This is a genomic window from Pseudoalteromonas sp. SWXJZ10B, assembly GCF_015864475.1.
GTDB lineage: Bacteria > Pseudomonadota > Gammaproteobacteria > Enterobacterales > Alteromonadaceae > Pseudoalteromonas > Pseudoalteromonas arctica.
In genome coordinates, this window is record NZ_JADYXD010000015.1 from 1 (window position 1) to 57,671 (window position 57,671).

The window sequence follows — 57,671 nt, forward strand, 5'->3', positions numbered from 1 at the left end:
ATTCAAGGTTAAAAAGCAATCAATTAAAAATAGTAGAATACGTTCCTAAAAAGAGTAATTCTACAGCCTCAACGCCTTGCTAAGAGGCAAAAAATTGTTGGCTAAAATAGCGACGAAGGAGCAAAAGCCAACTGTTTTTTGTCCTTTTAAGCAACTTGTTATGAATTACCTACTCTAGGTAAAGGTTTTTTATCTATGATTTTAAAGGTACTTAAATTAACTATCATTGAAAAGACTTCGTTATTATTGATAAATACCACAAATAAATTACCTTCTAAATTTAGGTTGGACTCTACAATTTTGTTGTAACCTTCAATGATTTCTATGTAATTAGAACCATCTATCTTACTGAGTGCAAAAGTGCGCTTATCTAAACTATCAAACTTACCATCTTGATTAGTATCACTATTAATAATCTCATACGACAAAGCCAAAGCTTTTGAATTACGAGAATTCTCATAACTCGAGACAACCTTTATGTCAGTAATTAGTTGATTAACTGATTTAAAAAGCCACTTTGAATTATTAGTTTTACCGTTAAGGAAAAGAGCATTTTTAGACCGCGTTTTTGTGTAATAACCGCGACTTCCTCCAAATCCTTCAACAATAGTTCCCTTTGATTCAACATCTAACTTTTCAGATTCCAAAGGAATATAATAGAAATCACTTTCACCAATTTTATTTGGATGGCCAAGACTCCACTTTTCTTCACCTGCTTCGTCTTCTGCAAGGTTTAGAGTGAGAGGTTCAATATATTCTTCTTTAAAAAGGCTGGAGACTAATTCATAACTAATAAATATAGTTCCTATGGAAATAGCTATAAACGCCACCAACCCATTAAAATTCCATATCCATTTAAAAAAACGTTCAGACTTCATACGACTCCTTGTAATTCATAACAGCTTATTGAACACCACTTTGGGGGTTTATAACACCCCAAAACGGCGTATATTACATTGTTCAATAATTCCACTAAATAACTTTAATGTAAACAAGTATTTAGGCATGTTATAAAAAGCCCTTTGTTATTTTGCACCAAAACGGCGTTTAATAATGTTATTGGACAAAATTAAATTAGCTGTTTATATAAACAGTTACTTCTGTAAGTTAGCTTTATTTATGTAGCTACCTTTTACGACCATAATTAACAAACGTACGGATACTAAGCGCTACACAAGCTTATTGAGGCTTACTTATACTGGATTAGCATTTTTTTACGCTTTAATAGCTGGCGTTTAGCCTTATTCGGTAAAAAACGTTATTAAAAAATTAAGAGGAGTAATAGGAAAACTTTGGCTTTATGTATTAAGCACGTATGAGCTAAAGCATTGGTTAGATAAGCGAGCCTTAACATATTAACGATACAGGCTCGCTAGAGGTGTTTATGATAAAAACGAATGAGTGAGGTGCTTACTTTACATCAAAGTTCACGTGGTCAAAATATGGATTTTTCTCACGCGCTTTAAGTACGCTGATTGTAGTGAGCACGATGTGTTGCAGCTCGCTATTTACGTTAACAACTATGCATTCATCTCTATTTGCATTGCGTTTTGTGTCAGTTGCTACGCCACATACACCATCACCATTTTTTAATATAAGCTCAATACTTAAACGGTGCATACAGGCAATTTCGATATAGTCGTATTGGTTGCAACTGATCATAACGTCCTCTTTATTTAGTCGGTTTAAAAATCATTAAAAAAGCAATAACAACAAGGTTGGCTATATACCAAAGATCTTTAATTACAAACTGACCTAAACGCTCCAATAAAGTGGAAGAACTAAATGCACTGGTTGCAGTAATTAAGAATGTTTGAGTCATCATAAATACGCTTAAACACGCTAAGCCACTTACAATAATTAACTTTTTATTATTTAAAAATAGCCCTAAGCCCAATAACACAGCAAATAATACATCAAACCCGCCAATCACGTTAGATGCGCCTTGTACGCTAAATACCGTATATAACCACGACATAAATGGTGAGGTTTCTACTAAACTTACAATGCCTTTTGCTTCAAACTCATAAAACTTCATGCCGCCAATCCACAGTAAAACCATAGCAACCGGTATAAAGTTTAAAAGTACGTGTTGTTTGTCGGTAAGTTTGTCTTTATAAAATAAAAACAAATATAAAGGGATTACAGCAAAGTATTTAATTATGCCCTGTCCGCTACCAATGATTGGAAAACCGCCAAGTTGCGCCATCCAACGGTTGCTAGCAAATAATGTTAGTAACGGGACGATGCTAATTACAATAGCTAACACGAGTGCCGCTGTAGGCTTTATTAATTTAAAATGCGCAGCTAAGGTTGTTGCTACTAGTGCGAGCATAATTGAGCCCGCCAATAAACCTAATGTATTTACACCTATTAACGCATCAAGCTCATAAAAGCTAAATGTAGCCGTTAACGTATTAGGATTTGCACCTAACGCAAACGATAAGCCAAGCAGTAGAAAGCTCAATGAGAGTAAAAAAGAAAGTGCGTTGTTTGTGTGTTTTAAGTTCATTGTATTTCCAAGTATTCGTTAAGACTTACAAAGACCTTACAAGCCGATAAAACAATTCAAACTAACCCTTAAAAAATAATAGTTGATTAAGTACAATGTAAGCTCTCATTTGGTAATTTAATTATTCATCTTTAGTTTATGGTTTATTACCTCTTTATTAATAAAATTAAATAAGTCTAATATTCATATGATGTGCGTCACCTGTTTTATTATTAAATGAAGTAAAATAACGTTGCCTTTTCAATACACAGAATGCATGCATTTCTATAACTTAGGGACATTTTTTAATGAAGGGTACTGATATTCGGGTTACCTCTGGACTGATTTCTATAGCCATTGTTTTACTACTTTGGTTTGCTGTACCGCCTCCGCAAGGTGTTACCGAAAACGCATGGCATTTGCTCGCTTTATTTATTGGTACTGTTGTTGCCATTATTGGTAAAGCAATGCCTATCGGCGCCATTGCTATTTTAGCTATTACCTCTGTTGCGTTAACCGGCGTAACTAATGACAGCCCATCTGGCGCTATTAAAGATGCATTAAGTGGCTTTTCTAACTCATTAATTTGGTTGATTGGTATTGCTATTATTATATCTCGGGGGTTAGCTAAAACCGGTTTGGGAAATCGTATTGGCTATAATTTTATTTCTCTTTTTGGTAAAAAAACAATTGGTATTGGTTACGCACTCGCGCTGTCTGAACTTGTTATAGCGCCTGTAACGCCAAGTAATACCGCGCGAGGCGGCGCTATTATTCACCCAATAATGAAGTCGATAGCAACAAGCTTTGGCTCGTCCCCTGAGGAAGGCACATCTCGTAAAATTGGGCACTACCTTGCTTTAGTGAGCTACCATATAAACCCTATTACATCAGCTATGTTTATTACAGCGACTGCGCCAAACCCTCTAATTGTAAAGCTTATTGCTGATGCTACCGGTGCAAATATTAGTATTACTTGGGGTACATGGGCGCTGGCAGCGCTTGTTCCTGGTTTGCTATGTATTGCCCTTGTGCCTTTGGTTGTTTATGCCATTTACCCACCTGAAGTTAAAAGTACGCCCGACGCTAAAAACTATGCAGAATCTAAATTAACTGAAATGGGCCCAATGAGTTATGGCGAAAAAATAATGGTGGGAGTTTTTGCTATGCTGCTTGTTTTATGGGCCGGTGTACCCGCAATGATTTTAGGGGCTGACTACGCGGTTAACACAACCGCAGTGGCTTTTTTGGGTTTGTCGATTTTATTAGTGACTGGTGTATTAAGCTGGGACGATGTACTTAAAGAAAAGTCTGCGTGGGATACCGTTGTTTGGTTTTCAGCATTAGTAATGATGGCCACTTTTTTAAATAAACTAGGTTTGGTAACGTGGTTTTCAACACTTGTTGAGAGCAACATTGCGCAACTGGGTTTTGACTGGATTGTATCGGCCATTATATTGGTAGCTGTGTATTTTTATGCTCATTACTTTTTTGCCAGTACCACAGCACATATTACAGCTATGTTTGCCGCATTTTACGCCGCAGGTTTAGCGCTTGGCGCTCCGCCTTTATTTTTAGGTTTACTGTTAGCTGGCGCTTCATCACTCATGATGTCGTTAACGCATTACGCAACAGGCACATCTCCCATCGTGTTTGGCTCAGGCTATGTATCATTAAAAGATTGGTGGGTAATGGGCCTTATAATGAGCATTATTAATTTAAGTGTATGGGGAATTATTGGCGGGCTTTGGTGGAAAGCACTTGGGTATTGGTAGTATTGCCTTTATTAGTTTGGCTTGCACATTTAATACTGCGCACTTATTTTGGCTAGTTCTACAATTATAAATATTAAGGCTGTTGCAAGGGAGCACTATGGTTTTTAAATTTATAAAGGCAGCATATTCAGACCGAGACTACTTATTAAGCCTCAGAAAACTAACTATGATTGAACACTTGGAAAGGGCCAGGTTATTTTTAACTGAGCAACAGCATGTTTTAAGACTTGATGACCAATATGACTGCTCCCACCTTATAGTTATAAATGAGGTACCCATTGGTACTTTAAAGTACCAAACGCACGCTCAATACGTTGAAATAATGCAATTACAAATACATCCACTGCATCAAAATAAAGGGTATGGGAAAGCGGTTATTAAACAAGTTATTACAAGTGCGCAGTCAAAACCCATTAAACTCACAGTGCTTAAAAACAACCCAGCATTAGGACTTTATAAGCGGCTGGGTTTTACTATAACGGATGAGAATAATTACGAGTACCACATGCAAACGCGGGCTACTCGTAGCTAAAATTAGTCGCTTTGATCTCTGAAGTCTTTTTTTCTGAAAATAGTTAAATGCCAACCCCAATGCAAAGAGCCTAATCTTAAAAAGATAGTCGTGAAAAATGAGCCTAAAATACACCAAATGTAATCTACATTAAGGCTAAATAAAGCAGCATAAACTGCACCACCCGCTAAACATGCAGAGGCGTAAGGTTCGCTGCGCATAACAGTTGGTACCTCACGGCAAATTACGTCACGTATTAAACCACCAAATATACCTGTAGTGATACCCATGGTAATTGCGACCACCATGCCAGAGCCATTAATGAGTGCTTTTTCTATCCCCATAATATTAAATAACGCCATACCCACAGCGTCTACTAATAAGAAGTAGTAGTTATTAACGCGCGGTAAATATCGAATAAATGCAATTGTTGCTATAACGGCCCCATAGGTCGAATATAGATACTCCGGGGTAGCAATCCAAAATACCGGTTTGTTTAAAAGTATATCCCTGAGGGTACCGCCCCCTAGTGCTGTAACGGTTGCAACCACTACGACGCCAAAGCCACTAATGTTTTTTTCATACCCAAGCAATGCACCTGCAACAGCAAAAAATGCAACACCGAGTAACCCTAGTACCATAAAGTATTCAGCAGTCATGGTAATTCCTTTTTAAAGTTTATAAGGAGTTGTTTCAACTTACGTGCCAAAAAACATCCCTTAAAAGTTGAATTAACTTTAAAAAATACATTTAAAAACAACGCTGTAATTTACACTGAATGCAGTTTGAGGTTAGGTTTTATGAAAGGTAATATTTGAAAAGGTAATTATTTTAAAAGTAGGTATTTTTTACACGTTGTTTATAAGTAGCCCCTAAAATTAAATTAGCCCTATTTTTCCACTCAAAATAAGCGAGATAGCCTACAAAAATTGACTCAAAGATTAATAGGCTAATACCTATCCAACTTGTAGAATTACATAAAAAATAACGCTGACATCTACCCTAATTTTATTGTTGACGTAGGTCGGATAAATGACGAAGCCATGCTATCCGACAATTAATTTATAAACAAAAAGTAAGAGTTTATTGTGTTGGTAATTAGAGTGGATGACACCCTAATTTTCATTAACTTCCCTCAGAAAAACGCCCTGTATCGTCTGTCATTTTTACTGGTAAACCATTACCAACCATAAAGTGATAAAAACGTAAATCATCAATCAAGTCAGGGGCTGATATTTCTATGTCTCGGTAGGTCGCGTCTCTAAATTTAAACCTTAAGGTATGCTCAAACCGCTTCGTTTGACAATAAAGTACTTCTTCTAGCTCAGACACCTTTATATTTATACCAAGTAATTTAAATTCACCATTCGCAATATCAATAGCTTGTGATTGCTTATTATTTGTTGATAGCCATTCAATAACCACTCCTAAAGAAGATAATCCAAACAAATATAAAAACTGATGCAATAGAGGCTTTTCGTTAATTACTTCCATGTAAAATAGTAAAATGACAATAAATAATGCTGATAAAGCCAAACTGTAGATTATTTTAAATCCGGGTAATTTTTTTTGCCTAGGCAAAGCTGCCATAATTAATATCCTGATTAATCTACATAACTCACTTTTGTTCCCGCGAAATGATCATGTAAACATCGTTTATCTTTTCCAAATATAAATAATGGATTAACAAAACCAGCTATAAACTGACCTACCGAAGGGACAAGTGATAAGAGTTGCATAGAAAGCATGCGTTTAAAGTAAATTGTAGTAAAGCTAGCTTGTGTACCATCTAAATTTTCAATACGGATAGACATTAAAGATTTACCAATTGTTTGTCCGCGTTGGTACATAAGGTAACCATGAAGCACTAACGTGCTTAATATGCCATAACCTAGCAAACCTGCAGATAAAGTAAGTGTTGGTTGGCTTAAATTATCAAACCCTACGAGTATGAATAAAGGTATAAAACAAACAACACCTAAAACGCCATCAACAATAGCAGCCACTAGCCTATCTGAGCGCGTTGCTTTTTCTCCTGCTAGTTTTGATACAATATTTTCAGATGGGCTCTGTGCTTCTCGCGTTTTAATTAAGTCGTCTATTTCTTTTGCTCGATCTGGGTAGGCTTCGCGATCTATAACTCTCGCTGATGAGTAAAGCTCATCTAAAGTGTAGGTAGAAAAATCTATTTCAGAGTCCATAAAAGCTAAGTCCGTATCTTCTTTTTATCGTAATTTAACATAATTAGTTTAGGTTATTCAATTATTTATGTGTTTTTAATAACATACCATAACGTGTTGGCGTTTGTATAACTCGACCCGCAAGCGTACTGCTAAATAGCGCGTATCAGCAAGCTCTTTTATATTCATTATAAAAAACATGTCCCCTTGGTCAGGTTTAACCACAACATAAAGCATTTTCATTAATGTGTTTTTACTAGCCCTATTTTCCCCTTTAGATTTAAATAGTAAGAGCATTCACTTCACTGTGCTTTATTTTTTAAGGCTACGCCGTTATTACCTATGCCTCGATAATTTAGCCGCCCCAAACCATTAACTGACCAAGCGGTCAACAATGGCATAGTAACTGCAATAAACTTACTAATATTAAAAAGTATTTTTGTTACCCGTGCGCAAATAACAAGAAAAAACATACGCCAAGCCTTTATGTATCAGGGCTTTATAAAAATTAAGGGGGTCTGTGTGATTCAATTTTTATTAAATAACACGCCAATTGAAGTACAAGAATGTTCGCCAAGTCTCACCATTTTGGACTGGCTACGCACCAAAAAAGGGAAAGTGGGCACCAAAGAAGGGTGTGCAACTGGCGACTGTGGCGCGTGCACAATTTTAGTGGGTGAAGAGCGTATAAATGCAAACGGGCAAACTAGTTGGCAATACAAAACAATGAACAGCTGTTTATTGTTATTAGGTAATGCGCATGCAAAACATATAGTAACGGTAGAGGCTGTGACTACTGGCTTATACCCAAACTTAACCGATTTACACCCCGTACAACGTGCACTGGTGGAGTGTCATGGTTCGCAATGTGGTTTTTGTACGCCCGGTATAATAATGAGTTTGTTGGCTCTTTATATTAATGAGCCAACGTACCCTGGTAAAAAAGCGGTTATTCATGCACTTGGTGGTAACTTATGCCGTTGTACAGGTTATAGCCCAATATTACTTGCAGCCGATAAAGCCTATAGCTATGAGCGTAAAGCTGAACCGTACTCAGCAATGGCCGCCCAATTTAAAGCATCACTTAATACGCAATATGATGACGATATTCCATTTTTAAAAAATGGTCCTCGCAAATTTTACTTACCACAAACTGCCCAACAACTTGTTGAGCTAAAAGCGCTTTATCCTTATGCACATTTAGTTGCTGGTGGCACCGACTTTGCCATTGATCTTAGCCAAAACATGCTCTTACCAGATGTAATTATCTCCCTTAGCCAAGTAAAGGATCTTTGTACCTTGGCAGATAATAACGGTGAGCTACACATTGGTGCAGCACTACCTTATAGCCAATTTGTAGACGCTTTTTACAATTACTACCCAGAGTCAAAAGAGCTATTTGAACGCTTAGGATCTAATCAAGTACGTAACAGCGGCACACTAGGTGGCAGCATAGGAAATGCCTCTCCTATTGGCGATCCAGCTCCCCTTTTAATCGCGCTTAATGCATCAATGGATTTATTAAGCAGCACTGGTACGCGCACTATTAAAGTTGCCGACTACTTTATTGATTACAAAAAAACGGTTCTTAAAAGCGATGAAGTAATTAGTAAGTTCACCATCCCAAAGCGCCCAGAGTCACTAAAACTGGCGTGTCATAAAATATCAAAACGCTTTGAAGACGATATATCTACCGTGTGCTTGGTGCTTGCTATAGAGCATTCACAAAACATGATTACTCAAGCCCGCTGCGCTATGGGCGGTATGGCAGCTATTCCTAAGCGCGCGCAGCATATTGAGCAAAAGCTGATATCTCAATCATTACAAGTAAGTAGTTTTATAGACGCAGCAACGGCTATTAACGATGACTTTACGCCCATGAGCGATGTACGAAGCAGTGCGCATTACCGCACTACGGTAAGCAAAAATTTGCTACAGCGTATTGGTATTGAGTTTTGCGATGCACAGCCAACTAGCAGTAAAAATAACAACATTGCCATTACGAGGATTTCACATGCGTCACTTTGAAATGGATAAACTAAAAGCGCAAGGTGGTAGCGTTGGACAATCTAAATATCACGAAAGCGCTATTAAACAAGTTTGTGGCAGTGCAAATTTTGCCGACGATAATCCTGAGCCTTACGGCTGCCTACATGCCTACCCAGTGCTCGCCCCTGTTACAAGTGGCTTTATTAAATCAATAGATACAAGTCTCGCACTGGCAGTTGAAGGCGTTAAACGTATTTTATCGGCTGATGATGTACCCGGTAAGCTTGATATTGGCCCAGTATTTCCTGGTGATGTATTACTCACCAGCCATGAAATTCAATATCACGGACAACCTGTATTAATTGTCGTTGCCGACACCTATGAAATAGCGCGTCGCGCGGCACGTTTAGTGGTTATAGAGTGCGAGCAAACTACACCCATACTCGATATTAAAGAAGCCATTAGCAAAGAGCATTGGGTAAGGCCGCCCCATTCACTTAACCGTGGTAATAGCGAACACGCCATTAATAATGCAGCCCACCAGCTTAGAGGCGAAATAAACATAGGCGGCCAAGAACACTTTTACCTTGAGGGGCAAATAGCACTTGCGCAACCTGATAACGACGGGGGCATTCATGTTCAGTGCTCTACGCAACACCCTACTGAGGTGCAGCACTTAGTTGCTAAAATTTTAAAAAAGCCATTTAGCTTTGTAAACGTAGAAACCCGCCGTATGGGCGGTGCTTTTGGTGGCAAAGAAACCCAAGGCGCACCATGGGCTTGCCTCGCTGCCCTTGCGGTTTACTACCTTGGCTGCGCAGTAAAAATGCGCCTAGCCCGCAGCGACGATTTTAAATTAACCGGCAAACGCCACCCTTTTTATAATCAATACCATGTTGGTTTTGACGAAAATGGTTTAATAGAAGGTGCCGACATTACCGTAAACGGATTTTGTGGCTACTCGCCTGATTTATCGGATGCCATTGTAGACCGCGCCATGTTTCATGCCGACAACGCCTACTACTACCCAGCTGCCACAATTAAGGGTAATCGCTGTAAAGTAAATACCGTAAGCCATACCGCATTTAGAGGGTTTGGTGGCCCGCAAGGGATGATTATGGGCGAGCTAATAATGGACGATATAGCCGCCAAATTAGGTAAAGATCCGCTTGAGATCCGAAAACTTAATTTATACAAAAAAGGCCGCGATACCACGCCGTACCATCAAACCGTAGAGCAACATATTTTAATAGATATGATAAGCCAGCTTGAGAAATCGGGTGACTACTGGGAACGTAAAGCAGCTATTAAAGCCTTTAATGCCACATCGCCTATTATAAAAAAAGGCCTTGCGATGACGCCGGTTAAATACGGTATTTCGTTTACGGTACAACACTTAAACCAAGCCGGAGCATTAGTGCATGTATATAGCGATGGCTCGATACATTTAAATCATGGCGGCACCGAAATGGGCCAAGGGCTCAATACTAAAATTGCGCAAATTGTGGCCCATGGCTTTGGGGTCGATTTTAACGCGGTAAGTATTAGCGCTACGCGTACCGACAAAGTACCAAACACCTCACCAACAGCGGCCTCAAGCGGTACCGACTTAAACGGTATGGCGGCGCTAAACGCAGTAAACACAATAAAAGAGCGCTTAATTAATTTTATTACCGAGCACTTTGAAGTAGATAGCAACAGTATTGTATTTAAAGATAACCTCATTACCTTTAGTAAAGGCGAGATTAGCTTTAGCGAACTTGCAAACCTTGCTTACATGAACCGTATATCGCTTTCATCTACCGGATATTACGCCACACCTAAAATTTATTACGATAGAGCTAAAGGCGAAGGTCGGCCATTTTTTTACTACGCTCACGGCGTAGCACTGAGTGAAGTAGAAGTAGATACGCTTACGGGCGAAAACACCGTAACCCGTGTTGATATACTGCACGATGTAGGCAGTTCAATTAATCCAGCACTTGATATAGGGCAAATTGAAGGCGCCTTTGTGCAAGGTATGGGCTGGCTAACAACCGAAGACTTACAATGGAATAATAAAGGCCAGCTTGCAAGCTTTGGCCCAGCCAACTACAAAATACCAGCTATTGGCGATACCCCTGCCGAATTTAACGTCAATCTTTATAACTCAGCAAATCCAGAAACCACCGTGTTTAGATCAAAAGCCGTAGGCGAGCCGCCATTTATGCTGGCCTTTAGTGTATGGAGCGCCATTCGTAATGCAATAAGCAGTGTGGCTGATTACAAATACACCGCCCCACTGGATACACCCGCAACCCCAGAGCGAGTATTGAGTGCAATTGAGCAAACCGCTAGCTGGTTTAAGGAGAATCAACATGACTAATTTAAATGAGTCGTTTCAGGGTTTTCATACTCAAAACTGGGCGCAGGCTATAAACGAGCACGAAAAAAGCGGCACTAATTATGTTATTGCCACGGTGCTTGGCACAAATGGCTCAACCCCACGCGGCACAGGCTCAAAAATGGTAATAAGCGGCGAGCATATTTACGACACCCTTGGCGGTGGCCACCTTGAATACGTAGTAATAGAAAAAGCCCGCGAACTACTTGCCAAAGGCGAAGCCGCCCAAGTAATTGAGCAATTTAACCTAGGTGCAAATTTAGGCCAGTGCTGCGGCGGGGCTGCCACCGTTATGCTTGAGTGCATGCAATGCGAGCGCTTTACCCTCGACATTTATGGCGCAGGCCATGTAGCACAAGCGCTTATTGGTATATTGGCACAGCTGCCTATTCGCATACGATGGATAGATAGCCGCGCAGATGTATTCCCACAGGCTATTCCAAATAACGTAGTAAAAGTGGTTGATGAAGAGCCAACAGAACAAGTAAAACGTGCGCCTAAAGCTAACAATTACTTAATACTGACCCATAACCACCAGCTCGACTTTGCACTCACCCAAGCAATTATTAAACGCGCCGATGCCAATTGGCTGGGCGTTATTGGCTCTGACACTAAAGCAAAACGTTTTAAACAACGCCTAGCACATCGCGATTTTACAGCCGATCAAATACAACAAATGACCTGCCCTGTTGGGCTTAAAAATATTACGGGCAAATTACCAATGGAAGTGGCTATTTCGATTAGTGGACAGCTAATTGGCCTTTATCAGGCTATGCAAACCCAAGCGCCAAAACGCCAAGGCTTGCAATGGCGCACACTAAAAAATGCCTTAATTAGCACCACGCAGGAGGAAGTAGACGCATGAGTAGCTTACAAATAAATACGCTAAATGATGCACAAGCAAAACAAGCACTTGAGCATTGCTGCGCGGCCCCTAACTGGGTGGCGGGCATGGTAAAAGCAATGCCATTTAAAAGTGCTCAACAGCTGTTTGAATGCGCACAAAGCATATGGGATAGCCTTGGCGAAAGCGACTATTTAGCTGCCTTTGAAGGCCACCCGCAAATAGGTGATTTATCAACCCTTAGCAAAAAATACGCTGCTACCGCACAAAAAGCGGGGCATGAGCAATCAGGTATGAGCAAAGCAAACGAAGCCGTACTAACCAAAATGATTGCCCTTAATAAAGAGTACCTGAACAAGTTTGGCTTTATTTTTATTGTGTGCGCCAGCGGTAAAACGGCCGAACAAATGCTCGAACTCATAGAGCAGCGCATGCACAACACCCGCAGTACAGAGCTAAATATTGCCGCGGGCGAACAAGCCAAAATAACAAAAATAAGATTGGAGTCATTGCTATGAATAAAAGTATGAAAAAAAGCCCTATAACCACCCATATACTCGATACCAGCACAGGAAAACCAGCAGCAAACGTTGCTGTTAAGCTATTTAAACTTACAAATAACGAATGGGTGCAACTAACCCAAGGCACAACCGATAGCGATGGGCGTATTACCGACTGGCTAAATACAGAGATAGAATTTGCAACCTATAAGCTAGTATTTGATTTAGATAGTTATTATCAAAATCAACCTACCCCAGCGTTTTACCCAGAGGCGCAAATTACCTTTAGATTACAAGATAAAAAGCATCATCATATTCCGTTATTACTTAGCCCATTTGGCTACTCAACGTACAGAGGCAGCTAATAATGAGCACGCAAAACAATAATAACTTAACAGTAGTTTGTGCCAACATACTCGATTTTGTAGACGACCCTGCCATAGCAGGCGACAACGCCCATCGCTATTTTGAAAAAGGCGCGTTAGTTATTCAACAAGGCAAAGTAGTTAAGCTTGGTTACGAGCAAGACATACTGCCAAGCTTAGATAAATCAGCCACTATTATTCGCCACGATGGCAAATTGGTTATGCCCGGCATGATAGACACCCACATACACTTACCACAAACCGAAATGGTGGGGGCGTACGGCGAGCAACTGCTAAGTTGGTTAACCGAGTATGCGTTTCCGACAGAGAAAAAATTTACGTGTAAGCATTATTCAAAAGAGATCTCTAATCGCTTTTTAGACGAGCTACTGCGTAATGGCACAACCACTGCCCTTGTATTTGGCACTGTGCACCCGCAATCGGTTGATGCGTTTTTTAAAGAATCACAAAAACGCAATTTACGTATGATTGCCGGTAAAGTAATGATGGATCGTAACTGCCCTGACGACTTATCTGATTGCGCGCAAACAAGCTATGACGAATCCAAAGCCCTAATAAAAAAATGGCACAATGTTGACAGGCTAAGCTACGCAGTTACACCACGTTTTGCCCCCACATCAACCCCTGAGCAATTACAAAAATGCACTCAGTTACTTGAAGAATACCCAGACACCTACCTGCACACACACCTATCGGAAAACAAAGACGAGTGCGAATGGGTAAAAGGGCTATTTCCAGAAGCCGAAGATTACTTAGGCGTGTACGAGCAAGCAAAAATGGTACGTAAACGCTCAGTATTTGCCCATAGTATTCATTTATCTGAGCGCGAACTTTGCTGCCTTGCAGATAACAATGCGGCAATATCGCACTGCCCTACCTCAAACCTATTTTTAGGATCAGGACTTTTAAATTTAAAAGCCTGTGAAGAGCACGGCATAAACGTAGGCATGGGTACCGATGTAGGCGCAGGAACAAGCTTTTCTCTGCTACAAACAGGTAACGAAGCTTACAAAATCCAACAGTTACAAGGTCAAAAGTTTTCAGCATTTAAAGGGCTGTATTTAGCAACACTCGGCGGTGCTAGAGCGCTCGATTTAGAAGGGACAATTGGTAATTTTGAAGCCGGCTGTGAAGCCGATTTTATTGTAATGGATTGTTCGGCAACTTCGTTTTTAAAATTTAGAATACAACATGCCAAAACCCTACATGAAAAACTATTTGCAATGATGATGTTAGGCGACGACCGCTGCGTTGAGCAAACCTACATTATGGGTAAAAGTGTGTATAAGCGCGATGATAGCAATCAATTTTCAGACACCCGCTCACCGGTATTAGAAGAGGCTTAACTGTTATGGAAAACTATTTATTTGAGCTTGCTCATTTAGTACTGCGTTATTTTCATGTTATTGCTGGTATAGCCTGGATTGGCGCTTCATTTTATTTTGCATGGCTTGATAACAACCTACAAACACCACCGCAATGGAAAATAGATAAAGGCATAAAAGGCGATTTATGGGCCGTGCATGGCGGTGGCTTTTACGAAGTGGCTAAGTATCAAAATGGCCCTGAACAAATGCCTCATACCCTGCATTGGTTTAAGTGGGAAGCGTACACAACCTGGATCACCGGTATATTACTATTTAGCTTACTTTATTATGTTGGCGCCGATGTGTATTTAATTGATAACAGTAAAAGTGAGCTAAGTAAATTTGCAGCTATTGGCGCATCCCTTGGTTTTATTGGCTTAGGCTATGGTATTTATCGTTTATTGTGTAAAACCCCGCTGGTTGAAAACGGCAAAGTGTTTATTGCTGTAGTTATTGGTTTATTAGCTCTATGGACTTTTGGGGTTGATCAATTATTTAGCGACCGCGCTGTGTATATTCATGTAGGTGCGCTTATTGGCACGTGTATGGTGGGTAATGTGTATCACATTATTATGCCAGGGCAACGCTATATGGTAAGTGAAGTAGAAGCCGGCCGTATTCCCGAATCGCTCCCAGGACTAAAAGCCAAGCAATGCTCGATACATAATAACTACGCCACGTTACCTGTGGTATTTATTATGCTTAGCAATCACTTTCCTTACACGTATAGCCACAATTTTGGCTGGCTTATTTTAATTGCGCTGTTTGGTATTGGTATGTGGATACGCCATTACTTTAACTTAAAACATCAAGGCGTTAATAAACCTTCAGTACTTATAAGTGGTATTGCAGCATTTTTTGCCCTTATGCTAGCAATAGCACCTTGGCCCAGCAGTACAACAAATGCAGACGAAAACGCGCCTTTACAAGCAAGTATTACCGACGCACAAGCGTGGGATATAATCAGCAAACACTGTACGCAGTGCCACAGCGAAACACCTACCTCTGAGCTTTTTCAAACAGCGCCACTTGGCTTTAAACTCGACTCAATTGAACAGGTGAAAAAGTCGCAAGTACTTGTGCATACTCGCGCCGTAATAACTAAAGACATGCCACTGGCTAATATGACAAAAATGACAGACGCAGAGCGCGAAACGCTCGAGTTTTGGCTCACGGCACTTAAAAAGGAGCAATAAAATGAGCGAGCAATTTAAAAACTACCCACGAGACTTAATTGGTTATGGCCCACATGCGCCTCATGCAAATTGGCCCAATAAAGCACGTATTGCCGTGCAAGTGGTATTAAATTACGAAGAAGGCGGCGAAAACTGTGTATTACATGGTGATGCAGCCGCTGAAACGTTTTTATCAGAAATAGTCAGTGCTCCCCATGTAGAAGACCGCCATATCAGCATGGAGTCTATTTACGAATATGGCTCGCGCGCGGGAGTGTGGAGGTTACTGCGTTTATTTAAAAAATACGATATACCGGTCACCATTTTTGCAGTGGCGATGGCCCTTGAGCGCCACCCCGATGTAGCTAAAGCCTTTGTTGAAGCAGGCCACGAGATTGCAAGCCATGGCCTGCGCTGGATTAATTATCAAAATATAGATAAACAAACCGAGCGCGAACATATGCAACAAGCCATTTACGCCATTAAAAAGCTTACAGGTAAAAAGCCCAAAGGCTGGTATACCGGCCGAACTAGCCCAAATACCGCAGCCCTTGTAGTTGAGAATGGCACATTTTTATATGACGCCGACGATTACAGCGACGATTTGCCCTTTTACAGTATTAAGGAAGGTAAGCCACAACTCATTGTGCCCTACACGCTCGATGTAAACGACATGCGCTTTGCTGCCGTACAGGGTTTTAATGCAGGGGATCAGTTTTATAATTATTTAAAAGATGCCTTTGATACGCTTTATGAAGAAGGTGACCCAGAAGGTGAAAACACCCCAAAAATGATGTCGATAGGTTTGCATTGCCGCTTAATTGGCAGACCAGGAAGAATAAAAGCATTAGCACGGTTTTTAGAATATGCCCGCTCGCATGATCAGGTTTGGTTTGCCACGCGCGAACAAATAGCCGAGCACTGGCTTAAAACCCACCCGTATAAAAAAGCATAGTTTATATTTTTTAAAACATAAAAAAGCCCAGCAAAGCTGGGCTTAAATTACTTTAGGAGTAGTGAGATTTATTCAAAAGAAACGGTGATGATATTCGAACACACATTTTCTGTTACACATAATTGGTAATCGTACGATGGTAATGTAGCTCCACGCACGTAATCACGGTAGCGACCGTTATCTGCAGTAGTATCAACTAACTCACCATTACGGTAAACGCTTAATGACTCTGCACCCACTTCTTCCCAGCTAAGTTCTACACGCATCGTACCTAGGCGTGTTTTGTTAGCGCGTTTTAAGTTCAGTTCAAGGGTCACGTCACTTACAACAACGGTTTGGGTAAATGTATCTGTATTACCTTCACTGTCAGTAACAGTTAGTTCTACATCGTAACTACCCGATTGCGCATATGCATGCACAGGGCTTGAATCTGTTGATGTAGCGCCATCGCCAAAGCTCCAGCTCCATTGTGTAATGTCGTTATTGGCATCATTGCTTGTATCTACAAACGAGGCTGTTAAACCTTGCGTATCAACAGTAAAGCCTGCACGTGGCGGTTGTGCACTTACTTCGCCTATAGCGCTAAGCGTAAGTGACCAGCCATTAATTGTGCCTGTATCAGCGGCTGCAGTATCTTCTACATGAAGAGTCCAGTCACCATTTGCTACTTCGCCATTGAATACACTAGACGTGAAGCTCTTAATAATATCATCGTTACTACCACCAACATTGCTTTGCAATGTTACCTCTGTACCTTGTGCTGAAATTAGTTTTACAACTAAGTCACCAGAGTAAGTATGAGTAATATCAACATCGGCGGTTGTGCCAAATACGGTTAAATCATCAGAAACATTAATTACTGAGCTAATCCCCTGTGGAGAATTATCTGGAATTGCTACGCTACCAGTACTGCTGTAGGTAAAGTCATTTAACCCTAATGGTTGTATCATTAATTCAACCGATTGCTGTTTAACAATATCACCCGCAGTGGCAGTTACGGTAAACTCGTAATCTCCCCACTGAGTATCAGTATCGGTTTCAACATTTAGTATCACGTCATCACCAGGGCGCGCTGTAAGCGATGATAAATAAGCACCACCTAATGTTGTTGATAATTCAAGCGTTACTTCCTCATCCCACTCGGCAATTGAGCCAATTGTAAATGTATAGCTTGTAGCCTCTCCAGCTATAATTTGTTGGGTAAGCGGGCTAGCTGATATTTTAAAACCAGGAGTTGGATCCGCATCAATAAGTGCTTGGTTAACATTAAGTCGCGTACCGGCTACCGTTTTCCCCTGCAGTGCAGCATTAGCATCGCCCGAGCTCATTAATAAATCTTTAAGTTCTTGAGTAGATAACTCTGGATTAATAGATAAAACTAGCGCAGCTGCGCCAGCAACATGCGGCGTTGCCATTGACGTACCAGAATACGATGCATAACTTTCACCCGGTGTAGTAGATAAAATAGCTGTACCTGGTGCGCCCATATCAACACTGGTTAAGCCCCAATGAGAGAACCACGAAATATCATCAGTTTGGTTAGTACTTGCAACCGATAGAACACTCGCATTTTCGTAGTTTGATGGATAATGTGGGTTTACATCGTTATCAATAGTGTCGTTACCTGCTGCAGCTACAAACAGTAGCTCCGCAGCTTCACTTGATTCGATTGCATCAGCCAGCGCTTGGCTATAGCCACCGCCACCCCAACTATTATTTAATACGCGGATGTTAACACCAGAGTTTTTTAGGCCAACCATGTAATCAATACACTTGATTGCATCTGATGTTGATCCATTACCTGCTGCATCTAAAAACTTACAACCAACAAGTGATACTTCATGATTTACACCCACTACACCCACAGAGTTATTACCACTCGCACCTATAGTTCCAGACACATGCGTTCCGTGACCTTCATCATCCATAGGGTCGCCAGTATTGGTAATCGCATTGATACCATGAATATCATCGATAAAGCCATTACCGTCATTATCAATACCATCGCCTGCGATTTCAGAGGTATTTACCCACATATTGCTCGCTAAATCGCTATGGCTATAATCAATACCTGTATCGATTACACCAACAACTACATCACGACTACCAGTAGAAATAGTCCACGCTTCTACAGCATCAATATCAGCGTCTGCCGTACCACCGGTCTGACCTTCATTATTTAGGCCCCAAAGCTCATCAAAACGAGGGTCGTTAGGTGCGCTCGCAATACTTACTCGGTAATCTGGCTCAACATATTCAATAGCTTGATGAGACTTTAAACGCTCAATAGCTTCTTTAGTGCTCATGCCAGACACTTTAAATTTAGCAAGGCGACCTGAGAATAATGATGTGAAGTTATCATCAACTTCATCATTATTTAAATCTGTAATTTTTGCTTTAACCAAGCTTCGTGCTTGTTTACGCATTTGAGGTGTTGCATTTTTTTTATATTTAACAATAACAGAGTCACTGCTTGCAGCTGCTTGTGGAAGAGCTCCTGCATCAGGTAATTTAGCCGAAGCCAAACAAGGTAGTAAAGCAAGCGTAATAATAGATAATTTTGTTTTCATTGTTCTATCCATAGTTGGGTTAGCTTAGAAGTACTAAGCGGGTTTGTTCACTATTTCAAGTACAAGGGATCACGTGGCAAGTTATAAGCAAACTAGTAAATACGATATTTGACAAGTTAAAAAGTTAAAAAGAATTAAAAATCATAAATTTTGACCAGTTTGGCTATAAAAAAAACACTAAACACAGTCATTTTAATGAACTGCCCCATTACAACCTTACCCATTATAGGGTCAAACTTTTTTACTGCTTTTGCTTACTATTACATTAAAACCCACCAGTTACACACATAAACCAATGATAATAAAAGGTTAATTATTTGGTAAAAAATGATGATTTAAGAAAATGAAATAGGGGAATACAGTTAATGGGTGATTATGAATTTGAGCTTAAACTTTGTTAGTTCAATGTTTATGACAAATTAAAACTTAATTATTTATAGTCACATATTACGCTTCACCTACTTCTAAAGTTACGCAAGCGGATCACAAAAAATATATCGGCACGGCATGCTGAAACAACAAATACCTTATTAAAACCTATAACATTTAGGGTATTTGATTTTAATATTTCAAGGAGAAAATAATGAAGTTGAATAAATCACTTTTAAGTTGTGCTGTTGCAATAGCAATGGGTACCAGCTTTGCCTCATATGCAGATACCGACAACAAATCAGCATCAAACTCAGAACTTAGTACAAAAATATCTATACTTAGCACCGCTAATTCAATGACATTGGCGCAATCGCAAAATAATAACACCGCGATTTTAATGCAAAAGGGAGATAGTAATACTATTGAGGTTTCGACTACTGGAAACGAGAACACAACAGAAGTTACTCAATTACAATCAGGTAATTATGTTGGCGTAACAACAATTGGTAACAACAACGAGCAAGTATATGCCCAAGATGGCGTTGCCAACGGTGTAATTACCGAAGTTACTGGTAATAATAATTACCTAAATGTTTTGCAAAGTGGCCAAGGCTTTTTTGTAAACAACGAAGCTGTCAACATGATTGTTGGTGACGACAATATCGTTGATGTAGAGCAAGGCACTGGTGGTCATTGGTTTTACAACTTAGATATGAAAGGTAATGGCAACGAAATCAGTTCATTACAAACAGGTGAGTGGCATGAAGCTGAATTAACCTCTGTAATGGGCGATCAGAATAGCCTGAGTCTTGAGCAAAACGGTTACTGGAATACCTTCAAAGTGAGTTCTTTACAAGGCAACGATAACGAGCTTGATATTGAACAAGACGGCGATCGTAATACTGTTACCTTCACTGATATTTTAGGCGATGCAAATGAGCTTTCAATTGAACAAGAAGGCAATACTAACGCAGTAACATTTGTAGCTGTATTAGGCGATGAAAACGAAATTGATTTAGACCAAGAAGGTTCTTTAAATACTATCGAATCAAACTTATTCGAAGGTCAAAACAACGAAGTTACAGTAACTCAGGTTGATTTAAGCAACTCAACAACCGTTGATATTATTGGTGACGATAATGAATTAACGGCTACACAAGTTGGCTTATTAAATGATTCTTACATGGGCGTTTTAGGTACCGATAACGAATTTATGATTAACCAAGTAGGTGAATCAAATTCAGCACACGTTGTTAACTTTAATGGGTCTGAAAATGACGTTAACGTTATTCAGTCTGGCCAAGAAAACACTGCTGTTGTTGAGTCTTCATATCCTGATATATCTCTAACATCAAACGACAACGATATCGATATTATGCAAAATGGTTCTCAAAACGAAGCCATGGTTACACTTGCAGGTATTTTAGATAGCAACATGAACCAGATTGACCTAGCTCAAACAGGTGAAATGAACGTAGTTGATATGATGGTTGAAGGTAATGGCCACAGCATTGATATTTCACAAACTGGCGAAGGTAACTGGGTAGTTGGAATGGAGCAACCTGCATTTTTAGTAGGTGGCGAAAACGTTTCGTTTAGCGTAACTCAAATGGGTAACGATAACATTGTTGAAGGCGCCGTAATTGGTTTCAACAGCACTGTTTCAGTGACCCAAATTGGTGACGGTAACGTGACTTCTATTACTCAAATGTAATTATTGAGGTTGGGGAGAGCAACTCTCCCCATTTAGTTATGCATAATAATAAAAACCATTACCAAGTATTATTACTTACGCTTTCTCTGTTTTTAATGCCCGCATCTTATGCCGCTGAAGAGTTGGAGATTGACGGCCTACTACTTGATAGGAGTATTAGCCGCTTTGGTCATCAGTTCTATTTTGAGTTTTCTAATTACTGGCGAGATCTCCCTTCAACTGCAGGTTTTAACATTGAAATTAAAGAAACGGTCATTCCAAAAGCAGGCACAAAGCTGTCGTTAATAATGAATAACCAACTTGTTTACGCAACTTATTTAGGTAGACGACTAGAGCCTTTAAATGAGCGTGTGGAGCAGGCTGTTTATACAGTGATAGATGCAATGGCTCGCGAAAACATGGCAGTGTCAACACCCGATATGGCTAAAGATGGATGGTAAAATGAAAAATATAGCCCTTATAATAATAACAACATTAAGCTTTTCAGCAGCAGCAACTGAAATAATTTACACCCCAATTAACCCAAGCTTTGGTGGTAACCCACTCAATGCAAATATGCTGTTGAGTAAAGCCCAAGCTCAAAACAAGCATAAAGCACCGGTAGTAGAAAAAGGTTACGCTGAACAATTTCAAGAAACTCTAGAGCGCACCTATTTAAATCGTATGGTAAGAGAAATTACCGATATGGCATTTGGTGAGGACATAGAAGATAGCCTTTTCAATCAAGACTCCATATTTATGAGTGGCGATTATCAAATTGAAGTTATAACCAGCACAACCGATTCTATTACAGTAAGAATAACAAATATAATTGATGACACCGTGGTGATCATTGAAGTACCGAGGTTTGGATAATGTATAAACTACTAATAACAATAATATTAATAGGATTGAGCGGTTGTGCGAGCCTAGGGAACTTAATCCCACCATCGCAACAAAAAGCAGTTAGTTTAGAGCCAACCGAATTATTCGCAGATCTGAAAAACTTACCTAAACCGGTCGGGAGTATTCCTGTATCAGTGTACTCATTTAGAGATCAAACAGGTCAATATAAGCCACAAACTAACGTTAGCTCATTTTCGACTGCCGTTACTCAAGGTGCTAACTCAATACTCATACAAGCATTACATGAATCTGATTGGTTTACGCCGGTAGAGCGTGAAGGTTTACAAAACATTTTAACAGAGCGAAAAATTATTCGTGCAGGCCAAGCCGATAATCCTAACCAAGCTGATTTACCTCCGCTAACAACCGCAAAAATCATTTTAGAGGGCGGTATCATAAGCTACGACACTAATGTGAAAACAGGTGGTTTGGGTATGGAATACTTTGGTATTGGCGCATCAGAACTTTACCGTGAAGATGCTATTTCAATATACTTACGCGCTGTTGATGTTCGAACAGGCCAAGTATTATTGAGTGTAGCCACCAGCAAAAAAGTACTTAGCCAAGAAATGCGTGCAGGCTTTTTTAGATACGTAAGCTACAAACGACTGGCAGAAGCAGAAGCAGGCTTTAGCGACAATGAACCTATGAGTATTTGTGTTACCCAAGCAATAGAAAAAGCACTCACAGATCTCATAACAAAAGGTATTGATAAAGGCTTATGGGCTAAAAAATCGGCGTAAACTGATTTCCTGGATTAACTAAAGGCTACATATTGTAGCCTTTATAGGTTGTGTGATTAGTAAGTTGAAAGTACTTCGCTAACCCAACCCTTATAAAAAATCTAGAGGATAAAGTTTTTACTTTAATAACTTTAATAAAGTATTGGTGGCTTTACTCTTATTTAGCCATTGGCAGCAAAACCGATATATAGCGCTGCGCCCAATTAGCAAGCTCCACCCTGTTGCGTGAGTTAGTTTTTTTAAACGCACTGTATAAATGTGTTTTTACAGTGTGGTCGCTAATGTTAAGTTTATCAGCGATTGTATTGTTACTCGCCCCCTGTGCAATTAAATGAATAACAGACTTTTCTCGTTTTGTTAAATGATCGTAATCGTCCTGCTTTAATTCAATGTCGTCGTGTAAGCTATTAAACGACGATGCCACGGCTAAAATATCGTTAAAAGCTTTTGAAATCACTTTACGCGTAAACCAAAGCTCGCCAGTATTAACACGAAGTAACCCTTTAAAAATATCTTCTGGTGGATCAGATTTATAAAAAACACCATTAAAATGGTTAAGCAATAAGTTTTGCTCGCACACATCTTCTTTATCAACATTAAAAATGACAACGCTATAGTGTTTAGCTAAACAAATAAGGTCAGTCGGAATAAGGTCTTGCCATTTGCTTTTAGCACCATCTATTAAAAACAAATCATAATTTGTGCGCTGCTCAGCTTTAGGAATAACTTCGTCCATTTTAATATCACCAAACAAAGCTTGTAGTGTTCTTAAAATAGCGGTGTAGTTGTGTGAATGAAAAGATGATTGAAACGTTGTTTTTACAAATACCGAGTTTTTATGGGGCATAAATTTCGTCCTTGAAACATTTACACTACATTACCTAAATCAAATACAACTTACAATGGGATTTTGATATTAAAGTACTGTTATTCTTTCTCATCCTACAATAGATAAAAATCAATTAAATCAATGCAAAACCTTCATCAATTTTATTTTTAAAATTGCTTTTATAAGATAAATAACAGATCGGATTAGTGACTTAATAACTTATAAAGCCTTAAATATGCATTAGCCTAAACTAACTTTTAGGATCAATTATTCTATACTCGCTTTTAGTTTATTTAGCGCATCAACCGAAAAACCTCGATCATAAAAATATAAAATTTCGCCGCTGTTATTTATAAGTACCACACGTGAGTTATTGGGGCTTTGGTTACCTGTAAACTTTTGAACTCTCTCGCCATCTTTATAAATAGTGATTACCCCACCCCATAATTCTTTAGGGATGCCTTTGCGCATACCGCTATCTATAAATGTGCTAAACATACGTGGTGCCATCCCGGCAATGGTTGGTAGTTCGTATGTAGGGAGCGTTACGCCCGCCATATCTAAACCAATTAACCAACGGTCTATATCAAACTGACTATCTTGCTTGTACCCAATGAGCAGCAGTGTTTTATCTGCTTTAAAATCGCTGGGTATAGTCACCATGCTTTGCTCTAAACTTTCGCCGCTAATGCTTGGGAACTGTTTACCTGTTAATTGCTGGTTTGGATACTGTGTTGTACATGCACTAAGTAGTAAAAATGCAAAAGCACTTAATGTTAATTTGATCATAATAAACCTAATATTTATAAATTTCATAATGATACGTTTAGTATGGCAGCTGAGATCTAAAAATGCTGATTAGTTATATAATTTTTAAATTTAGACGCCGTCATGGGCTTACCATACTTCCAACCCTGTCCATAATGCACACCCGCCATTTTTAAAATAGCTTCTTGCTCAGTGGTTTCAATCCCTTCTGCCACACAGGTATAATTAAACTTATGCACAAGTTCCATAATATTTGGGATCATAGAGGCTTTTAAGCCCTCAGTTGCTATATCTTGAACAAACGTACGATCAATTTTAAGTTGATGAAAGCTCAAATTTTGTAAGTTTCTTAAATTCGAATAACCCGTACCAAAGTCATCTAATGATAAGTTAAATCCCGATTCAACTAAGGTTCTAAAATGAGCATGCGCAATGCTTGTATCAAGGTACTCGTCTTCAGTTATCTCTAAACAAATAATAAAGCGTGAGTTGGTAAGCTCTGTAATTTGCGGCAGTAACGACACATTACCCAGCTCTACATCACACGGAAATATATTAAGCGACACTTTAAAGCCTTCTGGCAATAACTCTATAGAGGTTAACTCTTTTATTGTGGTAGCAATCATTGCCTCAGTAAAAGTCCAAGTTAAATTATTTTTTCTAATAACCGGAATAAACTCATCTGGAAATAAAGCACCGTACTTATCTTCAAAACGTGCAAGTACCTCGCAACCAATCAGCTTGCCACTTTGCAAACAAATAATGGGCTGGTAAGTCCAATAAAATGATCCCTTTTTGAGCCCTTTACGAATACGTTGATTGGTAGAGCGGCGTGCAGCAATCCTCGCATCAACTATTAACGCACTCGATATGCCCGCTAAACAGGTTAAAATTAACGAAATTATTAATAATAAGTGATTATTAGAAAAAAACAGACTCCAAGGCAAGTGCACTACTACACAATATTGACTACTTGTAGAACTGCAAACTGAGTTAGTTTCGTAAGGAAAGAAAACGCTGTTTTTTACCTGCTGGTATAGCCCCTCTTTACCTGCTAAATGATGCAAAGTATTTGGTGTTTTATAAATAACCTCCCAATCTGGCGCAGTAATTCCGATGTTGGTAAAGGGCGTGCTCTGCATAATTAAATTATAGTCCCCTTGTCTGACTATAATTACCTCCATAGGGCGCTCACTAAATAATAATAGATAAAGCTCTGGCTCAAAACGAACCCTGACCTTCTCACCATCTCGAATAAAGTCAGGCTGTTTGTCGTTAATTGGTTTACTTAATAAGCCTGCACCAGTAGTGCAAACTAGCTGGTTACCTTTAAAAAAGCCTATATCAATTACATATTTTGCATCAAATAAAGCGCGGCGCATCTCAAGAAGGGTTGTGTTGTCACACTGCTTAAACGCAAGCTTATTTAATGGGGTAAGAATTCGACGCCTCTCTGCAATTGCACCTTCTACATGACCGAGAATATATTCAGCATCAGACTTTGTTTGTGCTGTTAACTGCTGCGCTGCAAAATTGAGCAAAATAAAACAGCCAATTACAAAAACTAACCCTCCGGTTAAAATGGCTATAATAGATTTTTGTTGGTACTTTTTCATAGCATCTCGAAGTTGTTAATTTATATCACTACTTTATTAGATGATTGCATAAGTCGCATTAAATTCAAACAGATCGATTTAAGAATTATTGAACGAATTTTGAATAAACTGAGTGATTTTAGCGCTTACCGTTAAATGCTGATTACTTTCAAAGTGAATCCCATCACCGGCTGTTACATTAATAAATGTATTAAAATCAATAAAAGTACATTTATGAGTAGCCCCAACGCTTTTGAATGCACTAGAGAGCTCTGTTGCTTTTATATCTGCACCTTCGTAAATACGCGAATACTGCTCGGTGATTCTTATTTTAGGTGGGCTAGCAATAATAATTTTAGGAGATTTTAAAGTACTACCTTGCTGATAATAAATATGTATTGAGTTAATTAAATCATTTAACCCATCTGCTATTAAACTAGGTGTTAAATTAAAACGTTTTTTAAGATCGTTTGTACCAAGGGCAATAATAATAAAGTCGATCTCATGCTTATCCAAATAAGGCTTTAGATAACTAACACCATTAAGCACGCCATCAAACGGTGGATTATGCACTAACGTGCGGTTAGGCTGCCCTGCCTCTATTACGTTAAAGCCACACCCTAAATTTTTATTTAATAACGATGTCCAACGGGTATTTTCATCAAAGCGTTTTCCCGTTACAGGGTTTAAACCCCACGTATTAGAATCACCAAAGCAGAGAATATTTTTTGTCATGTTAATTATTAAAATGGATTGAGTGTATAACCCTGCTGTTGCAGCTGGGCATGTGCTGTCATCGCCGAAAGTGACATTTGCACACCTTCAATTAGTTGTTCTGGTGCTACTTTATAATGCGTAGCCGATTGCCCACATACATAAACCACGGTGTTATTGGCCAACAATTGCTTTATTAAACTTTGATTTTTGTTATCTGCTTTAAAACGTTCTTTATATTCACTATTAGCCAATACATCAACGCTAGCACTACCATGTACCACTAACGCTAATTGAATGTTATCTGGCTTTACACCGTGTGCTATATGCATATTAATAAAACGTGCAAGTGAGTTCATTGAATTGTTCTGCTCACCTTTTTTAGCGCCATCACCAACATCAAAGGCTATTTTAAATACCGTAGAGTCACTTATCTGAACATGCTCCGGGACACTATAAAAGTAACCAAAGTCTTTAATAAGGTTTTCACCCGCTTGCGAAAATGGGCTTATAAGTAAAAGTAATAATAGGTATTTCATAAACAATCCTGTGTTTTAAATAAGTTAACCTATTTATAAAACTAACAGAAGCAAAGAAAAAAGGGCAGCTTATCATGCTGCCGATTGAGTGTTTTTATGATGGTGGTTAATAAACTGCATACCTAAATAGCTAAATGTTCGTTTAAACATTTCTACAAAAATATCAGGCGCTTCAAGCGATGATGCGTTTGATAACAACGAAAAATCTTTATTACGTAAAGCCCGTAACTTCGGCTTCAAGGTTTCGTCATCCATGTAATCTGTGATCCTATCTATAAATGACTTCATTTGTACCGTAGTGTTATACCAGTAAACAGGAGACGCGAACACCCAATGGTCGTACTTTAAAAGTACTTCAAATAGCGCGTAAAAGTCATCATTTTTATAGTTTTTGTCATAACAATACGGCGCAATTTTATAATCATCCAGACAAATTACGCGCACATTATTTTGCTCGGCAAAGCTATTAACATGGGCTGTGGTATTGCCGTTTTTTCGTGCACTTGAATAAATAATAACAGTACTACGCTCAAATTTTTGTTGCATTTAGTTAGCCCCTTTTTTAATGTGGTAGAAGCTTAAAACCTCAAGTTATATTGAGGTCAACTAAAGGATTAAAATAATGGACGCTTCACAAAAAAAATTAACCGAAGCTAACCTAAGCGTTGGCTATGTAGCAAAAAGAAGTGGTGTAAAAGTATCTACTCTTCACTTTTACGAAACCAAGTTTTTAATTAAGAGCTGGCGAAATAATGGTAATCAGCGACGCTATAAACCTGATGTATTGCGCCGTGTAGCTGTAATAAAAGCAGCTCAAGCGATGGGAATAACGCTCGATGAAATTAAAAACACCTTAGCCACCCTACCCGACAACCGCACACCAACAAAACAAGATTGGTCAGCACTTTCAAAACATTGGCAATCGCAACTTGATGAGCGCATTGCGCATATGCAACGCCTGCGCGACAAAGTAGACGGTTGTATAGGATGTGGTTGCTTATCACTTAAAAGTTGCCCAATTTACAATAAAGATGATCATTTAGGCGAAAATAAAAGCGGCGCTGTGCTTTTAAATACATAGTCTTTGCCTGTGTAAAAAGTTCTCCACTTTTGTATAACAAAAATAAATACCCCTCTTAGGCGTTGAGCCAACAACGCCTTAAATATAAAGGCTAACTACGCCTCATTATTGAGTTATTGAGAAGGTTTTTTTAGTCCGTTTATTGGTAATACGTTACTTTGCTAACAAAATAGCCTCAGGTACTACAAAAACTCTCTATTCATTAATATAGAGCCATGAAGTTTCTTGTTTAGTTGGATCGCTAGATGATTTAAAAAACAATTTAAAATTTAGGGGAAGGGCTATACTCGAATGGTTTCTTTAATATATGTAAAAAGTATATTCAATGTAGATAGGAGCATTGCTAACTGGTTAATTTTTAAGTATTCTTGTGCGCCTAAAAAGGAAGTAAATATTCAAGGAACAAACTGTTGGAACCAACTAATCACACCCCTGAAAACAATACAAAACCACCTGTAGTTACTCAAAAATTTTCGCAAGCCCTTAAAACGGTCGATCACAAAGAACTAAAAAGTACTGGTTTTTGGCTAAATCAATTTTTTATGGTTATTTCTACTATATTCGGCGTGTATTTAGCTGCTCAAAGCGGCTTAGAACAAGCGCTTAAATTTGACTCATTTAGTAAAATGGAAGATAACTACTATTTGCGCACCTCCTTATTTGACGAAGTTGCTGATAATGCAAACAGTATGGAAGAGTATGCTAATTTACTTGCAAAAAGCCCATCAATAAAAGAAATTGAGTATTTTAAACCAACACTCGAAAAGTACATTTGGCAAACGATGCAGTACTCTCCAACTACACTCGAAACCCCAAGTGAATTACTAACGCAAATACGTCGATTTTACTCAAGAGCTAAATTTTTAATAGACGCTGTAGCTAATAAAAGGATTTCCGCTAGACAAGCAGCTGAAGAATTAAAAGAGATTACTAATTTAATTAAAACTCAAACACTCCCTGCATTAAAAAATAGCGCTAAACAATTAAAAATGGAATTACAACAGAATGATATTTCTGTTGGTTCGTTAAAGGAACTTACAAATGCCAACTAAAAGCTGTCCACATTGTAAAGATCATCCACTAGAAGTAACCAATTATCAGGGTGAAGAAATAGATATTTGCCGTGAATGTGGTGGCTTATGGTTCGAGAAAAATGAAGTGAACAGGATGATTTCTGAGATAAATGACGGCCCAGAAGGTGATAAATTTGAAACTCACTTTGGTGAGCCATTAGGCGTTTCTGAGCTTGACTGCCCTGATTGTAAAAAAAGTTTAGAACGTTTTCACTTACTGGAAGCTTTTCATACCGAAATTGATGTTTGTAGACACTGCGATGGCACCTGGATTGATAAAGATGAGCTTGAAAGTGTAGAAAAAAGCCCTGAAATAAAAGCGAGTTTAGGCGAGCTAAATCAAAAAGTAAGTTGGAAAACCTACTTGTTCCAATTTTTAACGCAAATGCCTGTTGAATATAACATTAAACCACAAAAAACCCCTTGGGTTACTCGCGGCCTTATTGTTTTAAATACATTGATTTTTGCACTTTATTTTTTGAATCCAAGCTCATTTAGCTATGTTATTGATAACTTTGCTATGACACCAGCAGATTTAAGCAAAGGTAATGAGCTATGGACTGTATTAACTTGCGTATTTTTACATGGCTCTATAATGCATTTAGTCGGCAATATGTACTTTTTATATATCGTTGGCGATAACCTAGAAGACGTGTTAGGCCATAAACGCTTTTTGTTATGGTATTTAGCCTGTGGACTACTCGCATCGTTTGCAAGTTACATTGTAAGCCCAATGTCGAATATACCTGGCGTGGGGGCAAGTGGCGCCATAGCAGGTTTATTTGGCATGTACTTAATGTGGTTCAGACACGCAAGCCTTACTTTTATGTTTATAATTTATCAGAAGAAACTTTCTGCAGTATGGTTTTTTGCTATTTGGTTAGGATTTAACATTTTTGGTGCAGTAACAGGTCCTGATGGCATTGATTATGGTGCGCATATTGGTGGCTTTATAGCTGGACTAATTATTGGTTATATTTTGAAAAATAAAATATTAGAGCAAAATCCTATAATTCGTTTACTAAACCAAAATGAAGCACAGTTAAAACGTTAATCGTTATATTAAAGCCACTAATAGATGAACATTAGTGGCTTTATAAAACTTCTCACTAATTTCTATAACTTACAACGTGTATAAACTGTATAAAATTGACCCGTGTTTTTTATCGGTATATCGTACGTTATAGCCTCTTCACTAAGTTCGCATTCAAAGTTATTTAATATGTCAGACAGCAGTGCTTGCTCTTCTGTGAACTGTATTGTGGTGTACCACAAGATTGAATCTTCATCTTTTTTGTTTTCAATATAAATACTCTGTAGCAAAGAGCTATTAAAAAACATGTTTGAAGGCTTTGAGCTGCGTATTGTTTTATTATCGAAATAGAAGTAGCCAGCACTATCACTTATTGCTTCATCAATATAAGTGTCGCCATAAATGAGTTCTCTTGTTACTTTAACACCTTGTTGAGGCTCACCATTATTTAATAGCCTGCCTTTTACAGGCAACGACAACGTAACGTCTTGTTTGTTAAAAAAGCCAAACATATCTGCACATCCTTGCATTGGTATTAATAAAAATAGAATAAGCGTTAAAGTCACGCTAGCCGATCTTGCCTTGATCATAAAAATCCCTCTTATATTTGTATTTTTAGCCTAACAACAAAAGCCAACTTGTGACATATTTTAAATCGCTATTCTTAGAGTTATGCCTAAATAGATTTAGTTGATTTACTGGCGATATTAAAAATAACAATAATAGAAATGACTAAGTATTTATATATTAGCTTTAAGCGAGATAAGCTGTTCTTAAAGTATTAGAAGTAATAAATACAAGATGTCATATTGTCAATTAACTAAAATACACAAACCGTTTAACATTCTTCGTAGAATTGATTGAAGATTATTTTTTAGACTGCGAGCCGCCTAAGTACTTATAATTAAACATATACTCCTTTAGCAAACTCAAACTATGTATAGCTCAGACTTCCTTTAAGTTATAAAGCGACTTTTATAATGCGCTTAAGGTATTCCCATAAACAGTTGTAGCGCTAAACGCTTTGCTTTGTATTTCCATGTTAGTTTTTCAATACGCTCAGGCTCACCTTTAAAGTGTAACCAAGGCTTAATTATTTCTTTGTTAGGTGTCGCTCTGAGCCAATTAAAATGAGCAGCCTCTTTATTAAATTTTTGCCATATTTCGGCTTGTTGATCAAGTGAAAAGTCGCTCCAAAATTTATTAGGTCTGTCATTTTTTTATCAAATTCAGCGGTGGGTTCATCAAGGTGGCGGTAGTTTTCATACTCAGGTACATCAGGAAGTGGTTGGCTATTGTCCATAAAGCGCACTACACGCTCCCAATATAAATAACAGTTCATTGGGTTATTTGGGTTATTTGAGTTATTTGAGTTATCCGGCACTTGTACAACAATTTTAGTGTCAGGGTATTTATCCCCATCAACATGGCTTATATAGGGTACAAATCCCATTACACCCGGGCGTGTTGCAACCATATCTAAATGGCATACAATATCAGCCCACTTAAAACAACAATTACCCTGCTCATCACGCGCTTCGCAACCTGGGATTGGATAAGTAAAGCCTACTAGCTGCTTTTGTCTATCAAAGTATATTTGTTTTTTGGGGATGTAACTGTCTGTTAGCGGCAGTAAATTAAGAAAAAACAAATTCCAAGAAAAAGTAAGTATAGGTATCCACCATTGATAAGGTTCCTCGGAGTAAGTCATCACAATACAAGAGAATAAAAATAACAAACTTAAAACAAAGCCGATTATGATTGGGCCAAATAATATAACTCTAATTGGGCTATTCCCGCACATTTCTATTTTATATCGCTCTGGGTGTTTTTGTATTGCCTTCTGTTTTTTAGAAGGTAAGTCATACAAGTAACACAAGCCTTTAAACTTACCCTTAAGACTATTTAATCTCTCAGGATAAAAAAAACGATTGAACCGCGTTTTTTTAGGCATAATATCAGCGGCTAGGTAGTCATTATTTTGCACCAGATTCCTTTAATAAACAGAGGCACTTTAAGGTGCCTCTGTTTAATTTCCTTTTCTGATTGTTAAAGTATCATGGACTCTGAAACTTAAACAGTCTCACGGAAAGCCGATAAAAAGTTGAATCAATAAACGCTTTACTTTATATTTCCACGTTAATTGCTCTATGCGCTCAGGCTCTGCTTTCCAATGCAGCCAAGGTTTGATTACTTCTTTCTGCTCTCTACCTTTTAACCAATCAAATGGAAAAGCATCTTCTAAAATTTCGTCCCTAATTTCAATTTGTTGTTCAATTGAAAAGTCTACCCAAAAGTCTGAAGGACGATTATTTTTTTTATCAAACTCTGCTGTAATTGGATCTGAATGACGGTGTTGTTCATATACAGGCACATCGGGCAATGGCTTACTTAAATCCATAAAACGTACATAACACTCCCACAATAAATAACAATGCACTGGATTGGCTGAAAGTTCTACAACTGAACCGGTTACTATTGTTTTAGGGTACTTATCTTGGTCTATATGACTAATTTCTGGAAAGTAATTCATTACACCCGGCGCGCCCATTTTCGAGGTTAACCTGCAAACAATCTCTTCCCATTTAAAGCAACAGTTACCTAAGTCATCTCTTTGTTCACAACCTGGTATCTCAAAAGTAAACCCGACCGTTTGGTTTTGCCTATCAAGGTACATCACCCTATCTGGTATGTATCTTGCTGTGATCGGTAATAAATTTAAAAAGAATAAATTCCAAGAAAAGGTAAAGATTACAAGCCACCAAGGGAATGGCTCTTCAGAGTATGTTGCTACGACACAGGCTATTAGTAATAATAGACTTAATACAGCCCCTATAGCCATTGGCCCAAATAAAATGGCTTTTATAGGGTTATTGCCACAAGGGACAACTTTGTATTTTTCGCGCTGACTTTCATATAACTTGTTCGTATCAAGCCAATCATATAAAAAACACAGGCCTTTAAATTCGTGATATGTATTTTTTATACTGCGATATTCAAAAAAGCGATTAAAGTTCGTTTTCTTTGGCATTATTCCAACACCGAAGTAATTTTTATTTTGCATCAGATTCCTTATGCGATTGCTAAATCAGGTGAAGCATTTTTAATTGGCTTTTCAAATGCATCAAAATCTATTAGTAAGGTTAAATCTTCGTTGTATATAAGTGTTGGTGTTATTTCAACATCAAACACACTGATACTAGGTGATTCAATTTCAAACTCATAAACTGCAGCATTTAGGCTAAGGCTATTATCATCAAATTCATAATTAAACTAGACAGCCACTCTAATTGTGTTTTTAAAGTTGATTTTTCATAAAGTAAAACAGCGATTCACACTAACCGCTGTTTTTTACATCACCAAACTTCATGTCTGTTTACTTGGCAGTCATCAGGGTCTAAATAAGGTTTTAGCTCCTCAGGAAAGGCGTGTTTTTCTGTTATATCTTTATCGATTTTGAAGTAATGCTCTATCGATTGATATAAATGCGTGCCAAGTGGGATTGATGTATCCATAAAAGTCATGGCTGTGGCGTATGCCAGTGAATCCCACTGACGATTTGAACCACCTACATAAAAAGTAGGCTTGGTAAAGCGATAATGTTTAGGGTATTTTAACGGCACCATGAGTGACACAAATACACGTGAGCCACCACGTGCTGAACCGACATTACGCTCATTTGCGCCATAGCAAACAATGTCTTCGTAAGGTAAGTAAAACGGTTTTCTGAATAGAGTATGCGGGGTTTTTACAAGACCGGTATGACGATTAAAATAAAAATTATCTCGGTGCGCTAATATGGCCCGGTGTTTCAGCATATAAAAACCGACAATAAACATAGGTGCATATATTGCAAATGGCACCCACCGATAGTCGCCCCACACAAAACCAATAACAACCAAGTCAACGAAAAAAAACATAACCGCAGCGACCATTAGCAGGAAACTTAGAGCAGTAAATAAGTTTGACCACCCTCCAAACCATGAAATAGCCAACTGCTTACCATCGCTCTCTACCCAATGTCCCTCAAGTGTTGAGCCACGATTAGGCGACTTGAGCTCTGCTGCATATTCATCAGTAAAACGCTTACTTTTAAACGTGCGAGTTTTGAACCTGCAACCATTGAGTGCTTCCGCTTTTTTTAATCGCGTTTCATAGCTGTCTTTATGTAAGTAGTCTCTTGGTAGTCGCTCTTTGTAGGTTGCTCTATTATCACGGTATCTTCTTTCGTTTCTAGTTCGCTTTCGTATTTCAGCCACTTTCTCGGGGTTATTTTTTCTAAACTCTTCTCTTCGCACCACCGCTTTTTCATCCAAAGCCAGTTGCTTTATGGTTTTATCTTTTGCTCTAGCGGGGTCTCGATTTGGGTTTTCAGCGCACCACTGTTTAATTGCGTTAATACGGTTTTCTCTTTTTATTTTTTTTCTTTCTTCGTGAGTTAAACCGTCTTCCTCTTCAGCAATGAGGCGATCAGCTAGCTCATTGAATATTCTTTCTTCCTCTGCGTTTTTATCATCTATGTTCATAGTTACTCCTTTAACAATCTACTTCTTATAAATTAATTACTGCTTGGCTGAACACTTGACCAATGCGATGGCTATACTTGCGGTCATCATTAAAAAATGCAGCCCTGATTTTTCACTCTCATTGTGATAATAAAACTAGACAGCCATTCTTATTATATAAACTAAATCCCGCCATAAAAGGTACTCAGGGTATCCCACACGTTAATTGCATAAATAAACGTTTCGCTTTGTATTTTCAATTAAGTGTTTGTTTTCGCTCGGGCTCAGGCGTCCAGCGTTGCCATGGTTTGGTGATTTCGGGTTGTGGCTCGTCGCTGTACCAATCTATTTTATATGCTTCAGCATATAGCTCATCATATATTTCGGTTTGTTGTGCAAAGCTCATGTCACGCCAGTAAACCTCAGGGCGATTGTTTTGTTTATCAAACTCAGCGGTGATTGAATCTAGGTGCCTGTACCCCTCATATTCAGGTATATCAGGTAATGGCTTGGTGTTATCCATAAAGCGCACTAGGCGCTCCCAAAACAGTAAACAATAAATTGGGTTTTGTGCTAACTCTGTCACTACAATCGTCATTTTTGTTTGTGGGTATTTATCTATATTTTTATGGGAGAGTCTTGGAAAAAATGCCCGCGAGCCCGACTGCGAGGTGCTTTCGTTTATTAATGAGCATTGCATATCTCGCCAATCAAAACAGCAATTACCAAACTCATCTCGTGCTTCACAATCTGGGATATCAAAGGTATAACCAACCATACCTGTTTGACGGTCAAAATACGCTAACTTAGGAGGCGCCATCCTATCCCAGAGTGGTTGAAGGTTTAAAAATGTAAGGTTAAAGCCGAGTACTAAATAAAGTAACCACCAATGAAAAGCATCGTCCTCTCCATGAAATGGGATTAGCATTATATCTAAAGCAACAACCAAACTACCACAAAACCCCAAAAACATGGGACCAAAGATAAGTGCTCTCATGGGGTCATTACCGCATGAATGGACTTGAAAGCGCTGGGGTTGTGCCTTTAGGCCTAACTTATCGATATATAGCCAATCATAAAGAATACATAATCCACCAAATTTTCTTGTAAGACTTTTACTTGTCTTAGCATTAAAGTATTTATTAAAAATTGTTTTTTTAGCCAGCGGGCCACCTAAGTAATTATAAATAGACATATTATTCCTTTAACAAACTCAAACTATGTATAGCTCAAGCTCAAACTTCCTTTAAGTTATAAAGCGGCTTTTATAATGCGCTTAAGGTATGCCCATAAACAACTACTGCGCTAAGCTATTGCTCATTGTTAGTTTTAGCTAAATTAATTCCATATACTTTACGGTATAGCAACGACAAAAGGGAAAGTAATGTAATTAAAATAAACCACGTTATATTTGAATTTAAAAAAGCGCTTTTAATAAAAGAAGTTGATATGAAACTCAGTGTATTAAAATCTATTTCACCTTTAATATAAAAACTTAAGAAAGGAAATAAAATCATAATAATTAAAGAAAATAAGATTAAAAAACTGTTCAAAAAGAATGATAAGAGTTCTTTTTCAGCAGCCATCCCAGTAAATACGCCTGTTTTATCTAATGTGTTTAAATAATTTCGACAATGAAAAAAACGGTCACTTTTATTCTTTTCTTTTTTATCTTTATTCTGTTTCGAATTAAAGAAACATAACAATGACAAAATTACCCCACCCTCAATCAAGTAATAAAAAACATAAGGGTAATCACCATTAACAAGTATAAAAAAATTAGACAGAAAAAAATAGACACAGAGGTTGAATTTATCAGCCGTTTTTAATACTAAAAAAAATACTATAGACATTACCAGTGGTAATAAAAAAAACGAATCCCAAGGTACTAAACTCGAACATGCTCCAGCTACTGTGTTGCATATATTATTATCGTATGTAGTACTATTAAAACTTAAAATGGGTCTTGAGTTTAATGAATTATAACTCAATAAAAAATAGACAAAAAAACTCATAAGCATTGCGAGTGATAAATTTTTAAATGCAAAGCGATTCATAAAAATCCTTTTAAAGTACCTTAAACAATAAAAGCTCTATTATTTAAGGTTGGTTTTAATAAAGTAAAGCTACTATTTATGCTCAGCGTTGTTTTTTACATCACCATACTTCATGTCTGTTTACTTGGCAGTCATCCGGGTCTAAATAAGGTTTTAGCTCCTCAGGAAAAGCGTGTTTTTCCGTTATATCTTTATCGATTTTGAAGTAGTGCTCTATCGATTGATATAAATGCGTGCCAAGCGGGATTGATGTATCCATAAAAGTCATGGCTGTTGCATATTGCAGCGAATCCCACTCTCGGTTAAAACCACCCACGTAAAATATTGGTTTAGTGAGACGATAACGTTTCGGGTATTTTAACGGCACCATAAGGGACACAAACACGCGTGAACCACCACGGGCTGAGCCGACATTAAGCTCATTTGCACCATAGCAAACAATATCTTCGTAAGGTAAGTAAAACGGTTTTCTAAGTAATGTATGCGGAGTTTTTACAAGCCCAGTATGGCGATTAAAGTAAAACTTATCTCGGTGCGATAAAATAGCTCGGTGTTTTAACGTAAACACTCCTAAACCAAAGAGCATCACATAGATTGAAGCCATCACCCAGAAATATTCAAACCCGTCCATGATAAGAGCAAGAATATGGAAACCAAATACGAGTAATGCGAGGCTCGTACAACCAAAGCCAAGAATAGTAAATAAATTCGACCACCCCCCAAACCATGAAATAGCAAGTTGTTGCCCATCGGTGCGAACCCAATGTCCCTCAAGTGTTGACCCACTATCTGGGGATTCAAGCTCTGCCGCATATTCATCAGTAAAACGCTTACTTTTAAACGTGCGAGTTTTGAACCTGCAACCATTGAGTGCTTCGGCTTTTTTTAATCGCGTTTCATAGCTGTCTTTATGTAAGTAGTCTCTTGGCAGTTGCTCTTCGTAGGTTGCTCTATTATCACGGTATCTTCTTTCGTTTCTAGTTCGCTTTCGTATTTCAGCCACTTTCTCGGGGTTATTTTTTCTAAACTCTTCTCTTCGCACCACCGCTTTTTCATCCAAAGCCAGTTGCTTTATGGTTTTATCTTTTGCTCTAGCGGGGTCTCGACCAGGATTTTCAACGCACCACTGTTTAATTGCGTTAATACGGTTTTCTCTTTTTATTTTTTCTCGTTCTTCGTGAGTTAAACCATCTTCCTCTTCAGCAATGAGACGCTCAGCTAGCTCATTAAATATTTTTTCTTCCTCTACGTTTTTATCATCTATGTTCATAGTTACTCCTTTACGCGATCTACTTCTTATAAATTAATTACTGCTTGGCTGATTACTTGACCAATGCGGTGACTGTACCTGCGGTCATCACCCCAAGATAATGCTCCAGGTTTTTCACCCGCTTTGTAATACTCGATTGGTAAGCCATAGGTACTATTAAAACCTTGAATAGTCGGCTGGCCTTTGCCATTTGGATAAACTGTTGCCTCTAATTTAAGCTCTATTTGGTCGCCTGATTCTAACCCGAGCGCGGCCAATAAAACGTGGTTATTTGTTTCAGCTTGCCAACCTGTTCGAGCTGGCTGCAAAGTCCATATACTTTTAAGAAAAATAACCGAGTCTAAAGGAATTTGACTAAAGTGCTTATGCTTAGTGAACCTTGCCAGTCTAGAGTCATAATCTGTTAATAATGATGCCGCATAATAATTTAGCATTCCCTTATCAGGTGGAAGCATTCGCCAGCTAACTTTTGTATCGACACCTTCTTTCACTGCTACTACGGGAGCTGTTAACCCCATTGAGACTGTTTTGGAATGTTCATTCGCGATTACTTTTGTATAAGGCTTATAAAGTGCGTTATATATATCGAGTAGTGCTAAATCAGGGCGATTTCTCCATTGTTCGGCTCGCACACTTATTGAACCATCGTTAATAAAAGCAGCCTTACCCCATGGGCTTGCATGTAGCCATGCCTCAACCTCTGATTCGCTAAAGTAATAAATAAGCCCTGCCGCAATTAGAATTATCACTAAGCCTGCTATCCCAAATACGGCGATCAATGCAGATGCCCCTTTAGTGACAATGGCAATGCCCGACGCTGCGGTCATGCTTAAAAAGCCTAAAGCCATAACAGAATTAGCCGTGGCAAGATCCACATTACCCTTGTTATATTCATTAACGGCATCTCTTACAGCCACATACGTACTAATAGCACCAGCTACTAATGTAAAAAAGTTTGCAGTGTAAAATAGGGCTACTTTTGCTGATAAAACACTGAGCCTTCCTCTTAGTATTTTTTTACTAAGCTCGCTAGCTGGCACTTTATTGTCAGCATATAAAATCAACTGACCAGAGCTTGGCATACCATAACGACGCTCAATAAGGTCTTTACCTATATTCACCATTATATCAACTAAATCAGCAAACGCTGATGCTTTATCTATCGCACTAACGCCATCACCAGTTATAACGGTATAAAAGTTGATGGCTTCTAGCCCAGAAACAAACGGCAAAACACCAATACTGGCAGAGCCAACTTTGCCCATTTGCTGCTTACCCAATGCTGTTTTCGCGTATTTTTTGAGGGATTTATTATGATCTTTATACCCAGTTAAATCCCAGTTTGTTTTCCCCAGCCTAGCTTCATCTTCTCTTAAATCATCACTAAGTTCATCAAAGCTTTCTTCTAGTGCTGCCAACTTATCCTTATCTAGCACTACCATTTTTTGTATCACTTTGTTCTTGGCGTTGTCTGATTGGTAGTATTGCTTAGTGACCATGGCTTCAAGTTCATTTAAAGAGCCATCTAAGCTTGTAATAAGATCTAAACGAGCGGGTATGGTTACTTTATCGTTAACTTTAAGTTTAACAATGGGCCGCGTTCCGCCATTGCCTGGGTAACTACCCTGGCTCAGTGCTTCGTCAATACCTTCGGTTATTTTATTAAATTCTAAAATTCGTTGTTCGGCACGCTTAGAACGGCTGTCAAAATTAAGCGGGACGACTGAATCAGGTAAGTTACCTTCATAGTAGTCATTAACATCAATATCAATCTCAACGAGTAAACCATCCGAAACCATGTGCGCGAGATGCATTATTTTTTGATAGGGGTTATACGACATCGCAACTGACTTAATACGTGCCTCACTATTAAGCATGTCTAAACCCACACTTTTTAGCGTTGATAAATGCGCACGGGTGACACTACTTTTTGTTTTTGCTTGTTTAAGTAATGTTTTGTAATGATCTAATTCTTTGTTTCTTTGTTTAAGCTGCCTGTTTAATTGCTCGGTGATATCATCGCTATCAATACCTTGGTTACGCGCTTCTTGAATTAGCTCATTGCGTGTTTTTTCAGAACTTTTAATTTCGTTTTGTTTATTTTTTATCTGTTCTTTTAAGTTTGATATTTGTTGCTTTACCTCATTACTTTCTTGCTGAAGGGTAGATTGTTTTTTTCTACGAGCAGTAAACACATCTTTAATTGTTCCGCCACCTTGAGACATAGAATAAGTGGCAGATGGTACTTCCATAATAATATTAAAAAAGCCCCATATAGCTTGGCTACTACGCCTAAATACTTGCGTTAAATCGCCTTCTATATAACCATCAAGTTGATCATCTTGATTCTCCAAAGACTTAAATTCATCAATAGAAAAATCAACATTTTTAGGATCTTTTTTATCTCGAAAACACTTATATTCAGTCAAATTTGGCTTACTACTGGTTTCATCAGGGAATAGTAACTTATGTAGTTTCAATAAATTTGAACGGTCACTGGTATCCTCAGGGTGTGTACCTAACACTTTTAAGATTATGTGCTGTCCTAGGTCATTACTGTCGATTTGCTTAAGCTTTTGCGCGTCTTGGTCATACACTACGCTTGAGCGAAGCAAGTCTGCCGTTAAATCTTTTAGAGGGGCTAATACGTCACACATAAGTTGATATATATCGAGTCGTCGGTTACCTGAGTGGTATGCATAATCTCTTGCACTTTGATAAAAGCTAGAAGCAGTATCTTCATCCTCTATAAGGTCTTTTACATTGGCTCTTAGCTCATTGATATACTCACCAAGCACAAGCACTTTTTCTGTTGCTAGAAACTTTCTGAATGCTGTTTTATCAAATTTATTTTCTACCCACTTTTTATAATCATTAGCAATGTCCTGCTCTTGCTCAGAGACACTGTCTTCACCATATGTTGCTAATTTGTCAGACACAGACTGGGGGAAAGCAAAAAAGGTCTGTTGAACAAACGATGCTAATTCAAGCTCACCTCGCTGCTCTTTTGAGAGCTCATCAACACTCGAAACCGTTTGTCCATTTGCTACTTGCTCAATCGGTAGTGAGCTAATCACTGAGCGAGTAAGCGTGATATCTGCAGCGGCTTGTCTTACTTTTCCTATTGCATCGGGTATAACGGGACAATAAACTCCAGCTTTGTTTACTACATCGAGTACAACATGCTGAGGTAACTGATTGCTACTATAGCCTTGCTCAAAATCATCAAGCTTATCTAACGTAAACAATCTGTTGTTTCGAAGCTCTATTGCATCAGCATTATTATCTCCTGGCTTAACCGGCTCTCCGTAGTTTAACCTTGGGTCTTCAGGATTAAACCCTCCAAATAATTGAATTTGTTTCCACGACCACTGCACTTCAGAAAAAGCAATTTGTACTTGGCAGTTACTTCCATTAAGTTTATTAGGTACTATAATCGTTTTAAGTGTTTCACCAGTCGCCTCACGAAAGCCTTTATTTGTTTTCCAAGTAAGAGAGCCTTTCTGCCAAGCAAGATTAATATCATTAAACCTTGTTACATCTTTATCTGTCGTTACCTTAAGTTCTCGCCATAAATGCCCATCTAAATATACATATAGAAAGCCATTCCTTAGGTTATTTTTATTTCCATCAATTTCATCATCAGGATGCGCGTAGCGAAGAGGAAAAATATGAACAAGCTCAATATCCACTGCAGTGTCATCTGCATCTCTAGCATTTATTTTATAAAGCGGTATCTTATAATAACCTTCTTGGCGACCGTCAATTGACTTATCCTTCACCATTAAAGATACGCTTTTATCCCCTTCAGATTGGCTCTCAAATACCAGTTCTCTATGTTCAGCTATAATATTAACTTTGTTAGCTATACTCATATCACTCATATTATCGACACTCCATCTTCGTCTAACTTTTCAGATCCTGATATTTTTATGACTATTTTTTTACCGACTTGCTGGTCACCCAAACTACTTCTCACTTGCACACTTAACCCTCTTGGTGATGCGCCACCTGATTGCGCTAGCGGCATGGGTGGGGTGTTTTTTGAGTTTGAAATCATTAAGTCACCTTGGCGAACAGCGGGTTTGCCTTCAATGAGTACGTTAAATGAGCCCATAATAAATTCAGCTTTACCATCGTTAGTGCCGCTCATTAGGCCTTTTTTATCACCTGGCATATCACCCGTACTTTTTGAAAAATTACTTTTTATGTTGGCAGCACCGTTACCATTTATTTTTACTGACCCCGCCACACTTGCTACATCGCTTGCTGCGGCCATATTTGGATAAGGGATTGGGATGACACTTGGGCCTACCGTTGTTAAACATATATCAATAGTGCTTAGCTTGCCGCCGCTACTTTGGTGCACTGCGGTGCGGCCATTAATTAATACATTTTGCCCTGATACTGTGGCTACTTGCGCTGCTTGCGATTGTGTATCTTTGGTTAACTGTTCTTGACTGCCGGCTTGCCACCCTAAGTGACTTGAGACTAAATCTAAAAATAGCTGCGCGTCTGTTATAGGGGTATTAACGTCCATACCCGTTTGTGGCTCGTTCCACGGCAAAATAGGTTCGTTTTTTTCATCATCCCATTCTGGTGGCGGAATTATATAGTCGGGTATGAAGGTGTTTACCATTTCACCGAGTGTTTTTTCACGGTATTTAGGGCGTGCTATTTCATCTAAAAAAGCAGCTTCACCGGCTTCTCTGTCTTCAAAAATAGCAACATTGCTGGCTTTACCTAATGCGCCGTTACTTCGTGCGCTATTATTAAGTCCTAACAAAGTTGGGTTGTTGTGTCGCCATGTTAACGATCCACCTGAGCGCACATCGGCGGTTAGCGCGTCTACATCGTACTGAACACTACCCGCTTGTTTACCTGCGGCTGCATTAATGTATGTCATGAATTTTCACTCCTTGAAATTTTTATTAATTGCTCATTGGGTGAATTAAATAATAAAAACACATGATTTAACCCTTCACTTAATGGGTTATTTAAATAGCTATGCGTAAGTACTAACCCTGTTAGGTTATTAGCAACACCTTGATAACCTATTGTGTTGTTTAAGTCTGCAAGCTCTAGTAATTCATCTTCTGGGGTATATAGCGTTTGTGTATTAGCAAACCATTTTTTTTGCCATGCTAACGACTGTTTACCTGCAAATAAGTAAGTATCATTAACGCGAGCTTCTGCTTGGTTAAGCTGCTCACTTAATTCGCCATTAAAAAGCTGTGCTTCTAGCCCACCTTGCCCATGTGTAAGTAATGCACATCCACCTTCACCATTAATTATACCAGGGGGGCCATTTAAAACTTGCACTACATTATTTTTTGCTTGAGTACTCACATACTGGTAACTAACGCATGAATCTACGGCGATAATGAGGGTATCTGGCGCTATGCTTTTTAAATCAAGCGTTGTAGTTTGTTCAAAATCAGGGACTTGCTGCGAAATCACCTCAGCTAAAAGCTCACTGAGTGTATCGTCACTTATTACTGGGTTGTTTAACTCATCCTGTGGTAATACAAACACTATTTGGCTTATGCGGGATGTTTTTCTAAGTGTTGTAATATCAATATTTTCAAGCAACTGACTTAATAACAGTAAGCATTTGGTTTGCCTATCAAGCTGAGCAAGCTCTTCTATTTCTACCATTATGTAGGGGGCATCTAAGCTTATATCGCAACGTATTAGCGCTTTACTCGGTTTAGAAAACAACATTTGATTTGCAACAGCGGTATACAAGCTACTTGGTGTACATCCACTGGCATTTATATGGCAAAGTACATCAAACTTCATTGTTAGTTTCCTTTTTTGCCACAACTAACTGGCTATTTGCGCCTACGTGTATTGCGTCAATATAACCGCGCCATAACAAAGAAAAACTCTGCGCGTCAGAATCAATAACCAACGTATCGCAGCGCAAACTAATGGTATGTCTGTTTAATGTGTTAACTAGCTGAACAATAGGCTCTTCAAAGGGAAGCTCAACTCGCTGATGCTGCCCATAAGCTTGTAACGGGTATAACCCTGAAAGTGAAAACGCCCACCCTTGTGTAAACTCATTTCTTACTCGCTGATCTAGCGGTGCCATATTGTTAAAATGTTCATCAAGTACTGTTTTAAACGGGTAATTGCCTGCCATAAGTGCTTTTTGATCAATGTCGGGCATAAGCTCTATACGCGGTGACCAATGTGATGGTATAGCTGAAAAGCTTGCAACTGGGGTAGTATGGCTCGGTTTACGAAGTAGTTGGTTTGCGTATTCAATGCAAGGTAATTGCTGCCCTTTTGCTTGTTTGTTTTTAAGCTTAAACCCTCTCCCTATCGGATTTTCAAGCAGATAATTAGACTCATCGTTAAAGTCTTTTCCACCAAAGGCATTACTGTAATTAATGGGTGTAGGCTCAATAATATTAGGATCAGTTGCAACAGGCCCAAGTAAAGAGCGCTTCCAAAAGCGTGCGCCAGTTACACGTAAACGCTTTTTAAATAGTGGCTGCGTTTTATTATGAAGGCCAAGCTCTACTTCAATCACTCGTGCTTGTTTGGCTTTGGGTGGGTAAGCTGTAAAGTCGCCATACACTTCAAAACCTGTTTTAAAGGCGACTTGCTCGTTTACTTCACTCAGTGGTGTATATGCGGGGTCGCCATCGTAGTCATCAGCTAAAACAATATCGGGGCCGGGCTCGTTTGGTGTTACATTGCCTTTTTCGTCAAATTCAAAGTTTTGTTTTACAAGGACAACTTTAGCCAACGTACGGTCACTCAACCAACCATCAAAAAAGCTAGCCTGCCAAGGAGAAAAGTTATTCAGCACTTGGGCTCTCCGCTATAACACTTTGCCATTGTTTGGCGCTCAGTAATACATGGTACAAACCACAGGCCTTTTGCAAAGAATAATGTGGTGCTACAACGCGTTGCACAACTTCACCTGCAAGCATTTTTAATTTTTGTTTTGCATTACTGCACACAAAGCTAACGCCGTTTAACAATTGATCCCCAGGCACTAATGCAAACGCTTGCCTTGCATGCTCTGCATCATCAAGGTTTATGCCGCTGTGTACATTTTTTTCGTTATTTGGTTCTACTACAGTTACTTTGTTTGCTTGGGCAAGCGCTCTGTTAGTAATAATTAGCCATGCTGCGTAAGCTGGTTTTTGAGTTACCCCATGCGCCATTAAATTAATAAATAAAGGCAATGCGCGCTTATATACAAAGTGGCTTAGTACATGCTGGCAAAGCCCGGGGTTAGCTTTACAAAAAAGTAGGCAAGGTTCATCCCAGCGCGGATCGTTAGTAAGCCCTGCTAGGGCAAGTAATTTTGCTTTTTTGTCGTCATCATTTGTTTTAGCAAATACTTTAAATAGTATGTCTGATAAGTTACTTGTTTTATTACAATAGGCATTCACGAGTGCTGCATAAGCAATATCAAAGTTAGTATGTAACATGGCATGGCTAAGCTCTGTTTCGCTTAAGTGCTGTGAAAAAAGTAAAGTAATCGCGTTACTATCAAGCTGTTCTTTTTCGTTGAGTACACTATTACGCAGTGCTTTATTATCATCTAACTGCCAATAACCAAGTAAGTGCTGTAATACACTGTAATAACTTAAATGTTTATCCGACTTTAAAGCTAAAAAAGTTTCGCCGCTGTTAAGTTCACTTTTTAAATTAAGACTTTGTAGCAATAGCGTGTAGATACTTTGGTGCTCTGGGCTTTCTATCGCAAGGGTAATAAATTCATTAAGCGCTAAATGACTTACTTGTGTTAAATTTTTACCTGCAAAGTAATCTGTGGGTGCATCACTTTTTAAATCGCTGAGTGTGTATAAATGATTTAGTAATTGGCTTTCAATTACATTGAGTCGAGCAAGCGGATAAACACCTTGCGCTTGCAACTTTTGTTTGTGTTTTAATAGAGTAGTTAAACGCTGCTGATGCTGCTTAACTTTAGCGACTTGAGCGACTTGAGCAAACATAGTGTTAATTGAGCCTAATTGGCCAGCCAGCCAAAGTAAGATCTTGCTCGCTATTAGCCGTTATATCTCGCCCTTCGAGCACTATCGTCCCGTCGGCAAATACTTCTATCGTCCCTTTAGCCGTTTGAAGGCTAATACTTTGCTGAGCTTCAATAACAATATGGCCTTGGCTATTTTGAATGAATGCAGCGGGTGCTTGATCTTCATTTGCAAGTAGGCCTGTTACTATAAAGCCCTGTGCAGTATGGGTAAGCAGTACTGTGTCGCCCACTTGGCATGGTGTTATATGCGCCGCTTGTGCTACCACATTATGTTCGTCGTTATTTATTGTAACGCCTTTAACTCGGCCAAATTCATCAACTTTACTTACAGGTGCAAGTTGCTGATCGTGATTAAATATACTTTTAACTTTAGCGTTCATTAAATTACTCCTTTAACTTAGTTATTACTAATTGCACTGCCTTTAATTGCTATATTAGTGGCACTTAACGTTATATTAGTGGCATCAATTGTGAGGTTACCCGCAGCATCAATTTCTATACTTGCGCCACCTTGACTTAACTGAATTGAACCCTGCCCATTTGCTTTTATAGTGATGTTACCGCCACTATTTAGCTCTAAATCACCTTGAGGTGCTTGTAGCTCAAGGTTGCCGTCTACCGAGTAAACGCTAATGTCTTGCTGCGCTTGCATTTTAAGCTCATCAGTTGCTGTGAGCTCTAAGTTACCGTCAGCCGCTTGAATACGACTATTTGAGGCTGAGTTTAGAGTTAAATCCGCAGCCGAGGTAACTGTAATATCTCCCTCGCGGGTTTGAATTTGCAGATTGTTTTCTACTCGGGTTGTAAAATTATTAGCGACTGTAAAGTTTGCGTCGTTCTCGGCAACAAACTGAAGGTTTTCTTTCGCAGAAATTTTAACATCACCATCAACAGACTTTAACATTGCCTGGTGCGCACCATTTGTTGCATCGAGTATTAATTGGTTTTTATTGTTTTTATTGGCAAGGCTTATCTTCTCTTCGCCTTTTTTGTCATCCATTACAAAGCTGTGCCCAGCTTTAGTTACTAATTTGTTTTCAGTTGGGTTTTCGCTTGTAACAGGGTTTGGAGCATTTTCATTATAAAGTGCGCCTAAAATTATAGGCCTGTCTAAATCACCATTTTCACCACACACGAGCACTTCTGTACCTTGCGTTAGTGGAAAATGCATACCGTGCCCGCTGCCGCCGTAAGGTTGCATTAAACGTGTAGGACGGCTTTCTTGGCCTTCTCCATCTTGATTAAACGGTAGTTTTACTACGTAGTTACCTTTGTCGTCAATTTCTTGCTCAATTAATGCATTAAACGTTGCAAACACACGTCTCGCTGGGCGTAATGGAGCTTTATAAGGCTGGTTAACACTAATTAAATAAGCTTGGTTTTTATACGTTAAGCCCTTTACATTAGAGCCGTATTCAACCGAAGCACTTTGGCTACCTTTGTGCTCTACACGCGTCACTAAATACTGACCATCATGCTCTGGGTGGTCATAAATATTTAAACGCATACCAGGGCGAAGCGCCCTGCAGTCTGTATCTATTATTATTTGCTCACGTTGGCAATCAAACGCTTGCTGTCTGATAGTTGCTAAGTCTTGGCCTTCGTTTGATTGCCCGTAATTATCACCGTAATGACTATCTTCACCAAAACCAATAACTGACGCACTGTTATTTTTTGAAACTTGCAAATTACCCGGAGCTTGGTAGTTGTAATCATCTAAGTGCGTGCTTTGTGGAAATAATTGGGCCTGTCTACTTATAGCAAAAATTGACTCACTCGTTCTTACTTGCCCAGATGGCGGTACATAGCTTAGGTTTATTTCATCAAACTCTTGCGCTATACCATTAGAATCATTGCAAATATACAATGTACATTCACCACCCGTTTGCTCTACAAAGCTGTATACAAAACCGTGCTTACGCATTAAGCGTGTTACAAATTCGTAATCAGTTTCGTTGTACTGCACGGTCATATCAAGCATGGTTGAGCTTGCTTGCACATTTAATTTTTGCGCAGGGAAACCTGCTTTTTCAAACACGCTCGAAATAATTTTACCTGCATCCATAGCAGTAAATACACGGTTAGAATGCTGATGCTTAAGTAATGTTAAATGAGAACTCATGATCAAAGTATAGTGGTACCCCTGATGACTTTGACCATGCGCTATAAAACCACTAATTAACCCTGATATAGTCCGATCTAACATTGACCACACTAGTGATAACGATACATCTTTGCCTATTAGCATTTCAGATGTTAAATGCTCAGGGCTCAATACTTGGATTTTAAATTCATAGTCTTCACATAAACGATCGTCTCTAGACTCAAAGTCGGTTACATAGACCATTCCGTCAGGCATGCCTTGTATAGCAACACTAAAGTGACTTTTATTGGCCTTGAGTTCGTTAAATATGTCCATGAATCCCATTTTTACGTCCTTTTATTTAAGCGTTATCTGCAAATGTCGCTGTAATTTCGTCTTGTTCGTCAACAGCCAGCGTTAAAATATCAGGCATGTCTTCTTCTGCCATAAACTCTAAAATTGATTTAGCGATACCAGGGAGTATTTGCTGCTCTATAACTGCATTTACCATACGTGCACCACTATCAGAAAGCGTACATTGAGTAGTCAGTTTTTCTAAAACACTGGCATCTACTCGTAGCTGCATTTTGTGGTTTTCGTGCAAACGTGTAGCAATAGCTTCAAGTTTCAGGCTAACGATAGATTGCAGTGCTTCTGAATCAAGCGCTAAGTAAGGTATAACTTGCATACGGGCAAGCAAAGCCGGCGCAAAAAAAGCAAGTAGCTGCGGCTTAATTAAATCAGTAAGCACACCGATTGATGGTACTTTCCAAGGTGTTCCGTCTTCATTTATAGGTGCTTGCGTTGGATTTAGCGCTTCGTTAATAGCTGCTTCTTGCTCGCTTTGCTGTACCTGTTCTTCCTCATCATCTTGAGGACTTAGGTCTATAACTGTAGGCGGTGTACACGCATCGATTAACTCTGCTGAGCCTAAATTAGATGTCATGATAATTACAGTATTTTTAAAGTCTATTTCACGCCCTTCACCGTCACGCATGGTGCCACGCTCAAATACTTGATAAAACATGTTCATTACATCTTTGTGCGCTTTTTCAACCTCATCAAGTAAAATTACTGAATATGGACGCTGCCTTACCGCTTCGGTTAATACACCTCCTTCTCCATAACCAACATACCCCGGAGGTGAACCTTTTAATTGCGATACAGTGTGCGACTCTTGGTACTCACTCATGTTTATAGTGGTTAAAAACTTATCGCCACCAAATAATTGTTTAGCTAAGCAGCGAGCGGTTTCTGTTTTACCTACACCTGAGGGGCCTGCCAATAAAAATACGCCTAGCGGACCTTCATCGTTACTTACGCCGGCTTTACTCACCCTTAGCGTTTGCGCTATTTTAGCCAATCCTGCCTGTTGCCCTATAACTTCTTGGCTAATTGTGGCTTCTAGGTTAATTAAATTACTAATCTGATCTTTTACCATTGCCCCTACAGGCACACCGGTCCACTGTGAAATAATTTGTGCAACAGCATCTGCATCTACTTCACTAAATAAGCCGTTGTCTTGTGTATTTTGCTCTTTAAGCGATTGGCGAAGTGTCAGTAATGATTCGCTATCAAGCTCTTGATCAGTTGCCTGCTTTATCTCGTTAATTTGACTCAAAGTCGAAATTTGAGATTCACGCGAGTGAGTAAGTTGCGCCAATTTATTTTGTGCAATAACCAGCTCTTCAACTAAATGGGTAAGCTTATCTTTATCAACGACTAAACCTTGCCCTAGCTCTACATTAAGGCTATTAATTCTGGTTTCTAAGTAATTAATATGCTCGCGCTCAGACTCAATAGCAGCAGGATCTGTAGCAAACGACATACGTACTCTTGCCGCTGCGGTGTCCAATACATCAATAGCTTTGTCTGGTAATTGGCGGCCTGTTATATAGCGCGACGATAAAACAACAGCAGCTTCTATAGCATCATCCGTAATTTGAATATTATGATGCTCTTGATATTTATCTTTTAAGCCTGCAAGCATTAATTGAGCAGCTTGCTCTGTTGGCTCATCTACTTTAATAAGCTGAAAACGGCGCTCTAGTGCGGCATCACGTTCAAAATATTTTTTATACTCGCTCCATGTTGTAGCCGCAACGGTTCTTAATTCTCCGCGCGCTAATGCTGGCTTTAATAAATTTGCAGCATCACTCATGCCTGCATCACCACCGGCACCAATTAAAGTGTGTGCTTCATCAATAAACATAATTATTGGTGTTGTTGAATTTTTAACTTCGTCGATTACTGTTTTTAAGCGGCGCTCAAACTCCCCCTTAACACCAGCTCCTGCTTGCAATAACCCCATATCAAGCACTAATAAGCGTACGCCTTGCAAATCACTTGGTACTTGGCCATCAATTATGCGCTGGGCAAAACCTTCAACCACTGCTGTTTTACCTACACCTGGGTCACCCACTAAAATAGGGTTGTTTTTTCTTCGGCGACATAACACATCAACCATCATACGGATTTCGTCATTACGACCGAGAACCGGGTCGATTTTACCCTGTTTTGCTTTTTCAGTTAAATCTTCACAGTACTCATCAAGCGCAGCTGTGCCTTGCGATGAATCTGCTTGATTTGCAGACTTTGATTTAGCCGCTATATTTAAACGCTCTGAAGATTGCTGACAAATTTTATCTAAGTTTTCAGCTAAAAAACGTGAATCTATTTTATCCAGTAAAGCGGGTAATTGAAGTACAGGGCTGTAAGGTAATAACTCTGTTAATGAGTCAATAAGTGCAGCACCGGTTATAAAATCACTTTTATGCTGAACATTAGCACTTAACCATGCACGCTCTAGCCATTCGTATAAACGGCGAGAAAATGTAGGTTTACTTTGATTACCGGCAGGCTGTTTATTTAAAAAGTCTAATAGCTCGTGCCATACTTTATCTTGATTAATATTGAAAAAATGAAAAATGTGCTCAAGGTCACCATTACTTCCTTCTTCCATCAACTTAATAAGTAAATGCTCAGGAAGCACTTCAAAATGACTACGACTACTCGCAAACCCAGCGGCTGATCCAAGTGCTGTTGCGGTGTGGCCATTTAATTTATCTATGAGTTGTTTTATACCTTTAGCATCCATTTTTTTATCCTTAATTCCTTAGTGTTTATACTGTTGATGACTGTAGCTATGTGTTGTTGTATTTGCAGCTGCAGCCCCTAAATATGAATTGTGTCCAAGTACTAACGGTTGCTGACCAAGTGCTTGCTCAGCAACCGCCTCATTAGCTACCTTTATTTGGCAAACCCACTCTACATTACTTGGTAGATGCGCAGATAATAGTGCCGCCATTTTTATACCTTCTTCGCTTCTTGGCGTTAAACTCATGGCTGTATCACTATTAACTGGACCTATATCTATTGTTAAAATACTTCCGCTAACTAATACCTTCGTGCCAAGTACTGCAGAGCTGCCTAAAACCATTTGGTTTTCTTCGCCTATTGCACTGGGTGTATCTATTTTTTGCCAATTTGCTCGTGTGTCGTCAACTTTTAGCGTGTCTATATTTAAACTATGTTTAAGAAGCTGCGCTAAGCCAGCAGCGCTAGTTTGCTTTAAACTTGCAATACCACACTGAATTTTTTGATCAGTTTTTCCCAGTAAAATAGATTCAACTAACCCATCAAATTGGCTCGCGCCTCTGCCTGCTATATTAATTTGCGACTTTTTCCAGGCCTGAAAAAGTTGGCAATAAAGTACATGATTAAATATATCTAAAAACTGACGAACGCGGTCACCGCTTTGTTCATCACTTGCTGCTTGCTCTAATACATAGTGTGGCATGGGTGCATCTACACCATACAAACCTAAAAAAGAGGTCGATAAGCTTAATCTTCCTCTGCCATCATTCTCTAATACACATTCGCGTACATCAGTAGCCGGAAAACCAAGCTCTTTAAAAGGTTTAAAAACAACTCTGTTACTAATCCCTTGCTCTAACTCTTGAGGCGCAGCCCAGTGTTTTTCTATTAAGCTCATCGCTTTAAATAAGTTAAACCGCCAAGGCTGCTCAATAAGTAGTTCTATTGGCGCGGGTAACTTAGACCAAACTGGGTGCGCATAATTTTTATCAGCGTAACTCATAGCTGATAACTCTTACCCGGTTCAATATCCCAACTCCACGATTTATAACTAGGAATTGCATTAACACGCGTTTGTACGCTTTCGTTTATAGGGGCATACATTAAAAAGAATTCATGTAATACATTACAAAAATGATATAAATCGGCATCACCAACAAATTTGCTTTCATCAATATCAATAAGTACATCAACACCTTTGATAAATATTCCGCGCTTAATTTGGCTGATTGGCGTTGCTGTTATTTTTAAAATGCTTTCAATTCTTAATCTATTCTCAGCTTTATCAGACCAGTCAAACAACACAAGTAACCTTTTTAGCTCTGTAACTTGCGTAATTTGCGAAAACTTTACATTTAACAAGCTAATAAGCTGCCAATGCTTTGGCTGACTTGGACATGCTAAATAATTAGTTGGGCGTATAACACTTTTTACCTCAACGATGCTCGGCATGTCTTTTCCGCCTTCGCTCAAGTCTCCCTCTTGCAAAAGCTGACGAGGCCAACCAGCATTAAAAGAGGTTAAATCAACTGATAGAGTTTCTTTTTCATCTTCTAAATTAAAAGGGAGTTGTAAATAATGAGTTGGGGCTGCTGCACCTACATCTTTAGTGAGCACAGTAAATAGCTTTTTCTCGTCTTCAAATACGCTTTGATAACGAGGCGTATAATCATACGATTGCCCCGTTACAGAATTTCGACCAGCAACTGCATCAACCGTGTAGCTAAAAACGTGGTCAAAACGAGTCTGATCTGCACTTATCATATAATCAGTACGGTTAGGCTCTATTTTAATGGGCTCTGCGGCTTGGCTAAATAAATTAACTGCTGGCACGCAATTGATTAAAATGTTCTCTTTACTTAACTGATGGCCCGGCGGTAGTTTATTATCCCCTCTAAATACCACTTCAAAACGGTCAATATGCTCAGGAAACTCTTCGTCTTTTAAACCATCAAATGTTAAAAAGTAAAACCGATCTTTTGCATTAAAATAATCAAGTAATAGTGCATATCCAGGATGGCTTTTAGCTGCACTAGGCAGTAAAGCGCCATCTATATCTAAATAAGTCGCACTGCAGCCTTTTGCTTTTAACTTTTTATTGAACTCAAAATGGTTAGAACCAAAATCAAGTTCAGCTTGCTTATTAGGTGTTTTTAACAACTGAAATAAAGCACTGCATAATGGTGTATCGCCACGTAAATAAAAGTTTAGTTTAGATAAATCAAAATTACTTCGTTCACCTTGGCATACAAACTTAAGCCCTATTCGTAGCTCTGCACCCAAGTGCGACTCTTGGTATCTAACATGTTCAACATCCAATGGGACAACATCTAAACCGTGGGTTGTACTGAAAATTATTTTTTTATTATCGGTCTTTGCTTTAGGAGGGTTGAGCTGTAAACCTTTTGAAATAGAATGTGTTTTTTGCATAGCCAATTTAGGCTTAAATTGCACCACAGTACTAGAAGGATAATAACTTAACAGTATTGGACACAGTTGACGCAGCACCTGCTCTGAAACCTCAGGGACTGATTCATCTAGACGCTTTTGAGTATGGGCAGTTAAGTACGCCACGCCTTCTAATAAGCGCTCAATATGAGGGTCTCTATCTTTTAATGCATCAATGTTAAGCATTCCTGCATGCTCAGGATAAAACTGAGCAAACTGCTTACCAGCTTGGGTTAACAAGCGCATTTGTGCATCAAAATATTGCTGCATTCATCAATCCTTTAAATAATATTAATTATTGTTTTTTGCATGTTGCATAACGTCTGCTTTACCGCCAGATTCAAATCGAGTGTTTAGCTTGATACTTTGTCCGCTCGTTAAAAACGCTTGAATATCTAGCCTTATTACACAATTATCTTCTTTAATTTCAACAGGTGTTACATTTGCATATCGTACGCGTGGTTCGTACTTTTCTATCAATTTTTTAACCTCAAACGCTAACGTGTGTTGTGAATATGGTAACCCCTCGTAAATATCCTCTACATCGGGCAAACCATAGTCAGACAAGTGCTTTAACACGCCTCTTCTTGCATTTAAAAGCTCATTTAAATGCTTGCACACACTAACCTGCTCATCAGTTTGAAAACCATGATGGCCATTGCGTGTAACTGGTTGAGTTAAAAAATCGAATAACGCCATATCTACATCTCAATAAAAGGATATGCTTGCGCATATCCTTCAAAATTACTGACTAATTAACGACCTTCAGTCCAAGAGTCAGAGAACTCGATGTTGCCATCTAAGTAAGTCCAAGTAATGCGTTTGTAACGTAGACAAACTGTTTCAAGGTGCGGGTAACGCTCCTTGTCTAAGTCTTTAACGTTATGCATTGTTGGTGAGATCGAAGTGATTTTTACATCTTCCAACTTGTGGCAGAAATATTCACGCTCAGTCCCTGTGTCATCAATACGGTACCATTTAAGCTCTAATTGCTTAAGTGTTTGACCGTTTGAACACGCTTTGTACAAGTACGGCGTAGCCGCATCAACAGCTTTTGTAATTACAAAAGGTTCATGCTTACGAGTACCTGTAAGTTCACCTGTATCGTTATCCGTAGGAATACGAAGTTCATGATCAAAGTGTAGGATCTCAATTGAACCTTCACGCTCTGCAACAGTTACAGAACCTTTGATGTCATTACCTTGGTCATCCTTTAACCACATGTACGCTGGAATTGCCATTTCATTATTCTCCTTTTAGAATGAAGTGTTTCCTGTTAGTTGGCATTGGCATAAATAGTAATATTTATGCCCCCCAAAAAGCCCTCTGCTTCATGCCACTGGGGAATATGTCCCAAGTTGGATGCAACCAACTTGGGGCAATTTTTTAGACTATAAGTCTTAATCCTTTATGTACACCTGCCAACTACTCACCAAATAGACGCATTTGATAGTACTTAAATCCGTTTCATTGGCGGCGTAGCAGTTCATTTTTCGCCAGGCATTTGCCCTACTAGCGCTAAACGAACATCAATCCCTTCAACTTGGAAATGAGGTACAATGTACGTACTTACTCTGTAATAACCAGGGTTACCTGGAATCTCTGCTACAGTTACTTTTGCATCTTTTAGTGGATGTGTAGCAATAAGAGATTCATCTGGGTTGTTCATTTTAGTTACTAATGCGCCAAGCCAATCATTAAGCTGCTGCTCTAATTCATGACGAGGTTTGCTTGAACCAATATTTTCACGTTGTAAAACTTTTAAGTAATGCGCAATACGCGATACTAAGAAAATATATGGTAAGCGTGAGTTAATTCTTGCATTAGCTGTTGCTTCATTTGTTTCAAAAACCTGCGGCTTTTGGGCACTATTAGCTGAAAAGAAACATGCAAAATCTGAATTTTTATAATAACTAAGCGGTATAAAACCTTGATTAGCAAATTCAAGCTCTTTAGTTTCAGAAATCAGTACTTCAGTCGGTATTTTAGTTTCTACACCTTTACCAGCTTCAAATGAATGCAGCGGAAGATTATCAACTTTACCACCTGATTGCGGCCCACGAATATTTACAGCCCAACCATTATCATGGAAACTACGGATAATGTTTGCAGCAAATGCAAATGTTGCATTACCCCATAAGTAACGCTCATGATGCTGCGCACTTACATCTTCTTGGTAATTAAAGTTACGAAGAGGATTTGTCTCACCGTAAGGTAGACGTAGTAAAAAGCGTGGGAATGCTAAACCAATGTAACGAGAGTCTTCTGATTCACGGAAGTTTTTCCAACGAAGAAACTCAGCGCGTTCCATGTAAGAACCCAAATCTTGGATTTTAGACACTTCTTCCAATGAGTCTTTAAGAAAAAACTTAGGACCTACACTACCCATAAACGGACAATGCGCAGCTGCAGATACACGAGATATTTCTTGCAGTAACGATACATCGGGTGCCGAACAATCAAATTCAAAGTTCGAAACCATTGTAGATACTGGCTCACCACCTGGCGTATCGTAATCTGAGGTATATACATGCTTGTATAGTGCAGATTGCGTTGTATCTGGCGCCTCTTCAAAGTCATCTCTTAGAGTTTCTTTATCTACATCAAGCATTTCTATTTTAATATTAGCGTTGTTAGGCGTACGGCTAATTAAGTAGCGTAACGAGCGCCATGCTGATTCCATTTTTTGAAAATTTGGATGATGTAAAATTTGGTCTAACTGCTGAGAAATAATAATGTCTACTTTTGCGATGTAATCGTCTAAAAGTAATTTATCAATTCGCGTTACTTCTTGGCCACTACTGCTAGCCATATCTAAAAATACATTTATAGCTGCTGTTAAGCGCTCATTTGCACGAGTTTCAGCTAGGTTGCTTGCATCTCTAAATGAATCAAGTTTGATTTCATCTGAAACTGGAGAAATATCAACCATTCCACATATATTTTCATAAGTAGATAAAGGAGCTTGCTCCGTGGTATGCGCGGCAACATTTAATTGTTCTTGCATTGACATGGTAATCTCCTTATTCAGTTATTGGTTGTTTTTCATCTTCAGAAGCCAGCGGCGCAATTTCATCCAGTTTAGCTTTTAACTCATCTAGCTCTGGCTGATTTTGTAAAACACGCTCTAACTCTTTACGAAGTGATGAGTTATCTAATAAATTAGATTTAAGGTCGCGAAGTAAATTACGCATAGCCATCATTTTATTAAGCTCTGGCACTTGAGAAGCAACTGATTCTGGGTCAAACGATTTAAAAGAATCAAACTCAAGGTTTACGTTAATTTCGCCGTCACCTTTAATTTTGTTCGCTACCTGAAAGTTCGCTTTAGGCGCCATATCTTTAAGCACTTGCTCAATATTATTTTTATTAATTGTTACGCGCTCACGCTCAGATAGTTCTTGGCTATTTTGACCATTTGAGTAGTCACCAATTACTAGCATCTTTAATGGCAATTCACTTTTTTGTGAAGCGCCATCTGTATCAAGCTCTAACGAAATATTGATCCGAGCTCTGGGGATCTCTTTTTGAAATGTATCACTCATGTTTTTTCCTTTGCAGTTTGGTTATCTACCGACTCAATTCCAATTAAACCTCGACATATTAGTCAAGCCCTTGTAACTAAACCCACGCTAATGCTTGTGCAGGGTTAGTTACCATCATTTGCTGACTAATATGTTTAGCAGCTAAACTCATTTCATCTTCTGGCGTATGTGA

General features: G+C 38.8%; 52 protein-coding genes (1 of these 52 running past the window's edge). 17 read left to right on the top strand and 35 right to left on the bottom strand.

Annotated features, from left to right (window positions below):
* Window positions 1–158 precede the first annotated feature (158 nt).
* The 3 genes from I6F54_RS13590 to I6F54_RS13600 all read right to left on the bottom strand — a co-directional run bounded on the left by I6F54_RS13590 (window position 159) and on the right by I6F54_RS13600 (window position 2,512).
* Window positions 159–878, bottom strand: coding sequence for a hypothetical protein (locus I6F54_RS13590; RefSeq protein WP_197120102.1), 720 nt, complete (start codon window positions 876–878; stop codon window positions 159–161).
* 532 nt (window positions 879–1,410) lie between these two features.
* Window positions 1,411–1,662 (bottom strand): Rho-binding antiterminator, encoded by a 252-nt coding sequence (locus I6F54_RS13595; RefSeq protein WP_197120115.1) that lies wholly within the window; start codon window positions 1,660–1,662, stop codon window positions 1,411–1,413.
* Between the two features lie 10 nt (window positions 1,663–1,672).
* Entirely contained in the window at window positions 1,673–2,512 is an 840-nt protein-coding gene (locus tag I6F54_RS13600) for a DUF417 family protein (RefSeq protein WP_197120116.1), read from the bottom strand.
* 287 nt (window positions 2,513–2,799) lie between these two features.
* Between I6F54_RS13600 and I6F54_RS13605 the strand changes: the two genes are divergently transcribed.
* Together I6F54_RS13605 and I6F54_RS13610 are read left to right on the top strand one after the other, a co-directional pair.
* The gene (locus I6F54_RS13605) at window positions 2,800–4,266 is read left to right on the top strand and encodes a DASS family sodium-coupled anion symporter (protein ID WP_197141823.1); all 1,467 of its coding nucleotides are present in this window, start codon (window positions 2,800–2,802) and stop codon (window positions 4,264–4,266) included.
* Window positions 4,267–4,363: 97 nt separating this feature from the next.
* Entirely contained in the window at window positions 4,364–4,798 is a 435-nt protein-coding gene (locus tag I6F54_RS13610) for a GNAT family N-acetyltransferase (protein WP_165741295.1), read from the top strand.
* Window positions 4,799–4,800: 2 nt separating this feature from the next.
* Here I6F54_RS13610 and I6F54_RS13615 read toward each other — a convergent pair whose 3' ends face one another.
* The 3 genes from I6F54_RS13615 to I6F54_RS13625 all read right to left on the bottom strand — a co-directional run bounded on the left by I6F54_RS13615 (window position 4,801) and on the right by I6F54_RS13625 (window position 6,978).
* Window positions 4,801–5,436, bottom strand: a complete 636-nt coding sequence (locus tag I6F54_RS13615; RefSeq protein WP_004334621.1) for a trimeric intracellular cation channel family protein — start codon at window positions 5,434–5,436, stop codon at window positions 4,801–4,803.
* A gap of 466 nt (window positions 5,437–5,902) precedes the next feature.
* Window positions 5,903–6,367: a hypothetical protein gene (locus I6F54_RS13620; protein WP_231617034.1), complete on the bottom strand. Its 465-nt coding sequence runs from the start codon at window positions 6,365–6,367 to the stop codon at window positions 5,903–5,905.
* Window positions 6,368–6,381: 14 nt separating this feature from the next.
* The gene (locus I6F54_RS13625; RefSeq protein WP_197120119.1) at window positions 6,382–6,978 is read right to left on the bottom strand and encodes an RDD family protein; all 597 of its coding nucleotides are present in this window, start codon (window positions 6,976–6,978) and stop codon (window positions 6,382–6,384) included.
* Between the two features lie 501 nt (window positions 6,979–7,479).
* Here I6F54_RS13625 and xdhA point away from each other — a divergent pair.
* The 8 genes from xdhA to puuE are packed head-to-tail and all read left to right on the top strand — an operon-like array spanning window position 7,480 to window position 16,556.
* Complete coding sequence (gene xdhA / locus I6F54_RS13630) at window positions 7,480–8,985, top strand: xanthine dehydrogenase small subunit (RefSeq protein WP_197141826.1); 1,506 nt, start codon at window positions 7,480–7,482, stop codon at window positions 8,983–8,985.
* The gene (gene xdhB / locus I6F54_RS13635; RefSeq protein ID WP_197141828.1) at window positions 8,972–11,311 is read left to right on the top strand and encodes a xanthine dehydrogenase molybdopterin binding subunit; all 2,340 of its coding nucleotides are present in this window, start codon (window positions 8,972–8,974) and stop codon (window positions 11,309–11,311) included. Before xdhA ends, xdhB begins: the two co-directional genes overlap by 14 nt.
* Complete coding sequence (gene xdhC, locus I6F54_RS13640) at window positions 11,304–12,194, top strand: xanthine dehydrogenase accessory protein XdhC (RefSeq protein ID WP_165729414.1); 891 nt, start codon at window positions 11,304–11,306, stop codon at window positions 12,192–12,194. The genes xdhB and xdhC overlap by 8 nt, the downstream gene beginning before the upstream one ends.
* A complete protein-coding gene (uraD, locus tag I6F54_RS13645; RefSeq protein WP_197141830.1) occupies window positions 12,191–12,691 on the top strand; it encodes a 2-oxo-4-hydroxy-4-carboxy-5-ureidoimidazoline decarboxylase in 501 nt (166 codons plus the stop codon). Before xdhC ends, uraD begins: the two co-directional genes overlap by 4 nt.
* Entirely contained in the window at window positions 12,688–13,038 is a 351-nt protein-coding gene (gene uraH / locus I6F54_RS13650) for a hydroxyisourate hydrolase (protein WP_165741026.1), read from the top strand. Before uraD ends, uraH begins: the two co-directional genes overlap by 4 nt.
* Before the next feature lie 2 nt (window positions 13,039–13,040).
* Window positions 13,041–14,405, top strand: coding sequence for a guanine deaminase (gene guaD / locus I6F54_RS13655; RefSeq protein WP_197141832.1), 1,365 nt, complete (start codon window positions 13,041–13,043; stop codon window positions 14,403–14,405).
* Window positions 14,406–14,410: 5 nt separating this feature from the next.
* Window positions 14,411–15,622 (top strand): urate hydroxylase PuuD, encoded by a 1,212-nt coding sequence (locus I6F54_RS13660; RefSeq protein WP_197141834.1) that lies wholly within the window; start codon window positions 14,411–14,413, stop codon window positions 15,620–15,622.
* A gap of 1 nt (window position 15,623) precedes the next feature.
* Window positions 15,624–16,556: an allantoinase PuuE gene (puuE, locus tag I6F54_RS13665; protein WP_197120126.1), complete on the top strand. Its 933-nt coding sequence runs from the start codon at window positions 15,624–15,626 to the stop codon at window positions 16,554–16,556.
* A 68-nt stretch (window positions 16,557–16,624) separates the two neighbouring features.
* Here the strand turns inward: puuE and I6F54_RS13670 are convergent, their stop codons facing one another.
* Window positions 16,625–19,126 carry a S8 family serine peptidase gene (locus I6F54_RS13670; protein WP_197141836.1) on the bottom strand — a complete coding sequence of 834 codons (2,502 nt, stop codon included), beginning with the start codon at window positions 19,124–19,126 and terminating at the stop codon, window positions 16,625–16,627.
* Between the two features lie 583 nt (window positions 19,127–19,709).
* On the opposite strand from I6F54_RS13670, the gene I6F54_RS13675 reads away from it, so the two are divergent.
* The 4 genes from I6F54_RS13675 to I6F54_RS13690 are packed head-to-tail and all read left to right on the top strand — an operon-like array spanning window position 19,710 to window position 22,840.
* On the top strand, window positions 19,710–21,212 hold the full coding sequence (locus I6F54_RS13675; RefSeq protein ID WP_197141838.1) for a curlin: 1,503 nt from the start codon (window positions 19,710–19,712) through the stop codon (window positions 21,210–21,212).
* Between the two features lie 38 nt (window positions 21,213–21,250).
* Window positions 21,251–21,652 carry a curli production assembly/transport protein CsgE gene (locus tag I6F54_RS13680; protein ID WP_007584407.1) on the top strand — a complete coding sequence of 134 codons (402 nt, stop codon included), beginning with the start codon at window positions 21,251–21,253 and terminating at the stop codon, window positions 21,650–21,652.
* A complete protein-coding gene (locus tag I6F54_RS13685; RefSeq protein WP_007584408.1) occupies window positions 21,642–22,067 on the top strand; it encodes a curli assembly protein CsgF in 426 nt (141 codons plus the stop codon). The genes I6F54_RS13680 and I6F54_RS13685 overlap by 11 nt, the downstream gene beginning before the upstream one ends.
* Window positions 22,067–22,840 (top strand): CsgG/HfaB family protein, encoded by a 774-nt coding sequence (locus I6F54_RS13690; protein ID WP_007584410.1) that lies wholly within the window; start codon window positions 22,067–22,069, stop codon window positions 22,838–22,840. Before I6F54_RS13685 ends, I6F54_RS13690 begins: the two co-directional genes overlap by 1 nt.
* Before the next feature lie 157 nt (window positions 22,841–22,997).
* Here I6F54_RS13690 and I6F54_RS13695 read toward each other — a convergent pair whose 3' ends face one another.
* From I6F54_RS13695 to I6F54_RS13720, 6 genes are all read right to left on the bottom strand, one after another.
* On the bottom strand, window positions 22,998–23,687 hold the full coding sequence (locus I6F54_RS13695) for a response regulator transcription factor (RefSeq protein WP_007584415.1): 690 nt from the start codon (window positions 23,685–23,687) through the stop codon (window positions 22,998–23,000).
* A gap of 249 nt (window positions 23,688–23,936) precedes the next feature.
* Window positions 23,937–24,458 carry a hypothetical protein gene (locus I6F54_RS13700; RefSeq protein ID WP_197141840.1) on the bottom strand — a complete coding sequence of 174 codons (522 nt, stop codon included), beginning with the start codon at window positions 24,456–24,458 and terminating at the stop codon, window positions 23,937–23,939.
* Between the two features lie 56 nt (window positions 24,459–24,514).
* On the bottom strand, window positions 24,515–26,053 hold the full coding sequence (locus I6F54_RS13705; protein ID WP_197141842.1) for an EAL domain-containing protein: 1,539 nt from the start codon (window positions 26,051–26,053) through the stop codon (window positions 24,515–24,517).
* 78 nt (window positions 26,054–26,131) lie between these two features.
* Window positions 26,132–26,767: an SGNH/GDSL hydrolase family protein gene (locus I6F54_RS13710; RefSeq protein WP_197141844.1), complete on the bottom strand. Its 636-nt coding sequence runs from the start codon at window positions 26,765–26,767 to the stop codon at window positions 26,132–26,134.
* A gap of 8 nt (window positions 26,768–26,775) precedes the next feature.
* Complete coding sequence (locus I6F54_RS13715) at window positions 26,776–27,285, bottom strand: DsrE family protein (protein WP_165729401.1); 510 nt, start codon at window positions 27,283–27,285, stop codon at window positions 26,776–26,778.
* Between the two features lie 72 nt (window positions 27,286–27,357).
* The gene (locus I6F54_RS13720) at window positions 27,358–27,831 is read right to left on the bottom strand and encodes a flavodoxin family protein (RefSeq protein WP_197141846.1); all 474 of its coding nucleotides are present in this window, start codon (window positions 27,829–27,831) and stop codon (window positions 27,358–27,360) included.
* 76 nt (window positions 27,832–27,907) lie between these two features.
* Here I6F54_RS13720 and soxR point away from each other — a divergent pair, with 76 nt between their 5' ends.
* The 3 genes from soxR (at window position 27,908) to I6F54_RS13735 (ending at window position 30,493) form a co-directional block, all read left to right on the top strand.
* Window positions 27,908–28,366, top strand: a complete 459-nt coding sequence (gene soxR / locus I6F54_RS13725) for a redox-sensitive transcriptional activator SoxR (protein ID WP_197141848.1) — start codon at window positions 27,908–27,910, stop codon at window positions 28,364–28,366.
* Window positions 28,367–28,776: 410 nt separating this feature from the next.
* Window positions 28,777–29,418, top strand: coding sequence for a hypothetical protein (locus I6F54_RS13730; RefSeq protein ID WP_007584429.1), 642 nt, complete (start codon window positions 28,777–28,779; stop codon window positions 29,416–29,418).
* On the top strand, window positions 29,408–30,493 hold the full coding sequence (locus I6F54_RS13735; protein WP_197141857.1) for a rhomboid family intramembrane serine protease: 1,086 nt from the start codon (window positions 29,408–29,410) through the stop codon (window positions 30,491–30,493). The genes I6F54_RS13730 and I6F54_RS13735 overlap by 11 nt, the downstream gene beginning before the upstream one ends.
* 62 nt (window positions 30,494–30,555) lie before the next feature.
* On the opposite strand, the gene I6F54_RS13740 is transcribed toward I6F54_RS13735, so the two are convergent.
* From I6F54_RS13740 to I6F54_RS13850, 22 genes are all read right to left on the bottom strand, one after another.
* The gene (locus I6F54_RS13740) at window positions 30,556–31,062 is read right to left on the bottom strand and encodes a transthyretin-like family protein (RefSeq protein ID WP_231615273.1); all 507 of its coding nucleotides are present in this window, start codon (window positions 31,060–31,062) and stop codon (window positions 30,556–30,558) included.
* A gap of 503 nt (window positions 31,063–31,565) precedes the next feature.
* A complete protein-coding gene (locus I6F54_RS13745; RefSeq protein WP_231617036.1) occupies window positions 31,566–32,459 on the bottom strand; it encodes a hypothetical protein in 894 nt (297 codons plus the stop codon).
* A gap of 96 nt (window positions 32,460–32,555) precedes the next feature.
* Window positions 32,556–33,536: a hypothetical protein gene (locus I6F54_RS13750; protein ID WP_197141859.1), complete on the bottom strand. Its 981-nt coding sequence runs from the start codon at window positions 33,534–33,536 to the stop codon at window positions 32,556–32,558.
* A 292-nt stretch (window positions 33,537–33,828) separates the two neighbouring features.
* Entirely contained in the window at window positions 33,829–34,998 is a 1,170-nt protein-coding gene (locus I6F54_RS13760) for a dolichyl-diphosphooligosaccharide--protein glycosyltransferase subunit 2 (RefSeq protein ID WP_231617037.1), read from the bottom strand.
* A 235-nt stretch (window positions 34,999–35,233) separates the two neighbouring features.
* Complete coding sequence (locus I6F54_RS13765) at window positions 35,234–36,172, bottom strand: hypothetical protein (RefSeq protein WP_197141861.1); 939 nt, start codon at window positions 36,170–36,172, stop codon at window positions 35,234–35,236.
* 115 nt (window positions 36,173–36,287) lie between these two features.
* Entirely contained in the window at window positions 36,288–37,034 is a 747-nt protein-coding gene (locus I6F54_RS13770) for a hypothetical protein (RefSeq protein ID WP_197141863.1), read from the bottom strand.
* A gap of 100 nt (window positions 37,035–37,134) precedes the next feature.
* Window positions 37,135–38,304 (bottom strand): hypothetical protein, encoded by a 1,170-nt coding sequence (locus I6F54_RS13775; RefSeq protein ID WP_231613036.1) that lies wholly within the window; start codon window positions 38,302–38,304, stop codon window positions 37,135–37,137.
* A gap of 26 nt (window positions 38,305–38,330) precedes the next feature.
* Entirely contained in the window at window positions 38,331–42,188 is a 3,858-nt protein-coding gene (locus I6F54_RS13780) for a toxin VasX (protein ID WP_197141865.1), read from the bottom strand.
* Entirely contained in the window at window positions 42,185–43,210 is a 1,026-nt protein-coding gene (locus tag I6F54_RS13785) for a DUF4150 domain-containing protein (RefSeq protein WP_197141867.1), read from the bottom strand. Before I6F54_RS13785 ends, I6F54_RS13780 begins: the two co-directional genes overlap by 4 nt.
* Window positions 43,207–44,106 carry a hypothetical protein gene (locus tag I6F54_RS13790; protein ID WP_165739414.1) on the bottom strand — a complete coding sequence of 300 codons (900 nt, stop codon included), beginning with the start codon at window positions 44,104–44,106 and terminating at the stop codon, window positions 43,207–43,209. The genes I6F54_RS13785 and I6F54_RS13790 overlap by 4 nt, the downstream gene beginning before the upstream one ends.
* Window positions 44,096–45,127 (bottom strand): DUF2169 family type VI secretion system accessory protein, encoded by a 1,032-nt coding sequence (locus I6F54_RS13795; RefSeq protein WP_165739412.1) that lies wholly within the window; start codon window positions 45,125–45,127, stop codon window positions 44,096–44,098. Before I6F54_RS13795 ends, I6F54_RS13790 begins: the two co-directional genes overlap by 11 nt.
* Window positions 45,117–46,286: a hypothetical protein gene (locus tag I6F54_RS13800; RefSeq protein ID WP_197141869.1), complete on the bottom strand. Its 1,170-nt coding sequence runs from the start codon at window positions 46,284–46,286 to the stop codon at window positions 45,117–45,119. The genes I6F54_RS13795 and I6F54_RS13800 overlap by 11 nt, the downstream gene beginning before the upstream one ends.
* Window positions 46,287–46,290: 4 nt before the next feature.
* Window positions 46,291–46,707 (bottom strand): hypothetical protein, encoded by a 417-nt coding sequence (locus I6F54_RS13805; RefSeq protein ID WP_165729459.1) that lies wholly within the window; start codon window positions 46,705–46,707, stop codon window positions 46,291–46,293.
* Window positions 46,708–46,724: 17 nt separating this feature from the next.
* Window positions 46,725–48,746, bottom strand: a complete 2,022-nt coding sequence (locus I6F54_RS13810) for a type VI secretion system Vgr family protein (protein ID WP_197141948.1) — start codon at window positions 48,744–48,746, stop codon at window positions 46,725–46,727.
* Between the two features lie 25 nt (window positions 48,747–48,771).
* Complete coding sequence (gene tssH, locus I6F54_RS13815; protein ID WP_197141871.1) at window positions 48,772–51,507, bottom strand: type VI secretion system ATPase TssH; 2,736 nt, start codon at window positions 51,505–51,507, stop codon at window positions 48,772–48,774.
* 18 nt (window positions 51,508–51,525) lie between these two features.
* Window positions 51,526–52,509 carry a type VI secretion system baseplate subunit TssG gene (gene tssG / locus I6F54_RS13820; RefSeq protein ID WP_197141873.1) on the bottom strand — a complete coding sequence of 328 codons (984 nt, stop codon included), beginning with the start codon at window positions 52,507–52,509 and terminating at the stop codon, window positions 51,526–51,528.
* A complete protein-coding gene (tssF, locus tag I6F54_RS13825) occupies window positions 52,506–54,224 on the bottom strand; it encodes a type VI secretion system baseplate subunit TssF (protein ID WP_197141883.1) in 1,719 nt (572 codons plus the stop codon). The genes tssG and tssF overlap by 4 nt, the downstream gene beginning before the upstream one ends.
* A gap of 21 nt (window positions 54,225–54,245) precedes the next feature.
* Window positions 54,246–54,653 (bottom strand): type VI secretion system baseplate subunit TssE, encoded by a 408-nt coding sequence (gene tssE / locus I6F54_RS13830; RefSeq protein ID WP_165729455.1) that lies wholly within the window; start codon window positions 54,651–54,653, stop codon window positions 54,246–54,248.
* 56 nt (window positions 54,654–54,709) lie between these two features.
* Window positions 54,710–55,195 (bottom strand): Hcp family type VI secretion system effector, encoded by a 486-nt coding sequence (locus tag I6F54_RS13835; RefSeq protein ID WP_007584479.1) that lies wholly within the window; start codon window positions 55,193–55,195, stop codon window positions 54,710–54,712.
* A gap of 245 nt (window positions 55,196–55,440) precedes the next feature.
* On the bottom strand, window positions 55,441–56,967 hold the full coding sequence (tssC, locus tag I6F54_RS13840) for a type VI secretion system contractile sheath large subunit (RefSeq protein WP_024594497.1): 1,527 nt from the start codon (window positions 56,965–56,967) through the stop codon (window positions 55,441–55,443).
* 10 nt (window positions 56,968–56,977) lie between these two features.
* Entirely contained in the window at window positions 56,978–57,499 is a 522-nt protein-coding gene (tssB, locus tag I6F54_RS13845; protein ID WP_007584482.1) for a type VI secretion system contractile sheath small subunit, read from the bottom strand.
* Window positions 57,500–57,575: 76 nt separating this feature from the next.
* Window positions 57,576–57,671 carry the 3' end of a TssA family type VI secretion system protein gene (locus I6F54_RS13850; protein ID WP_165739404.1) on the bottom strand. 1,476 nt of this gene lie beyond the right edge of the window, so 96 of the gene's 1,572 nt are visible here — the last part of the coding sequence; its start codon lies off the right edge, out of view; its stop codon occupies window positions 57,576–57,578.

Bases quoted from the DNA above. Each gene is read 5' to 3' on its own strand.
- tssB (WP_007584482.1), bottom strand. From the start codon at position 57,499: ATGAGTGATACATTTCAAAAAGAGATCCCCAGAGCTCGGATCAATATT.
- I6F54_RS13780 (WP_197141865.1), bottom strand. From the start codon at position 42,188: ATGAGTGATATGAGTATAGCTAACAAAGTTAATATTATAGCTGAACAT.
- I6F54_RS13810 (WP_197141948.1), bottom strand. From the start codon at position 48,746: ATGGACATATTTAACGAACTCAAGGCCAATAAAAGTCACTTTAGTGTT.
- tssE (WP_165729455.1), bottom strand. From the start codon at position 54,653: ATGGCGTTATTCGATTTTTTAACTCAACCAGTTACACGCAATGGCCAT.
- I6F54_RS13765 (WP_197141861.1), bottom strand. From the start codon at position 36,172: ATGTCTATTTATAATTACTTAGGTGGCCCGCTGGCTAAAAAAACAATT.
- I6F54_RS13775 (WP_231613036.1), bottom strand. From the start codon at position 38,304: ATGAACATAGATGATAAAAACGTAGAGGAAGAAAAAATATTTAATGAG.
- I6F54_RS13790 (WP_165739414.1), bottom strand. From the start codon at position 44,106: ATGAAGTTTGATGTACTTTGCCATATAAATGCCAGTGGATGTACACCA.
- I6F54_RS13615 (WP_004334621.1), bottom strand. From the start codon at position 5,436: ATGACTGCTGAATACTTTATGGTACTAGGGTTACTCGGTGTTGCATTT.
- tssC (WP_024594497.1), bottom strand. From the start codon at position 56,967: ATGTCAATGCAAGAACAATTAAATGTTGCCGCGCATACCACGGAGCAA.
- I6F54_RS13660 (WP_197141834.1), top strand. From the start codon at position 14,411: ATGGAAAACTATTTATTTGAGCTTGCTCATTTAGTACTGCGTTATTTT.
- I6F54_RS13760 (WP_231617037.1), bottom strand. From the start codon at position 34,998: ATGAACATAGATGATAAAAACGCAGAGGAAGAAAGAATATTCAATGAG.
- tssF (WP_197141883.1), bottom strand. From the start codon at position 54,224: ATGCAGCAATATTTTGATGCACAAATGCGCTTGTTAACCCAAGCTGGT.
- I6F54_RS13705 (WP_197141842.1), bottom strand. From the start codon at position 26,053: ATGAAAAAGTACCAACAAAAATCTATTATAGCCATTTTAACCGGAGGG.
- I6F54_RS13710 (WP_197141844.1), bottom strand. From the start codon at position 26,767: ATGACAAAAAATATTCTCTGCTTTGGTGATTCTAATACGTGGGGTTTA.
- xdhC (WP_165729414.1), top strand. From the start codon at position 11,304: ATGACTAATTTAAATGAGTCGTTTCAGGGTTTTCATACTCAAAACTGG.
- I6F54_RS13785 (WP_197141867.1), bottom strand. From the start codon at position 43,210: ATGACATACATTAATGCAGCCGCAGGTAAACAAGCGGGTAGTGTTCAG.
- I6F54_RS13695 (WP_007584415.1), bottom strand. From the start codon at position 23,687: ATGCCCCATAAAAACTCGGTATTTGTAAAAACAACGTTTCAATCATCT.
- I6F54_RS13600 (WP_197120116.1), bottom strand. From the start codon at position 2,512: ATGAACTTAAAACACACAAACAACGCACTTTCTTTTTTACTCTCATTG.
- I6F54_RS13685 (WP_007584408.1), top strand. From the start codon at position 21,642: ATGGATGGTAAAATGAAAAATATAGCCCTTATAATAATAACAACATTA.
- I6F54_RS13690 (WP_007584410.1), top strand. From the start codon at position 22,067: ATGTATAAACTACTAATAACAATAATATTAATAGGATTGAGCGGTTGT.
- soxR (WP_197141848.1), top strand. From the start codon at position 27,908: ATGGACGCTTCACAAAAAAAATTAACCGAAGCTAACCTAAGCGTTGGC.
- I6F54_RS13675 (WP_197141838.1), top strand. From the start codon at position 19,710: ATGAAGTTGAATAAATCACTTTTAAGTTGTGCTGTTGCAATAGCAATG.
- uraD (WP_197141830.1), top strand. From the start codon at position 12,191: ATGAGTAGCTTACAAATAAATACGCTAAATGATGCACAAGCAAAACAA.
- guaD (WP_197141832.1), top strand. From the start codon at position 13,041: ATGAGCACGCAAAACAATAATAACTTAACAGTAGTTTGTGCCAACATA.
- I6F54_RS13770 (WP_197141863.1), bottom strand. From the start codon at position 37,034: ATGAATCGCTTTGCATTTAAAAATTTATCACTCGCAATGCTTATGAGT.
- I6F54_RS13610 (WP_165741295.1), top strand. From the start codon at position 4,364: ATGGTTTTTAAATTTATAAAGGCAGCATATTCAGACCGAGACTACTTA.
- I6F54_RS13595 (WP_197120115.1), bottom strand. From the start codon at position 1,662: ATGATCAGTTGCAACCAATACGACTATATCGAAATTGCCTGTATGCAC.
- I6F54_RS13700 (WP_197141840.1), bottom strand. From the start codon at position 24,458: ATGATCAAATTAACATTAAGTGCTTTTGCATTTTTACTACTTAGTGCA.
- I6F54_RS13680 (WP_007584407.1), top strand. From the start codon at position 21,251: ATGCATAATAATAAAAACCATTACCAAGTATTATTACTTACGCTTTCT.
- I6F54_RS13800 (WP_197141869.1), bottom strand. From the start codon at position 46,286: ATGTTTGCTCAAGTCGCTCAAGTCGCTAAAGTTAAGCAGCATCAGCAG.
- I6F54_RS13590 (WP_197120102.1), bottom strand. From the start codon at position 878: ATGAAGTCTGAACGTTTTTTTAAATGGATATGGAATTTTAATGGGTTG.
- tssH (WP_197141871.1), bottom strand. From the start codon at position 51,507: ATGGATGCTAAAGGTATAAAACAACTCATAGATAAATTAAATGGCCAC.
- I6F54_RS13735 (WP_197141857.1), top strand. From the start codon at position 29,408: ATGCCAACTAAAAGCTGTCCACATTGTAAAGATCATCCACTAGAAGTA.
- I6F54_RS13750 (WP_197141859.1), bottom strand. From the start codon at position 33,536: ATGCAAAATAAAAATTACTTCGGTGTTGGAATAATGCCAAAGAAAACG.
- I6F54_RS13805 (WP_165729459.1), bottom strand. From the start codon at position 46,707: ATGAACGCTAAAGTTAAAAGTATATTTAATCACGATCAGCAACTTGCA.
- I6F54_RS13835 (WP_007584479.1), bottom strand. From the start codon at position 55,195: ATGGCAATTCCAGCGTACATGTGGTTAAAGGATGACCAAGGTAATGAC.
- I6F54_RS13715 (WP_165729401.1), bottom strand. From the start codon at position 27,285: ATGAAATACCTATTATTACTTTTACTTATAAGCCCATTTTCGCAAGCG.
- I6F54_RS13670 (WP_197141836.1), bottom strand. From the start codon at position 19,126: ATGAAAACAAAATTATCTATTATTACGCTTGCTTTACTACCTTGTTTG.
- I6F54_RS13740 (WP_231615273.1), bottom strand. From the start codon at position 31,062: ATGATCAAGGCAAGATCGGCTAGCGTGACTTTAACGCTTATTCTATTT.
- puuE (WP_197120126.1), top strand. From the start codon at position 15,624: ATGAGCGAGCAATTTAAAAACTACCCACGAGACTTAATTGGTTATGGC.
- tssG (WP_197141873.1), bottom strand. From the start codon at position 52,509: ATGAGTTACGCTGATAAAAATTATGCGCACCCAGTTTGGTCTAAGTTA.
- I6F54_RS13720 (WP_197141846.1), bottom strand. From the start codon at position 27,831: ATGCAACAAAAATTTGAGCGTAGTACTGTTATTATTTATTCAAGTGCA.
- I6F54_RS13620 (WP_231617034.1), bottom strand. From the start codon at position 6,367: ATGGCAGCTTTGCCTAGGCAAAAAAAATTACCCGGATTTAAAATAATC.
- uraH (WP_165741026.1), top strand. From the start codon at position 12,688: ATGAATAAAAGTATGAAAAAAAGCCCTATAACCACCCATATACTCGAT.
- xdhB (WP_197141828.1), top strand. From the start codon at position 8,972: ATGCGTCACTTTGAAATGGATAAACTAAAAGCGCAAGGTGGTAGCGTT.
- I6F54_RS13605 (WP_197141823.1), top strand. From the start codon at position 2,800: ATGAAGGGTACTGATATTCGGGTTACCTCTGGACTGATTTCTATAGCC.
- I6F54_RS13625 (WP_197120119.1), bottom strand. From the start codon at position 6,978: ATGGACTCTGAAATAGATTTTTCTACCTACACTTTAGATGAGCTTTAC.